The sequence below is a fragment of the Pseudomonas sp. Soil_N_39 genome, from assembly GCF_057655955.1.
This window is the reverse complement of sequence record NZ_JBDGLI010000003.1, coordinates 384,594-442,264: the sequence shown is the minus strand read 5'-3', so window position 1 is coordinate 442,264 and position 57,671 is coordinate 384,594. Positions and strand designations below refer to the sequence as shown.

Here is a 57,671-nt window from a genome sequence, read left to right as displayed (position 1 = left end):
GGCCGACGGTAAAAGCGGCCTGAACGAACATGAGGTCGCCCTGTGCCGCGCCTTGGGCTCGCGCCTGGCGAAAACCGCCCTGCTGCTGGAGAACGGCCGTGGCTAAGAAGCCGAAGATCCTGCCTCCCATCCAATGGCTGGAACCGCGCGTACGCATCGCCCGCGTCCTCAGCCTGCTGTGCTTTTTCGGCCTGGTGGGGTTGCTCAGCGCCTACTACCTGCTGATCGCCGACCTGCATGGCGCGCGCCCTTGGGTGATTCTGCTGATCGAGCTGGTGCCGCTGCTGATACTCGCGCCCGGCATGCTCAGCGGCAGCGCCCGTGGACACTCGTGGATGTGCTTCGTGGTGAATTTGTATTTCATCAAGGGCGCGCTGGCGGCCTATGACCCTAACCGGCAGCTGTTCGGCGTGCTGGAAATGGCAGCGAGCGTGGCGGTGTTCTGCTCGGCCCTGCTGTATGTGCGTTGGCGGTTTCAGTTGAACCGGCGGTTGGCTGGCGAAGGCGAGATCTCCGTCGCCTAATAGACCGCTATCGCGAGCAAGCTCGCTCCCACACTAGATTTGTGAACACCGTAAATCCCCTGTGGGAGCGAGCTTGCTCGCGATAGCCGCAACTCGGTCTCAATGATTGACGGTGTAAGCCAGCATCATCGAAATCTGCGACATCGGCCGCCCACCACTCTCTTCATGCCACTGGTTAAAGGCATTCTGCACCGTCGCCAGGTCCCGCAAGCTGGTGGGGACTTTGTCGATGATGTCCTGGGCATTGAGCGCGGCCACCACGTCATAACTGGGCACAAAGGTGTCCTTGCCCATCATCCGCAAGAAGCGCGGCGCCGACAGGCCGCCCAGTTGATGGCCGTGCTTTTTCAGGTAGGTCCACAGGCCGACGATGTCGGTCACCGGCCAGTCGGCGACCAGCGCGCCGAAGCTGCCCTTTTCGTGGGCCACGTCCAATATCAACTGCGCGTTGCGCGGCACGCTCTTGAGCTTGCCCAGGTGGCGGATGATCCGCGCGTCCTGCATCAACCGCTCCAGGTGCTCGGCGCTCATCAGCACGACTTTCTCCGGGTCGAACTTGAAGAACACCTCTTCGAAGGCTGGCCACTTGGCGTCCACGAGGCTGTGCTTGAGCCCGGCGCGGAACACCCGCAGCGCCATGGTCGAGAGGTAGCGATCGTCGCTGATCTTGCGCAGTTGCGCCGGGGTCTTGGGCACCGGCAGGTGGGCTTCCAGTTCAGCCGCCGAACCGAAGCGGTTCAGACAATACTCGTGCAGCCACTTGTAATCGCGCATGCCCTCTCCAGGTTTAAAAATGAAAACGGCGCCCTAAGTGGCCTGTATGGCCCGTTCTGTTAGTCAACTTCGGGGGCCAGAAGTTGAACTAACGAACAGGCCACACAGGCCACCGCGCCGTGAATAGGAGCCTTTGCCCTCGTCAGAGGTTCACCACATTGACGAACCGCGGGGTGGCGTTTTCGTCGATGCGCAGATTGGTGAAGTCGAACAGGTTGCGGTCCGCCAGTTGCGACGGAATGACGTTCTGCAAGCCGCGGAAAATGCTCTCGGTACGGCCCGGGGTCTTGCGTTCCCACTCCTGGAGCATCTCCTTGACCACCTGGCGTTGCAGGTTTTCCTGGGAGCCGCACAGGTTGCAGGGGATGATCGGGAACTGCTTGAAATCCGAGTAGGCCTGGATGTCTTTCTCGCTGCAATAAGCCAGCGGGCGGATCACCACGTTGCGCCCGTCATCGGCCCGCAGCTTGGGCGGCATGGCCTTGAGCGAGCCGTTGTAGAACATGTTCAGGAAGAAGGTCTCGACGATGTCGTCGCGGTGGTGACCCAGGGCCATCTTGGTCGCACCGATCTCGTCGGCGAAGGTGTAGAGCGTGCCGCGCCGCAGGCGTGAGCACAGCGAACAGGTGGTCTTGCCTTCGGGAATCAGTTCCTTGACCACCGAATAGGTGTCTTTCTCGACGATGTGATATTCCACGCCCAGCGACTCAAGGTAGGCCGGCAGCACATGCTCGGGAAACCCGGGTTGCTTCTGGTCCATGTTCACCGCGACGATGTCGAACTTGATCGGCGCAACCTTCTGCAAATGCATCAGCACATCGAGCAAGGTGTAGCTGTCCTTGCCGCCGGACAGGCAGACCATGACCTTGTCGCCGTCCTCGATCATGTTGAAATCGGCGACCGCCTCACCGGCCTGGCGGCGCAGGCGCTTTTGCAGTTTGTTCTGGTTGACCGTAAGAGTGCCCATGACGCGAAATCCGTGAGGTGTGACGAAAGGCCGGCATTTTACGCAAAAAACCCGCCGTCGGCGAAGGGTTGATGCACCACTGTTGTGGTCAAGATTGTGGGAGCAAAGCTTGCTCGCGAAGCAGATGCCTCGGTTTCTGAAAGACCGCATCGCTTCCATCGCGGGCAAGCCTTGCTCCCACAATCGCCTCGCCACAAAGTGAATTTCGTTGCCAACAGTTATGTACAGACCCATCGGCGATTAACACCCTTGCCTACAGCGCGATTTGCTCTAAGCCCCCCATCCCCCTCGGGGTAACTCCTTTCTATACTGCGACATAAGGTCGCACACATTATCCAGACCTTCACTTACTTGGCCGTTTTGGCCCGTAGGCGCTCCGTTGGGGGGCGATGGCAATAACAAAGGAGTGACTGACTATGATCCATCATGTCGTGGGGCTCTTTACCCACCCTGATCAAGAATGGAAAGAAATCCGTGGCGATCAGGAGGAAAGCATCAGCCACATGTACCTCACCCACACGCTGATCCTGGCGGCCATTCCCGCGGTTTCGGCGTTCATCGGCACCACGCAGGTGGGATGGGTCATCGGCAATCGTCCACCGGTCATGCTCACGCAGGAAAGCGCGCTGTGGATGACCATCATGTCGTACCTGGCCATGTTGGGCGGCGTGGCGGTCATGGGCGCCTTCATCCACTGGATGGCTCGCACCTACGACGCCAACCCGAGCCTGGCCCGTTGCGTCGCGTTCGCCACCTACACCGCGACACCTTTGTTCATCGGCGGCCTGGCGGCGCTCTACCCGCACATGTGGCTGGGGATGATCGTCGGCACGGCGGCAATCTGCTACACCGTCTACCTGCTGTATGTAGGGCTGCCAACGTTCATGAACATTCCCCAGGACGAAGGCTTTCTGTTTTCCAGTTCGGTGCTCGCCGTCGGCCTGGTGGTGCTGGTGGCCATCATGGCGTTCACGGTGATCGTCTGGGGGCTGGGCGTCGGCCCGGTCTATACCAATTGAAGTAGTGCCCGCCAATAAAAAAACAGGATCTGCCGACACAGGCCGCCGCAAGGCGGCCTTCCTGTGTTTGAAACGACCACTGGGCGCCTGGACGATTCGCAACGGCCGACGCTTGCGGCATACTCGGGCTTCTGGAGACCCGTAAAGCATGCTCGAGCAACTCAATACCCGCGTCGAAGAGTGTTACCAACAAGCTGAATCCTTTTTCAAACGTCCTTTCAAACGCCCTGTGGTCAGCTTCAAATTGCGCGGCCAGAAGGCCGGTGTCGCGCACCTGCATGAAAATCTGCTGCGCTTCAACCCACAGTTGTACCGGGAAAACGCCGAAGACTTCCTCAAGCAGACCGTCGCCCACGAAGTCGCGCACCTGATCGCCCACCAACTGTTTGGCGAACGTATCCAGCCCCATGGCGAAGAATGGCAACTGATCATGCGTGGGGTGTACGAACTGCCGCCCAACCGTTGCCACACCTACGAAATCAAACGCCGCAGCGTGACCCGCTACATCTACAAGTGCCCTTGCGACGGCAGCGACTTCCCGTTCTCGGCCCAGCGCCACAGCCTGGTGCGCCAGGGGCGACGGTATTTGTGCCGTAGCTGTCGCAATACCTTGGTGTTCAGTGGGGAGACCAGGGTCGAGTAGCCATTCTTTGTAGTGTTTGGACTGGCCTCATCGCGAGCAAGCTCGCTCCCACATTGGGTCTGCGGTGTTCACACCCCCCCTGGGGGAGCGAGCTTGCTCGCGATGACGGCCTGACAGGCGCTACAAAACCACCCCACGCTTACGCAACGCTTCGATCCGCTCCACGCTGATCCCCAATTCCCCCAACACCTGATCCGTATGTGCCCCCAGCCCCGCACCAATATGCCGAGGCTCGGGCAATCCTTCGGAAAACTTCAATGGACAGGCCATCTGCGCCTGGTTCGAACCATCCCCTCGGGGCACCCGTGTCACCAGCTCCCGAGCCTGCAACTGCGGATGCTGCACAGCTTCCTCGAGGCTCAGCACCGGCTCGACGCAGGCATCGATCCCCGCAAACAAGCTGCACAGCTCGGCAAAATCATGCTTCTCGAACTCGGTTTGCAACGCCTGCTTCAGGGCCTGTTGTTGCTCAGGCTTGGGCGACAACCCTTGTGCCGCCAGTTCCGGCCGCCCCAAGGCCTCGCACAGCGCCTGCATGAAGGAAGGTTCCAGGCTGCCCACCGACATCCAGCGACCATCGCGGGTGCGGTAATAGTCGTAGAAGCTGCCGCCGTTGAGCATCTGGTTTTCCCACCCCGGTTCCACACCACAGGCCAGATAACCGGCACCGGCCATAGCGTTGAGGCTGAATACGCAGTCAGTCATGCTCACGTCCAGGTGCTGCCCCTGGCCGGTCTGCTGACGGGCGATGACCGCTGCCAACAGCCCGATCACCCCGTGCAACGAACCACCGGCGATGTCCGCCACCTGGATGCCCAGCGGCAACGGCCCGCTGCCGGCACGACCGGTGTGGCTGGCCAGCCCCGCCAGGGCCAGGTAGTTGATGTCGTGACCGGCGCGGTCCTTATAGGGCCCGGTCTGGCCGTAGCCGGTGATCGACACGTAGATCAGCCGCGGATTGATGGCTTTCAAGGCTTCGTATCCCAGGCCGAGCCGCTCCATCACGCCGGGGCGGAACTGTTCCAGCAGGATGTCGTAGTCCCCCAGCAATTGCGTGATCACCTCCAACGCTTCCGGCTGCTTGAGGTCCAGGGCCAGGCTGCGCTTGTTGCGGTTGAGATAGGCATGGCTGGCCGATACACCCTGGTCATGGGGCGGCAGCACCCGCAGCAAGTCCTGGCGAGTCGGCGACTCGATGCGCAACACCTCGGCCCCCATGTCCGCCAGCAACAGCGAGGCGAACGGACCAGGCAGCAGGGTCGAGAAGTCCAGAACCTTGAGCGATGCCAGTGGGCCTTGCATGGGCGATCTCCGAGGGGTGATGGTGAAAGACTAGGCAGGGGTTGGCGGTGGGGCAATTACCGCAGGTGTCACAAGGGATGACCATTGCGCTCAAGGCAGGTACGGATTTCTTTGTGGCGAGGGGATTTATCCCCGCTGGGCTGCGAAGCGGCCCCAGGATTCATCTGCCACCTAGTGTGTCGGATCAGACGCAGGGGGCTACTGCGTAGCCCTGCGGGGATAAATCCCCTCGCCACAAAAGCGCTCTCACCACAAAAACACTCTCGCCTGAAAAACGAGGCGCAATAAAAAACCCGCCGAAGCGGGTTTTTTATTGCAGCCTGAAGATTACCTCACAGCGCCTGGAGCAGAGGTTTCAGCCGCTGCAATCTGCGCCGCCGCGATCTGCTCGTCGTCTTCACGGACATCGGAGATACCACGACCACCGGAAGCCAACTCAGTCTGCAACTGGTCTTCGTCCAGCTCCTTGACCCACTTGGCAACCACGATCGTGGCGACGGCGTTGCCCACCAGGTTGGTCAGGGCGCGAGCTTCGGACATGAAGCGGTCGATACCCAGGATCAGTGCCAGGCCGGCTACCGGCAAGGTGCCCACGGCCGACAGGGTGGCCGCCAGTACGATGAAGCCGCTACCGGTCACGCCAGCCGCACCTTTGGACGACAGCAGCAGCACCAGCAGCAGGGTGATCTGGTGAGTCAGGTCCATTGGGGTGTCGGTGGCCTGGGCAATGAACACCGCAGCCATGGTCAGGTAGATCGAAGTACCGTCGAGGTTGAACGAGTAGCCAGTCGGGATGACCAGGCCTACGACCGACTTCTTGGCACCCAGGCGTTCCATCTTGATCAGCATGCGAGGCAGGGCCGATTCCGAAGAGGAAGTACCCAGCACGATCAGCAGTTCTTCACGGATGTAGCGGATCAGCTTGACGACGCTGAAGCCGTGGGCGCGGCAGATGGCGCCCAGGACCACCAGCACGAACACCACGCAAGTGATGTAGAAGCAGATCATCAACTGGCCCAGTTGCACCAGCGAACCAACACCGTAGGCGCCGATGGTGAAGGCCATGGCACCGAACGCACCGATAGGCGCCAGCTTCATGATCATGTTGATGATGATGAACATCACGTGGGCGAAGCGATCGATGAAGTCCAGCACCGGCTTGCCGTAGGCACCCAGGCGATGCAGGGCGAAACCGAAGAGCACCGAGAACATCAGCACTTGCAGGATGTCGCCGTTGGCGAACGCCCCCACGATGGTGTTCGGGATCACGTTGAGAACGAAGGCGATGATGCTCTGGTCTTTACTGGCCGAGATGAAACCGGCGATCTTGCTGGTGTCCAGGGTCGACACGTCGATGTGCATGCCGGCGCCCGGTTGCACGACGTTGACCACGACCAGGCCGATCAGCAGGGCAATGGTGGAAACGATTTCGAAGTACAGCAGCGCGTAGCCGCCAGTCTTGCCCACCGATTTCATGTTCTGCATGCCGCCGATACCACTGACGACGGTACAGAAGATGATGGGGGCGATGACCATTTTGATCAACTTGATGAACCCGTCGCCGAATGGCTTGAGGGCAACACCGGTCTGCGGGTAGAAGTGGCCGAGCAAAATACCGATGGCAATGGCTACGATCACCTGGAAATACAGGGATTTGTACAGTGGCTGACGAGTCGTCATGGCAAACCTTCCTCAAGAGTCCCGCATGACGACTTCCACCTGTCGTCCACGGCACCTCAATTGCGAACCCTCCTGCACTGGAGGGATTTGTTTTTTTCGGCTGCACGCGGCAGACCTGCAAGCTGTATCGCAAGGCCCGTGCCATTTTTTTGAAAAGCCCTACAGCCGTGATTACAGAAGGGTTCGCGGATTCATCAGGGATTAAACAGGAAGGTGAAGAGTGGCGGATTTCCGCCCGCAGGTTGTTTACCGCTCCGGGATTTGGCGGATTTCCGCCTTGTTCCACCTCGTCCCCCTGCTACCATCGCCCGCTTAACGGACGGATTTCTGCCATGCGCCAACGCACGATTGCCAGCCACTTCGCCCGTGCCGCCTTGGGCGGTGCGCGTCGGCAAGACTTCGACTACTTTCCCTTGCTGCAACAGCTGGGCATCAGCCCCGAGCTTTTGGATGAGCCGCGTGCGCGAATTGCGCCGGAGCAGTTCGCCCGCCTATTGCAAGCCCTGTGGTTGGGAATGGAGGACGAATACCTGGGATTCGGCCGGGCGGCGAGTAAACCCGGGACGTTTGCCATGATGTGTCACGCGTTGATCCACTGTCGGACCCTGGGCAAGGCCCTTCAGCGCGGCTTGCTGTTCTACAGCCTGTTCCCCGACGCCCCGCGCCTGACGCTGGAAACCGAAGGCGAACGGGTGCGGCTGGTGCTGGACGACTCGACGCTGTGGGACCCCGATCACTTCCTGACTGAAAGCCTGCTGGTGGTCTGGCATCGCCTCGCCAGTTGGCTGATCGGCCAGCGGATCGGCCTGGAACAGGTGACTTTCGGCTACGCCAAGCCCGCCCACGGGGCCGAATACGACTTATTGTTCCCCTACCCGCTGGTGTTCGACACGCCCGGCAGCAGCCTGTTGTTCCACAGCCGCTACCTGGACATGCCGCTGTTGCAGGACGAACGCACCCTCAAGCATTTCCTCGAACACTCCCCCGCCGACCTCTTGTCACGCCCGGACGATGGCCACAGCCTGAGCAGCCAACTGCGCCGCCTGCTCAGCCGTGACACGGCGCGCTGGCCCGACCTGGACACCGTCGCCGCTCATTTGCACATCAGCCCGCAGACCTTGCGCCGGCATCTGCGGGAAGAAGGTACCAGCTTCCAGGAACTCAAGGATCAACTGCGGCGGGATATCGCCATCTACCATCTGGGGCGTGCGGAGCTGTCGTTGCAGCAGATCGCCGAGCAGTTGGGGTTCTCCGAACCGTCGGCGTTTCACCGGGCGTTCAAGAAGTGGACGGGGCTGACGCCGGGGGCTTATCGGGCGATGGAGAACTGACTGTTTTTGTGGTGTGCTGACTGGCCTCATCGCGAGCAAGCTCGCTCCCACAGGGGATTTGTGAGCGCCGAAAATCCAGTGTGGGAGCGAGCTTGCTCGCGATGAGGCCAGCGGCGACCCCAGCAATCCAGTCAAACCACCGGAAAATGAATCCGGAACGCCGCCCCGCCCAGCTCTGAATCCCCCAGGGTCAAGCGGGCGCCGTAGCTTTCGATGATGTCCTTGACCACCGCCAGGCCAATGCCCTGCCCCGGATGCTGGCGGTCCAGCCGTTCGCCCCGTTGGAGGATCCGCGCACGTTGATCCGGCGGCACACCCGGCCCGTCGTCCTCGACATTCAACTCCGTACCGCCGAGGGTCTGGTGCACGCTGACGCGCACCTCGCCCAGGCACAGCCGATAGGCGTTCTCCAGCAGGTTGCCGAGCATTTCCAGCAAGGCGCCCTGCTCGATCGGCACCTGGCAGTGCTCCGGGAGATCGAAACTCACATTGACCCGTTTGTCGCGATAGACCTTGTCCAAGGTGTCGCACAGGCTTTGCAGCACCGGGCGCAAGCGCACCTGATGGCGCACCAGCCCGCTCTTGCGCAGGCTGGCGCGCTGCAACTGGTAGCCGATCTGCTGGCTCATGCGCTCGATCTGGGTTTGCAGCACCCAGGCCTGGCCACGGTCCTCGGGGCGCCGGGCCATGTCTTCGCTGACGCCCTGCAACACCGCCAGCGGGGTTTTCAAGCTGTGGGCCAGGTCATCGAGGGAGTCGCGATAACGGCTGCGCTGCTCCCGTTCGCTGTGGAGCAAGCGGTTGAGGGAACCGGTCAGGCGCAACAGTTCCCGAGGGTGCTCGGTACTGAGGCTTTCCCGGGTCCCACTTTCGATTTCGTCCAGCTCCTGGCTCAGGCGCCGCAACGCCCGCAGGCCCCAGGTCAGGCCGATCCACAACAGCGCCAGCAACACCGCCAGGGCCGCGCCAAAGCCCAGGTAGAGATTGTCCCGCAGTCCCTGCAAGGTCACTTCGTAGTCGCGCACCGGTTGCAGGGTGACGATGCTGAACGCCGCACTCTGGCCGCCGAGCAGCTTGATCTCGACGTCGTAGACAAAAAACTCCTGGCCATTGTTCTCGCGAATGCGGGCGAACTGGTTGCCCTGGCCGTCATAGCGCGGCGTGTAGTTGATGTTTTCTTCCTGGGTAGCCTTCGACCGCCAGACCAACCGCCCCTCACGATCATAGATGTAGCCCAGCAAGCGGGCATCGGCGAGGTTGAAGCGCTCATCGGGCAACTGCGCCGGCATCTTCAAGCGGTTGTTTTCCACCCGGGCGGCGGAAATCAGCGTGGTCACGTCCGAGGCCAGACGTTGCTCGATGGATTCCTGCAACGCCAGGCTGAACGCGCCTTGCATGGCCGGCAACAAGGCCAACATGAACAGCACCGCCAAGGTCATCGCGGCCAGCATCAGCCGCAACCGAAGCGAACGAATCACTGGCAGCGCTCGTTGAACAGGTAACCCAGGCCGCGCACGGTGTCGATCGGCTTGAAGCCGGCCGGGGCCTCCAATTTACGGCGCAGGCGCCCTACCAGCACTTCGATGACATTGGGATCACGCTCGTCGTCATCGGGGTAAAGCTGCTCCATCAAGCGGTCCTTGGCCACCACCTGCTGGTGATGGCGCATCAGGTATTCGAGGATGCGGTATTCGTAGGCCGTCAACGCCAACGGCTCCTCGTCAAGGGACGCCTGCTTGCGGTTGAGGTCCAGCAGCAACGGCCCGGCGACGATGGTCGATTGGGTGAAGCCGCTGGAGCGGCGCAACAAGGCGTTCAAGCGGGCCTCCAACTCTTCGAACTGAAACGGCTTGACCACGTAGTCGTCGGCACCGGCGGCCAGGCCTTCGACCTTGTCCTGCCAGTTGCCGCGGGCGGTCAGGATCAGGATCGGAAACGTCTTGTCCTGGGAACGCAGCCGGCGGATCAGCTCCAGCCCGCTGATACCCGGCAGGCCCAGGTCGATCACCGCCAGGTCGTGGTTGAATTCCCGGACCTGGTACAAGGCCTCTTCGGCATTGGCCACGGCCTGCACCACATGGCCGCTGTCGGTGAGACGGGTTTGCAGGTGGTGACGCAACAGCGCTTCGTCTTCGACGACCAGTAATTTCATGGAGCCTCTCCCCAGGCAAATCAAACAATCGCGCGCGGCGCACCTCAACGAAAGGCGCCGGATCGTCTTCGACCGATCCGGCTGATCTCCTCACCCTCGCCCGCTTAGAACGTGTAGTTGGCGGACAGGTAGGTCTGGGCGCTGCTGGTCAGGTCCAGCGAGCCGACCTTGTCGCCACCGTGCGGGCTCATCTCGGTGCTGGCGTTGCTGCGCAGGTAACGGTAACCCAGTTCAACCGAGGTGTTTTGCGAAATTTGTTGCAGCACGCCGCCCTGCAAGCCCACTGCGTAACCAATGTCGCTGTCGCGACTGAAGCCGGGCGAATCCTGGGTCAGCTTGGTCAGGCCCACCGTGCCGCCACCGAACAGTTTGGTGCTGCTGGTGACCGGATAGAACACATCGTAGCTGCCCAGCAGGTTTTCCTGGCGCAACTTGATGCCGTTGTGGCTGCCCGAGACGTTGTCGTAGGTGGCGTAGTAGCGGCCCTGGTCGTTCTGCTTGCCCAGGCGCAGGCCATAGGTGGTGTCCTTGCCTATGATGCCGTCGGCGTTCGGGTTGCTCAGGGCGCTGTCCAAGGCGTTGGATTTCTTCACCTTGTCGCTGGTCTGGCCGAGGGTCAGGCTGGCGAAGTTGTCATCGGCGTGAGCCATGGCACTGGCGCCCAGCACGGTGAAAGCCAACAGCAGTTTTTTCATAGCAGTCATGGTCAAGTTCCTTTGCTGCGTGGATGTTTCGTGAAGTCGCCGTCACCTTAACCAGCGGTCCCTGAACCCCCCTTGAACGTTCTCTGAACCTGCGCTGAATGAATCGGCTAATCTGTGCGGACCACTTTTATAAGGAGATCGGTCATGCGCAGGCTGCTTGCTGTTGTACTTCTGGCCATGAGCGGTGTGAGCCACGCCGCCGTCCAGACCCAGGAGATTCCCTACACCAGTGCCGACGGCACCCAGCTGATCGGCTATTACGCTTATGACGACGCCGTCAAAGGCCCGCGTCCGGGCGTGGTGGTGGTTCACGAATGGTGGGGGCTGAACGATTACGCCAAGCGCCGCGCCCGTGACCTGGCGGGCCTGGGCTACAGCGCCCTGGCCATCGACATGTACGGCGACGGCAAGAACACCGAGCACCCCAAGGACGCTATGGCCTTCATGCAGGCAGCGCTCAAGGACGGCAAGGCGGCCAGTGCCCGCTTCCAGGCCGGCCTCGACCTGCTGAAGAAACAGCCCCAGACCGATCCGGACAAACTCGCCGCCATCGGCTACTGCTTCGGCGGCAAGGTGGTGCTTGATGCCGCGCGCCAGGGGGTGCCGCTGGCCGGCGTGGTGAGCTTCCACGGTGCCCTGGTAACCAACACCCCGGCCACGCCGGGCAGCGTCAAGGCCAAGGTGCTGGTCGAGCATGGCGCCCTGGACAGCATGGTTACCCCGGACAACGTCACCGCGTTCAAGAGCGAGATGGACAAGGCCGGGGCCGACTATAAATTCGTCAGCCTGGAAGGTGCCAAGCACGGCTTCAGCAACCCCGACGCCGACCGTTTGAGCCACGGCGAACATGGCGGGCCGGACATCGGCTACAACAAGGAAGCCGATGAGAAGTCGTGGGCGGATATGCAGAAGTTCTTCAAAAATATTTTCTAATACATCCCCCTGTGGCGAGGGGATTGTGGGAGCAAAGCTTGCTCGCGACCCAGGCGACTCGATTTCTGGAAGACCGCATCGCCTTCATCGCGGGCAAGCCTTGCTCCCACAGCAAGCTCCCTCGCCACAAAAGCCAGCCATACCCACATAAACGCCACGCCACTACCCAGCCTCCCACCAACCCGGCAAAATGCCCGGCATGAAGACACTCCCCACCCTGCCCGCCTGTTGCTCGTCCCTGGATGAGCACTGGCTATTGCCCGACGCGCTGCCCGATACGGTGCTGCTGAGCACCCGCTTCGACCCGTTGTTGCTGGTGGGCACAGACTTTCCCAACAGCGCCATCGAGCCACCGGCGAGCATCCAGCGTTCGGTGGCCAAGCGTCAGGCAGAATTCCTGGCCGGGCGAATCTGCGCCCGGGCGGCGTTGCAGCGCCTCGATGGCCTGGCCTGCGTGCCGGCCATCGGCGAAGACCGCGCCCCGGTGTGGCCGGCTCATATCAGCGGCTCAATCACCCACAGCACGGGCCGGGCAGCAGCCATCGTGGCGAAAAAAGACCACTGGCAAGGCTTGGGCATGGACGTGGAAAACCTGCTCGATCCCGAACGCGCCGAGCGCCTGGCCGGTGAAATCCTCACCTCGCCAGAGTTGCAGCGCATGACCCGGCTCACGCGCGATGACCAGGCCTTACTGGTGACCCTGACCTTTTCAGTGAAGGAAAGCTTGTTCAAGGCGCTGTATCCCATCGTCAGGCAGCGTTTTTATTTCGAGCATGCCGAGGTGCTGGACTGGACACACGACGGGCAGGTGCGGCTGCGGCTGCTGACGGACCTGTCGGCCGAGTGGCGCCATGGCAGTGAGCTGCAGGCGCAGTTTGGGGTGAAGGATGGGCAGTTGTTGAGTTTGGTGGGGATCAGGGCCTGAGAGCTGTGCTGCTTTTCAGGGCCTCATCGCGGGCAAGCCTTGCTCCCACAAGTCAGCGCTCCCTCATTTAAGTGTGGTTTGCTGTGGGAGCAAGGCTTGCCCGCGATGGCGGTCGATCAGGCACCCCACCTATCAAGACCTGTCCTGATGCCTCGGCCAACTCAAGCTGAAGCACGCCCCACCCAAACTCTTGCTCTTGCCGATCAGCGCCCGACCATCATGCCAGTGGATGATCCGCCGCACGATCGACAGCCCCAGCCCATGGCCACCCGAAGCGCGGGCGCGGCTGTCATCCAGGCGCAGGAAGGGTTTGAAAATCCGCTCCCACGCCGCTTCCGGCACGCCGGGCCCGTCATCTTCCACGTCCACCCGGCAGCGCAACTGGCCCACCTGATAACTGACCGTGACCTTGGAATGGGCGTGGCGCATGGCATTGCTCACCAGGTTCTGCAGGGCGCGATGCAAAAAGCGTGGCTCAGCCTCGACCCAGGCACCATCGCAATCGGCGGCCGACAGGCATAGACCGCGCTCGACCGTGATCCCGGCCCGCAACGGCCCCAGCTCATCGATCACTTGATTGACCAGCGCATCCAGGTCCACCCGCTGGAAGCTCAAGGCCGGCGAACCCTGTTCCAGCCGTGCGTAGGTGAGCATTTCGTCCACCAGCCGATCCAGGTCTTCGATGTCGTGGTCCATGCCCGCCAGGTATTTGTCCCGGGCCTGGGGCGTGGTGGCGCTGCCGAGCATTTCCAGGCCAAAACGCAGGCGCGCCACCGGGGTGCGCAATTCGTGGGACACCGCCCGCACCAGCTCGCGCTGGATCGCCAACAACTGCTGCAGGTGCTCGGCCATGCCGTTGAACGCCGCGGCCAACCGCCCGACCGAGTCGGCGCCGCGGGCCGGCACGCGGGTTTCCAGGCTGCCCTGGGCGATCTGGGTGGCGGCCGATTCCAGGCCACGCAAGCGCCGCTCCAGCTGACGCACCAACAGGTAGACGATCAACCCGATCAGGCTCAACCCAAGCGCGGCGATCAGCACCAGCCATTGCGGCGGATAAGGGTTCATCTGGTACAACGGGCCGATCTCCAGCACCCACGGTGTGCCGACCATGCCAGCGAAGACCCGGATGGAGTCGCCGCCCTTGCCCAGCGCCATCACCGTATCGCCCTCGGACACACGACGGCGCTGGTCTTCGTCCATGTCGGCCTGCTCGGCGGTCATGAGTCGCAGGTCGAAACCAAAGCCTTTTTCCTGCGCCAATTGCGCCAGCCGCTTGGGTTGCTCGGCCACGGGGTAACGCACCAGTTCGTCGGCCAACAGGTAAATGGTCGCCCGGGCCAGTTGCTCGCTGATCTGCTGGACTTCCCCGACCAACATCAATTGCTCGGCATCATTGACCAGCCGATAGACTTTTGCCGCGTGCGGCCCGGTCTGCTCCACCAACGCCTGGCCGCGCAGTACACGGGTACGCTGGCCAAGGTCGAGGTCGGTCTGGGGAAAAGTCTGCAGGGCCAGGGGAATCCCCAGCAGGCGCTCCCACACCAGCAGCGCCCGGCGGCGCTCGGTGTCGTTCATCGGCCGCAGGTTATCGGCCATCAACGAAAACGTGCCGTGGGCCAGGCGCTCGCGGTATTGCTCGCCGCGGGTCTGGTTGAGCAGGTGCAGGGCCAGCACGCCGAGGACCGCCACCAGCACCAACGCCGCGCACATGCCGCCATAAATCCGCAGGAAGATCGAATTCACGGCGCCAGGTCTACGCAAGCTTCAGGAACGAACAGGTAGCCTTTGCTGCGGATGGTCTTGATCAGTCGTGGATGGTCCGGGTCGTCGCCGATCTTGGGGCGGATGCGCGAAATGCGCACATCGATGGAACGGTCCTGGCCGTCATAACCAATGCCGCGCAGGGCGGTGAAGATTTCTTCCCGGGACAGAATGCGCCCGGCATTGGACACCAGCAGCCACAGCAGGTCGAATTCGGCGCTGGTCAGCTCGATGCTGTTGCCCTGCAACCAGGCTTCGCGCAGCGCATCGTCGACCACCAGAGGGCCGAATTGCAGGCGCCGCTGCTTTTGCGCCGCGCTCGGTTCTGGCTCGCTGCGGCGCAGCAGGGCCTGGATGCGCGCCAATAGCAAACGCGGGCGAACCGGTTTGCAGACGTAGTCATCGGCGCCCAGGTCCAGGCCCTGGATCTGATCAGTGTCGTCGGTGCGGGCGGTGAGCATCAGGATCGGCCCATCATAGTGCTCGCGCACCTTGCGGCAGATGCTCAGGCCGTCTTCGCCGGGCAGCATCAGGTCGAGGACCACCAGGTCCGGCTGCTCGGCAATGATCCGCGCCGCCGCCACCGCGCCGTTGCCTTCGATGGCGACACGCAACCCGTTGCTTTCGAGGTATTCCCGGGTCAGCTCGGCCAGACGCTGGTCATCCTCGACGATCAATACCTGCCAGGCTTCTTGTTCCACTGGGGGACCTTTTGGCTGATTTAGCTAAATTAAGGAGGGGCGTGTTGCCAATATCACTGACAAGGCACGAACCCTGTGGAAGCGAGCTTGCTCGCGATGGCAGTGTGTCAGCCAGCCTCCATGCTGCTGATCCGCCGCCATCGCGAGCAAGCTCGCTCCCACAGGTTGGGTCCTGTGCAGCCCCCATCTTTTTGTCATGTTAAAGGAGGATAAACGCACCCATGCATGGGCCGATTGTATAAACGTCGCCTGCACAGAAAACAAGCGGACAAATGCGTTTCGGTCGGGTGGGTTTTGTGTGGTAATGTCCGCGCCCGCAAAAACTGCAGGACTGTTTTCAGGTCAGCGAAACCGATGAAAAAAGGTCCACTCCAGCTAGGTCGCGGCCTACAGAGCAGTTCCACGTTTCGCACACAAATTACGCACAGGCTTATCCACAGGTAGTACGTTGCATACCCCCCGAAAACGCATTATCTTGTAGCCCGCCGCGTAAAAAACCCTACATGTAGGGTTTCAGGCCAAAAACCCAACACAAGTCGGGCAGAGAATTCAAGCGCTTTTCATGCTTCTGTCCAACTGAAACACCGCATTTCCCCAAGCCCAGACCGCCCCTGCGGATGGCAACTGTTTCAAGGTCGAAAACGACCGAAACGGTACGGGTGTTGCAGTCAATTGCTGCCACCCCGACAACCCGGTTTCGAGCCCTGCTCGCAACCTGAGAACTTCGGATGGAAGCGGCCTTAAACGCCTGCTTCCTACTGTCCCGAAGTTGTTATGCCCGGCGCCAGTCGGTTGTAGTGCTTCAGGACGGAACGGTGGGCACCGTGATGGTGCCCAAACAAACATAGAGAACGTGGAGACACCCATGCACACCGACACAACTCGCGAGAACCCGCAGGGCACCGCGCCGCTGGCCGCCGATTCGAGCCCGGATCTGTCCGCCACCGCGCCGGGCCAACTGCGTGTGATCAAGCGTAACGGCACTGTCGTTCCTTACACCGATGACAAGATCACCGTCGCCATCACCAAAGCGTTCCTCGCAGTTGAGGGCGGCACCGCTGCCGCTTCGTCGCGAATCCACGACACCGTGGCCCGCCTGACCGAACAGGTCACCGCGACCTTCAAGCGTCGCATGCCTTCGGGCGGCACCATCCACATCGAAGAAATCCAGGACCAGGTCGAACTGGCCCTGATGCGTGCCGGCGAGCAGAAAGTGGCCCGCGACTACGTGATCTACCGTGACTCCCGCGCCAAGGAACGAGCCACTCGCTCCCCGGCCGACGCACCGGTCCAGGCCCACCCTTCGATCCGCATCGCACGCGCCGACGGCAGCCTGGCGCCGCTGGACATGGGCCGCCTGAACACCATCGTCACCGAGGCCTGCGAGGGCCTGGAAGAAGTCGACGGCGACCTGATCCAGCGCGAAACCCTGAAGAACCTCTATGATGGCGTCGCCCTCAAAGACGTCAACACCGCGCTGGTGATGACCGCCCGGACCCTGGTGGAACGCGAGCCGAACTACTCCTTCGTGACCGCTCGCCTGCTGATGGACACCCTGCGTGCCGAAGGCCTGAGCTTCCTGGAAGTCGCCGAGAGCGCGACCCACCACGAAATGGTCGACCTGTACGCCAAGGCGTTGCCCGCTTATGTCGCCAAGGGTATCGAGTTCGAATTGCTGAACCCGGTCCTGGCCGAATTCGACCTGGAAAAACTCGGCAAGGCGATCAACCACGAGCGCGACCAGCAGTTCACCTACCTGGGCCTGCAAACCCTGTACGACCGTTACTTCATCCACAAGGACGGTATCCGTTTCGAACTGCCGCAGATCTTCTTCATGCGCGTGGCCATGGGCCTGGCAATCGAAGAGAAGCAGCGCGAAGACCGTGCGATCGAGTTCTACAACCTGTTGTCGTCCTTCGACTACATGGCCTCGACCCCGACCCTGTTCAACGCCGGCACCCTGCGTCCGCAGTTGTCGAGCTGCTACCTGACCACCGTTCCGGATGACCTGTCGGGCATCTACGGCGCCATCCACGACAACGCCATGTTGTCGAAATTCGCTGGCGGCCTGGGCAACGACTGGACCCCGGTTCGCGCATTGGGCTCGTACATCAAGGGCACCAACGGCAAATCCCAGGGCGTCGTGCCGTTCCTCAAAGTGGTCAACGACACCGCCGTTGCGGTCAACCAGGGCGGCAAGCGCAAGGGCGCAGTCTGTGCCTACCTGGAAACCTGGCACATGGACATCGAAGAGTTCATCGAGCTGCGCAAGAACACCGGTGATGACCGTCGTCGTACCCACGACATGAACACCGCCAATTGGATCCCCGACCTGTTCATGAAGCGCGTCTTCGATGACGGCAAGTGGACCCTGTTCTCGCCATCCGAAGTGCCGGACCTGCACGACCTGACCGGCAAGGCTTTCGAAGAGCGCTACGAGTACTACGAAGCCCTGACCGAGTACAACAAGATCAAGCTGTTCAAAGTCGTCCAGGCCAAAGACCTGTGGCGCAAGATGCTGTCGATGCTGTTCGAAACCGGCCACCCATGGCTGACCTTCAAGGACCCGTGCAACCTGCGCAGCCCGCAGCAGCACGTGGGCGTGGTCCACAGCTCGAACCTGTGCACCGAGATCACCCTGAACACCAACAAGGACGAGATCGCGGTCTGCAACCTGGGCTCGATCAACCTGCCGAACCACATCGTCGACGGCAAGCTGGACACCGCCAAGCTGCAACGCACCGTGAACACCGCCGTGCGCATGCTCGACAACGTGATCGACATCAACTACTACTCGGTGCCGCAAGCGAAGAACTCCAACTTCAAGCACCGTCCGGTCGGCCTGGGCATCATGGGCTTCCAGGATGCGCTGTACCTGCAACACATCCCGTACGGTTCGGACGCTGCCGTCGAGTTCGCCGACAAGTCCATGGAAGCGGTCAGCTACTACGCGATCCAGGCTTCCTGCGACCTGGCCGACGAGCGCGGCGCCTACGAGACGTTCCAGGGTTCGCTGTGGTCCCAGGGCATCCTGCCGCTGGACTCGCAACAGATCCTGATCGCCCAGCGCGGCCAGAAGTACATCGACGTTGACCTGAACGAATCCCTGGACTGGGCACCGGTTCGCGCCCGTGTGCAGAAAGGCATCCGTAACTCCAACATCATGGCCATCGCACCGACCGCCACCATCGCCAACATCACTGGCGTGTCGCAGTCGATCGAACCGACCTACCAGAACCTGTATGTGAAATCGAACCTGTCGGGCGAATTCACCGTGATCAACCCGTACCTGGTTCGCGACCTCAAGGCCCGCGGCCTGTGGGACTCGGTCATGATCAACGACCTGAAGTACTACGACGGTTCGGTGCAGCAGATCGAACGCATCCCGCAAGAGCTCAAAGAACTCTACGCAACGGCCTTCGAAGTGGACACCAAGTGGATCGTCGACGCCGCCAGCCGTCGCCAGAAGTGGATCGACCAGGCTCAGTCGCTGAACCTGTACATCGCCGGCGCTTCGGGCAAGAAGCTGGACGTGACCTACCGCATGGCCTGGTACCGTGGCCTGAAAACCACTTACTACCTCCGTGCCCTGGCCGCCACCAGCACCGAGAAGTCGACCATCAACACCGGCAAGCTGAACGCGGTTTCCAGCGGCGGCAACCACGGTGACGACTCGGTCCTGGCAGCTCCAGCCGGTCCCGCGCCAGTGCCAAAGGCCTGCGCGATCGACGAGCCGGATTGCGAAGCTTGCCAATAAGCTGAGCGAGTGGGCGTTGCAAGGCGCCTGCTAAAAGAAACCCCCGATAGACCGCTGGTTTATCGGGGGTTTTCTTTTGCCTGGAGAACAGTCGGCGCCTATGACGGCCTCGTCGCGAGCAAGCTCGCTCCCACAATTGGACGCATTCCAATGTGGGAGCGAGCTTGCTCGCGATGAGGCCAGTCCAGGCACCACAAAAATAGCCGCCTACAAAAAAGCCCCTCTTGCGAGGGGCTCCTTGTGCAGCCTTTAAGCAACCATCGATATCAAGCCATCTGAATAATGGTCTGCATGATGGTGCTCTGGGTGGAGATGGTCTTGGCGTTCGCCTGATAGTTGCTCTGGGCCTTGATCAGCTCGACCAGTTCGTTGGTCAGGTTGACGTTTGACTCTTCCAGGGAGTTGGAGACGATCGAACCGAGGGTGCCGGTTTGTGGAGCATCGTAGCCTGGGATACCCGAGGCGAAGGTTTCCTTCCAGCTGGTGCCGCCTACTGGCTGCAGGCCTTGCTCGTTGGTAAAGCTGGCGAGGGCGAGCTGGCCGATCGGCTTGGTCTGGTTGTTGCTGAAGTTGGCCAGCAAGACGCCGCTGCCGTCGATGGTCAGGTTGGTGATCTGGCCAGTGGCGTAGCCGTTCTGGGCCGGAATCGAGCGGGCGGTGTCGGCGTTGAATTGGGTCGTGTTGGCCATGGAAATCGTAATAGTCGACGAGCCCGCGCCATTAGCGGTCCATGTACCATTGGTCACAGTGCCTGGGACCCAGCCAACCAGGTTCAGATCATTGCTGATGGTTGGCGGGGGTGTCGGAACAGTCGGTGGAACGGTCGGCGGAACCGGGGTGCTGACTTGGGTTAGCCTGCCGTTCGAGTCGAATGTCATCGTCGAAGGAACTGGAGCGTTCGGAGCAACCGGCGCGCTGCCATTGAGGTTACGACCATCAATCAAGGTATAGACGTTCCAAGTATTGCCGGCAGTCTTGACCATGTACTGGTCCATGGAGTGCTGGTTGCCCTGGGTGTCATAGACCGGAGTAGTGAACTGCTTGGTGAACGTGGCCGTGTCGGCCGGATTGAACGCCACAGTGATCGGCGTCGCCGTCGAGTTCAGGTTGATGGTCGACGAAACCAGGCTGGTGGCTTGCGGCGGCAGGTTCGAGGTGTCGATGCGCAGGTCGGTCAGGATACCGTTCTGGATCTTGCCGTTGGCATCCACGCCATAGCCTTGCAGGCGGGCCGTGCCATCACTGTTGGTGATGAAGCCTTCCTTGTCGGTCTTGAAGGTACCGGCACGGGTGTAGCTCAGGGAGCCGTCGTTGCTCAGGACAAAGAAGCCCTGGCCCTGGATGCCCATGTCCAGCACGTTGCCGGTGTTGTTCACGTCACCCTGGCCGAACTGCTGGGAAACGTTGGCCAGGCGCACGCCGTTGCCGACGGTCTTGCTGCCCGAGCCCAGCTTGGTAGCCGAATAGACGTCTTCGAATTCCGCGCGGGACGATTTGAAACCGGTGGTCGCCACGTTGGCGATGTTGTTGCCGGTCACGTCCAGCTGTTTGTTGGCTGCATAGAGACCGCTAAGGCCGATGTTAAAAGACATGTTGACTCCTTTTGCCGGTTAGTCGGCTCTACATACCAATAGTTTGTACTTTGGACAGGGCAATGCTGCCCAGCCCGGCCAGGTTGAGCATCAGCTCACCGCCCGTCTGGCTGATCGTCACGCTGCTGACCGTGGCCGGCAGGTTAGTGATCAGCGACGTGGCCTTGCCGTCGATGGTGGTCGAAGCGGCGAAGGTGTAGGTGCCCGATTCAACGACCGCGCCCGCGTCGTTCTTGCCATCCCAGATGAAGGCGGAGTTGCCGGCCTTCTGGCTGCCCAGGTCGATGGTGCGAACGGTCTTGCCGTCCTTGTCCACGATCTTGACGGCAACAGAGGACACCGATGTCGGCACCACCACCGTGCCGTTGAGGCTCTTGGAGGTATCGACCACAGCCTTGTCACCTGGGGCAATGACCGAGCGACCCACCAGTGACGAGGCCTGCAAGGCCTGGGACGAGTTGTAGTTGCCGGCAATGCCGCTCACCGTCTGGTTGAGGGTGGTGATGCCTTCCAGGCTGCTGAACTGCGCCAACTGGGCAACGAACTCGCCGTTATCCTGTGGCTCCAGCGGGTTCTGGTTTTTCAGCTGGGTCACGAGCAACTGCAGGAACGCATCCTTGCCCAACTCCTTCTTGCCGGTCGCCATGCCCGTCACCGTACCCAGGGTATCGGTGGTGGTGTTGGTCTTGACCGAGGAGTTGGCCAGAATCTCGTTGAGACTCAAACCGCTGGTAGTGTTGGTAACGCTCATGTGACTCGCCCCTTATCACTGACCGAGGGTCAGGACCTTCTGCATCATGGCTTTGGCGGTGTTCATCATTTCGGCGTTGGTCTGGAACGAACGACTGGCGGAAATCATGTCGGCCATTTCTTCGACGACGTTGACGTTCGGGTAGTAGACATAACCCTTGGCGTCCGCGGCCGGATGGTTTGGCTCATAACGTGCTTCAAGGTTGCTCTGGTCTTCGACCACGCCAAGCACCTGTACGCCCTGCCCGGCCGCTTCCTGGTCCTGGAACAGCGAGTCGCTGCCGCCGGACTGGCCGCCCTGGAACATGGTGGCGAATACCGGGTGGCGAGCGCGGTAGGTCTGGTCGATGCTCGACGAAACGGTCTCGGCGTTGGCGATGTTACTGGCGACGGTGTTCAGGCGAGTGGTCTGGGCACTCATGGCACTGCCGGCGATGTTGAATACGCTCGCAATCGACATGGCTTACTCTCCGCGCAGGGCCGATACCAGCCCTTTGAATTTGCTGTTGAGCAGGGTGAAGCTGGCCTGGAAGTTCACGGAGTTTTCCGCGTAGTTGGACTGTTCCAGTTGAGCGTCCACGGTGTTCTGGTCGATCGAAGGCTGCATCGGCGTGCGATACATCAGCGACTCATCGCCATTGCCCAAGCCTTCGGCTTCGATATGACGACTGTTGGTCATGTTCAAGGCGAAATGGCCGTTCTTGGCTTTCTCGTTCTGCTCGGCGAGCACTTTGGAGAAGTCCAGATCCCGAGCCTTGTAGTTCGGGGTATCGGCGTTGGCGATGTTGTTGGCCAGGACTTCGGCACGTTGGGCGCGGAAGCCCAGGGCCTTTTCGTGGATACCGAGCGCTTTATCGAAGCTGATGCTCATGTCGGAAACCTTTGGGTGACCAGAATGTACGTACGACGGCTAAAGCAAGCGTCGTGCCACTTTCAAAAACCCCATAAACCGGGGCTTTGCGGGCACCGGCAAGGCGGCAATGCCAGAAAAGCGGCAATCGGTTTCCGCCGGCTGCCGCTTTTCTGCCGCTTTCACCCAGGCAATGAAGATCAAATGTGGGAGCGAGCTTGCTCGCGATGGCGGTGTGTCAGTCAAAATTGAATCGTCTGCCTATCGCGAGCAAGCTCGCTCCCACAGGAGGCTGTGGTGTACTGGAAAAAACTGGCAGGCAAAAAAACGGGAGCCCCGTGGGACTCCCGCTTTTTTTGACAACCCAAGCCAATCACTTCGCCTGGTAGATGATCCCCGGGCTGCACTGGACCATCTGGTAATGATCCGGCAAACCGTTCAACGCCTCGGAGGCGCCGAGGAACAGGTAGCCGCCCGGCTTGAGCGTGCCGTGGATGCGCAGCAGGATGTCCTTCTTCACTTCGGCGGAGAAGTAGATCAGCACGTTACGGCAAAACACGATGTCGAACTTGCCCAGGCTGGCGTAGCTGTCCAGCAGGTTGAACGAGCGGAACTCCACCCGGCTCTTGATCGGCGCCTTGACCACCCATTTGCCCGGCCCTTTGGGGTCGAAGTAGCGTTGCAGGCGGTCCGGCGACAAGCCACGGCCGATGGCCAGGCTGTCGTACTCGCCGGTCTTGCAGTTATTGAGCATGGTCCCGGACAGGTCGGTGGCGACGATCTGCACGCCGCCTTTCAACTGGCCGAGGTTGGAGCGTTCGAACTCATCGATGGACATCGACAGCGAATAGGGTTCCTGCCCCGACGAACAGGCCGCCGACCAGATCCGTAGGCGCTGGCCCGGGCTGGCCTTGATGGCGGCCGGCAGCACTTTGTTCTTCAGCACCTCGAACGGATAGGTGTCACGAAACCATAGGGTTTCGTTGGTAGTCATGGCATCCACCACCATCTCGCGCAAGCCACTGCGCGGCTGGGTCTGGATACGCTGCACCAGCTCGCCCAATGACTTGAGGCCCTGTTGCTCCATCAACTTATTGAGACGGCTCGACACCAGGTATTGCTTGTTTTCACCAAGCAAGATGCCACAGGCTTTTTCCAGGAAGACCCGGAACTGTTCGAAATCCAAATTACCCGTAGACAAGATACCGCCTCTTTCATCGTGTTGACTTGCCGGGCGCACAACGCGCCCGACCTTCTACTTTATTCTGCTGCTTTGATCCGTTCGACGACCCGGGACGCCAGGTCATCGGGGCGGAATTTTGCCAGGAAATCGTCGGCACCGACCTTCTTGACCATCGCCTGGTTGAAAACACCAGACAACGAAGTATGCAAGATGATGTGCAGCTTTTGCATGCGCGGATCGCTGCGGATTTCCGAGGTCAGGGTGTAGCCGTCCATTTCCGGCATCTCGATGTCGGAGATCATCATCAGGAATTCTTCCTCAGGCTTCTTGCCCTCGTCGACCAGCTTGCGCAGGTAATCCAGCGCCTGTCGCCCGTCGTTCAACGCCACCACCTCGACGCCGACCGTTTGCAGGCAACGGGTCACCTGCTTGCGGGCCACCGAAGAATCATCGACGGTCAACACTCGCAGCGAAATCGCCTTGTGCTGGGTCTCGGCATCCACCACCCCCACGGAAATCGCTTCCGGCGTGGGCGCCACTTCGGCGAGGATTTTCTCCACGTCGATGATTTCCACCAACTGGTTATCGACCCGGGTCACCGCCGTCAGGTAGTGATCGCGGCCGGTGCCCTTGGGCGGTGGATGGATCTCTTCCCAGTTCATGTTGACGATGCGCTCCACCGAGCGCACCAGGAACCCCTGGGTCTTGGTGTTGTACTCGGTGATGATCACAAACGGATTGCTCTGGTCCAGCAACCGACCGGAGCCGGTCGCCATCGCCAGGTCGAGAATCGGAATGGTCGCACCGCGGATATTGGCCACACCGCACACGACGGGGCTGGACTTGGGCATCAGGGTCAGCTTGGGGCATTGCAGCACCTCGCGAACCTTGAATACGTTGATCCCGTACATTTGTTGGCCGTCGAGACGGAACAACAACAGCTCCAGGCGATTCTGACCGACCAGCTGAGTGCGCTGGTTTACCGAATCCATTACTCCCGCCATGCCCTGACTCCTACCTAACGCTAATGTGTCCGACGCGCATTCATCACTAAACGGCACGGGGCTTGCTATTGAACCGGCATGAACGCACAAACGACATTTTCTCGACGCCTGACCACTCACTGCCGCCACTGGCTCGGTGCACTGCTGGCTGCCTGCCTGTTCACTTCGGGCAGTCCTGCCCTTGCGGCGGCTCCGGTTACCTTGCCTGATCTCCTTATCGGCGTCACTCAGGGCTTTCTTGAATTCACCGTAGAAGACTATCTGGCAAGCAGTCAAACCGAAGGTCGTTACGAAATCGAAGTCAACCAGCTCGACCCGCGCTTGCGCATGCCCATGTGTGACAAGGAATTGACTGCGTCGCTGGAGAGCCCGGCCCGGCCCCTGGGCCGCGTCACGGTGAAGGTTCGTTGTGACAGTGCCGCGCCCTGGACGGTGTTCGTGCCCGCTCAAGTGCGCCTGTTCCGGGAAATCGTCACCACCACCCGTCCACTCAAGCGGGCCGGGATCGTCGAGCCCCAGGACGTGATGTTGCGCGAACGGGACATCAGCCAGATCACCCAGGGTTTCCTGACCTCTGTCGATCAAGCCATCGGGCAGAAACTTGTCCGACCAATGGTCGCCGATCAGGTCGTGACGCTGGTGCACCTGGAACAGGCCGAGGTGGTCCGCAAGGGTGACCAGGTGGTCATCACCGCCCGTAGCGGCTCTCTTGCCGTGCGGATGCCCGGCGAGGCCCTGTCCAACGGCGGCATGCGTGAGCAGATACGGGTAAAAAACCTTAATTCCCAGCGCGTCATCAAGGCGCAAGTGATGGCTCCAGGCCAAGTGGAAGTGGCGATGTAATCACCCGATAGAGGAGGTAGAAAGCTGGCGCTTGATCCCGGTGTTCCCTAGACTGTGCCTTACGCAAAGGCAAGCGCAGACGTGCGCACGTTCATTGAACAAATGAGCCTAAAGTTTTTTTGGGGATGGCCGAAAACATGGCAAGCGTCCAAATACCCAGAGGTTTTTTACCATGGTCATCGATTTCAATCGTTTAAACAGCTCTTCACCGCTGACAGGCACTACGCGTACCAGCGCCACCAAGGAAACCGTCGAAACCGACAAATCCGCGCCGCTGTCCACGCCTGCCGAAAAGGTCAGCAACGGGGAGTCGGTACACCTCAGCAATGAGGCTCAGCAGTTGCAGAAGGTCACTGACAAGCTGCGCGATCAACCTGTCGTCGACAACGCCCGCGTGGCCGAGTTGAAAGCAGCCATCGCCGATGGCAGCTACAAAGTCGACAGCAACCGCGTAGCCAGCAAACTGCTCAACTTCGAAGCCCAGCGCTAGGCCGCCGCCTGCGCGAGGCTTTTGGACGCTAAGACCCAAGGCCAGCCATGCACGACACTCATTTATTGCAACTGATCATCGACGACTTCGTTCCAGCGCAACAATTGCTGGAGCTATTGCAGGCTGAATCCGTGGCCCTGCACGGTCGTGACATGCCTTTGCTGGAAAATATCCTGGCGCAAAAACAGGCACTGATCATCTTGCTCGACCAGCATGGCCGCAAGCGCAGCGAGATCCTCGCCAGCCTCAACCTGCCCGCCAGTCATGACGGCCTTGAGCAGTTGGCTGCCCAGTCGACCCTAGGCGACCAGTTGCGGTCCCAGAGCAAAGTACTCAACGACCTGCTCGCCCAATGCCAGGCGACCAACGCCCGCAACGGCCAGTCGATCCTGATGCAGCAGGCCGCCACCGCCAACCAGTTGCGTATTCTCAACGGTGGCGAGATCCCGACGCTGTATGACGCTAGCGGTTCGACGGCCCGAATGGTCAAGCACCGCCCGCTCAGCCAGGCATGAAACGAACAATGCCTTCGCTCTATCAACGCGCGATACATGCTGGCAAAATGCTGGCTATTCGTAGTCGTATTTTGCCTGGAGATTGACCCACCGTGTTCAATGCCTCAAACGCGGATGATGCTCCGCAGCCCCCCAAGGTCCTCACCACGCCCCTGGAAATCTCCGGCAACCTGCGGATGCTGCAAGATAGCCACGACCCGCTGATCATTACCTTCCATGAACGTACCCAGCGCTTCCAGAGCTATCTGGTCAACGTCGATCGCGAGACCAATTCCATCGCCCTGGATGAAATGATTCCCCGGGACGGCGAGCGTTTCCTGCTGGCCGGCGAGCCGTTTCGCGTCGAGGGGTTCCATGACGGCGTGCGCATCGCCTGGGATGGCAAGGGTCCGCTGACCATTGATGAGTCCAGCGACGGTCGTTGCTATCGCGGCGCCCTGCCCGACGAAGTGGTCTACCACCAACGTCGCAACGCCTTCCGTGCCGCCCTGAAACTGGCGCAACTGGTGAGCGTTGAACTGGGCGGCGACAAGCTCAAGTCCCCCGTGGACGGCAAGCTGCTGGACATTTCCGCCACCGGTTGCAAGCTGCGTTTCGACGGCGATATCACCGAACGTCTGCAGTTGGGCCAGGTGTACGAGCGCTTCATCGCGGCCCTGCCGTTTGGCAATATGATCGCCCCGGTGGAGCTGCGTTACCTGCATTTCGAAGAAAGGATCAACACCACGTTCGCCGGCGTGCGCTTCCACAACATCAGTGGCCTGGTGCAACGGCAGGTCGAGCGGTTCGTCTACCAGCTCCAGCGCGAAGCGCGGCGCTTCGATAAAGACGACCTCTGATCGTCGAGCCATAAAAAAACGGGCAGTCCCTTGCGGTGACTGCCCGTTTTTTTATGTCTGTTTCAAGGCCTGGCCTGGGTAAAGCTGGGGGGCTCAGGGTCCTGCACTTCAGCTTCCGCCGCGGTTTCAGTGGCGGGCTCGGGCTCCACCTCCGGATTGATCGGCGTCTGCATCTGCTCCTGGACCACTTGCTCGTCCACCCGCGGATCGAGGCACGCCACCAAAGGCGAACTCGACATACTGTCCGGCATTGCCACGTGATGCAGCGGCGCGTCATCGACCTGATGCAGGTTGGTCACTGCTTTCGGCCGGATCCGCCACACCAGTACCAAGGCGAAGAAGGCGAAAAAGCCGTAGAGCATCTGACTGCCGAACATCTTCATCAGCACGCCGGCCACCAGCGGCCCGATACTGGCGCCAACGCCATAGGTCACCAACAGCATCGCAGTCAGGGACACCCTTCGATCAGCTTCGACGTGGTCGTTGGAAAAGGCTACCGCCAGCGGATACAGGCAGAACTGCACCAGCGAACAGAAGAACCCGGCGACGAACAGCACCTCCAACGGCACCGTCGGAAGAATCGCCAACGGCAGTGCACAGATCGTCAGGACCAGCGCAAAGCAGCGAATCAGCAGCGCCCGGTCGTAACGGTCAGACAGCCAGCCCAGAGGCCACTGAACCAGCAACCCGGCAAAGATGCAGCTCCCCATGAACAGACCGACCTGCTCGGTCGACAGGCCCTGCTGAGAGGCATATAGGGGCGCCAGGCCATAGAACGAGCCGACGATCAGCCCGGAGCCCAGCACCGTACTCAATGACTGCGGCACCCGCTTGATGAAGAAGCGCGGCTCCATGGGCGCCGGATGCAGCGCCGCCGGGTGAATTCGCCGGGTCAGTGTCACCGGCACCAGGCACAAGGCAAAGCACAGCGCCACCAGCATCAGCAGCTCAAGCCCCAGGGACGGGTGCATGACCAGGATCAACTGGCCCAGCACCAGGCCCAAGTAGGAGGCGATCATGTAGCCACTGAACACCACGCCACGTTGCTTGGCATCGGCCTGTTCGTTGAGCCAGCTCTCGATGACCATGTACTGGCACATCATGCCCAGGCCGACGATCATCCGCAGCACGATCCAGGCCGGCAGCCAGTCCACCAGGCCATGGCCCAGCACCGCCGCCCCGACGATCCCGGCGCAGGCCGAATAGGCGCGGATGTGCCCGACGCGGGCGATCAGCCGATGGCCGATCTTGCCACCCAGCACCAGGCCGAAATAGTTGGCGGCCATCAGCGCACCGACCCAGAGGCTGTCCACATGGTCGGCGGCCAGGCGCAAGGCCAGGTAAGTACTCAAGAGGCCCGAGCCGATCAACATCATCAGCGAGGCGAAATAAAGCGCTCGAAAAGGTTTCCAGATTTGGCGCATCGGCGTTCCGAGCGGCTCCTTGCGGTGAGTAAGGGCTATCTATTGAAGATAGCCCGAATGCGGCGGTTCTTTATGCCTGGGCCGCCAGGACACGTCGCTCCCAGGGGGTGATTTCATCGAAGAAGCTGGTCAGCTCCAGGGTCTTGGAAGCGATGTAGCCTTCGATGAACTCCGTGCCGAACAGTTCCTTCGCCAGATGACTACGCTTCAGACGCTCCAGGGCGGCATGCAAGGTACATGGCAGCGACAGATTATCCGGCACTTCGAATTCGCCCTGGATCGCCGCGCTCGGCTCCAGGTGATGTTCGATCCCATACAGCCCGGCGGCCAGGCTGGCGGCGATCGCCAGGTAGGGGTTGGCATCGGCCCCGGGCAAGCGATTCTCGACCCGCCGGGCCACCGGCGAGCTGGCAGGGATCCGCAGGCCGGCCGAACGATTGTCATGGGACCAGCAGGCATTGTTCGGTGAGGCGAACGGGTGGCACAGGCGCTGGTAAGAATTCACGTTCGGCGCAAACAACGCGGTGAAGTCCGCCAGGCACGCCTGTTGCCCCCCGATAAAATGCCGGAACGCGGCCGTCGGTTCACCCGCTTCGTCGCTGAAGACGTTGCGACCGCTGTCCGCCTCGACGACGCTCTGGTGGATATGCATCGAACTGCCCGGCGTGTGGGCCAGGGGCTTGGCCATGCAGACCACGGTCAGGCCGTGCTTGAGGGCCACTTCCTTGAGCAGGTGCTTGAACAGGAACGTCTGGTCGGCCAGCAACAAAGGGTCGCCGTGGAGCAGATTGATCTCGAACTGGCTCACGCCCATTTCATGCATGAAGGTGTCGCGAGGCAAGCCCAGCGCCGCCATGCAGGCATAGACTTCACTGAAGAACGGGCGCAGGCCATTGTTGGAACTGATGCTGAATGCCGAGTGGCCGTCTTCGCGACGTCCATCCAGGCCCATTGGCGGCTGGAACGGCTGGGTCGGGTCGGGGTTGGGGGCGAACACGAAGAATTCCAGCTCGGTCGCCACCACCGGCGCCAGGCCAAGGGCGGCATAACGTGCGACAACGGCCTTGAGCTGGCCGCGCGTCGAGAGCCGGGAGCTTTCTCCGGTCAGTTCGTCGGCGTCGCAGATTGCCAGGGCACGGGGCTGCTGGCTCCAGGGCAGGCGGTGGATCTGTTTCGGGTCGGCCACCAGCGCCAGGTCGCCGTCGTCGCTGCCGTAGAAACGCGACGGCGGATAACCGCCCATGATGCATTGCAGCAGCACGCCTCGCGCCAGCTGCAACCGCCGGCCTTCGAGGAAACCCTCGGCAGTCATCACCTTGCCCCGCGGCACGCCATTCAAATCCGGCGTGACACATTCAATCTCATCAATGCCCGTCAGTCGCTGCGCGAGTGAACGCTGGCCATCGGTCGTCATGACGCAATCCTTGTTATGTGCGAGCCGCGAACGGCAACCCGTACAAAATAGGCTCCGGCTGTTCGGAATATCAAGCGCCCGGAGGCAATAAACACCGAGTGCGGAAAATGTGGGAGCGGGCTTGCTCGCGAAAGCGGTATATCAGTCAGCAAATGTTACTGATGCACCGCTTTCGCGAGCAAGCCCGCTCCCACAAGGGGATTTGTGGTGACAGGGGTATTTATGGAGGGCATGTTCAGGGCAGATAAAGCCGGAACACCCCACCGCCCAACACACCGCCATTGGCAATCTCGGTCCGCCCGCTCACGCCGCCGCGCTGGTGCAGGCCGGCGATCCGCGCGGCGAAGTACAGGCCCAGCCCGGTGCTGCCGCTGCTGTGGTTGATGCCCTGCACATACTCGGCCTGACGCTCGATCATTTCTGGCGGGTAACCGTCGCCGTCGTCGTTGATGGTCAGCACCAGTTGCCCGGCTTCGTCGCTCACACTGATCAACAGCGCCTGGCGCGCATGGCGAATGGCGTTGTTGATGCAGTTGTCGAGCACCGAGGCCACCAGCTCACGGTCGAAAAAGCCCAAGGGGCTGAGCGGATCGACGTCGTAGGTGGCCATGATCCCGCGGCTGCGGAACACATCCTGATGACCGGCCAGTTGCGCCTCGATGAAATCGTCCAGCTCATGGTAGGCCGGGTGCAACGGCAACTGGTTGACGCCGAGCTTGTACAGCCCCAGCAACTGCACCATGAGGCCATTGAGATGGGCGAACTCGAACTCAATGACACCTTGCTCCGAGGTCTGCCGCTCGGATTCGGGCAAGCGCTCGAGCCATTGCCCATGCGCCTGCATGAGCAAGGTCAGGGAGTTTTTCATGTCGTGCACGGTCGACGCGATCACCGTGGAAAAATCGAGGGCCTGTTCGCTGTCATTCATCGCCAAATGCCTTGCTTCGCAGTTTTTGATAACGCGCAAAACGCGCATCGGTGTCGGGCATCATGCCCACCAGTTTCAGGCAGGCGCGGCACTCCTGCAGCAGTTCCGACTCCACGCTGGTGTCGGTGCCATGCAGCAGCGATTGCGCCATGTTCAGGGCAATACTGATGTTCTTCGGTTGCATCTTCAGCGCGCGGCGGAACAGCTCCCGCGCCTCCGGCAATGCGCCGGTCTTGTAGACCCGCACGCCTTCGCGGTTCAGCTCGGCGGCGGCATTGCCTTGGTTGAGGATGTTCGGGTCGTCGGTCAGCTTGGCGATGCCTTGCATCACCGTCGGGTCATCACCGTAGATTTCCGCGCAGTTCTTGAGCATCGACTCGCCGGCGCTGGTCTGGCCAAGCATTTGCAACTGCTTGGCCACCAGTAATGCGGCCTCGGCGCTCATGAACTGCTCCATGCCATCGAGGCGTTGCAAGGCTTGTTCAGTGAGCTTCTCGGCGGTTTCGGCATCGTTGAGCAACAGGCTGGTGGCCTTCATCAGCCGCGCCCGCACCTGCAACCCCGGATCGTTGAGGTTTTCCTTCGCCACGGCGCTGAGAGTGGTGTTGATCTCCAGCCGGGTCCGCGTGTCGAGGCCTTTTTCGCTGCCCTTGCTGATCAGCGCATGGGCCAGGCCGAGGTTGCTTTCCGGGTCCTTGAAGCGCGACTGCGCGCCCTGCCCGACCGCCTGGCGATAGGCCCGGGAAGCCGTGTCGTAGTCTTCGTTGGTCATCGCCAGCTTGCCCAGCAACGATTGGCGACGCACGGCCAGCGGCGACAGGCGCACCGCCTCTTCCAGCACGTGCTGCGCCTGCTTGGTGTCACCTTCGGCCATCAACACTTCGGCCATGCCGTCGTACAACGCAGGCATCATCGGAAAGACTTTCAGGGCCTTTTCATAAACGGCCTTGGCCTGCCCCACCTGGCCGCGCTTGAACATCAACTTGCCCAGCCCCGCGTAGGCCCACGGCAACGGGCGATCCGCGATGATGGAGTTGTACAGTCGCTCCAGGGCCTCGTTCTGATTCAGGTCACGCAACGCATCGGCGCGATAACGCAGGCACAACGGCCCGTAGCGCGGGTCCTGCTTGCATAGGGCGATGCAGGCATTGAGCACTTCCATCGGCTTGCCACGATCGAGGGCCTGCAGGATCGGCTTGAGCAGGGTCTTGCGCTGCTCGAGCCGTTCCAGCCGCTGGGCCAGGCCGGAGCGGTTGAACGGTTTGGTCAGGTACGCATCCGGCTCATGCTCCAGGGCACTGAGCACCATCGCCTGGCTGGTCTCGGCGGTCACCATGAGGAAGACACTTTCATGGCTGATCAACTTCTCGACCATCAGGTCCTCGAGCACCTGCTGGCCATTCTTGCGCCCGTCGCCCAGGTGATAGTCCTGCAGGATGAAGTCATAGCGCTTCTGCGAGCACATGCGCAGCGCCACTTCACCGGTGTCGGCGGTGTCCACGTCCTTGACGCCCAGCTCACGCAGCATGGAGCGGATCGAACTGCGGAAATCCGAGAAATCATCGACGATCAGAAAACTTTTTTGGTGGTACGCCAGCATCGAGGATGTCCAGGCAAGTAAGAAAATAACCCAATGGCATAACAACGAAACGCCGTGTCACAGCCCCGAGGCGCGCAGATGATAGCCACCAGCCAGCAACGTTCAAGGGATTTCAGCAACCGCTTGGCCTGGCTGTGTCGTGACGCACATTGCGAGCCAAAACGCAGAAGACAACCGGGCTCATCGGGTTATCGGCAGGAGATGGCGTTCCGTTAAGGGGAAGGTGTGGGAGAAGCCGCGTGCGAAGGATCAGCTAACCACAGACCCTGTGGCGAGGGAGCTTGCTCCCGCTGGGCCGCGCAGCGGACCTGTTTTTTGGCGGCGGCTACGCAACCGAGCGGGAGCAAGCTCCCTCGCCACGAAGGGAAGAGCCAGTTGTTGCAGTGTTTTATATCGCCCAAATACCAGCGTTCGGGAAACTGCACATCTTCCCGCAACAAGTAATACTTCATTTCAGCTCACCGCATGTCATTGCTTAACTGAAAAAAGGGTCGCGCCTGCGTCTAAAGCCCGAAGAAACGCTCGTAGGCCGTCTCCACCCGAATAGCAAGCTGATCAGAAATGATGACCAGGTTTTCTACTGCGGCCGTCTCTGTGGACAACAAAGGACTCGAAACAGCTGGAACAGCCAAACCAAGTTGCTGCCGAACCTGAAAAATGGCGTGGACCTCCAAGGGCAACAAATCGAAAGGCGCGTATTTGAACTCAGGGTCCCACGCCCCACCGTCGTCCTCAGCGTGGGATAAGTGATATCGACAAAGCGCTTCCAGTGCATCAGCAAGCCCCTGCTCATTTTTCCATTCGTCTATCACGTTTTGATAAATCCCCAGATCCATCGACTTGATCTCTGGAAGCGCAGCACCTTGCGAATAGACTGAATAAAGCCAGAGCATGAAAGGTTCAAATCGACGCCGTTCAAGATAGCTCGAATCGACGGCGCCTTTGACAGACAACATTCCGGCAAGCACATCGGCCACGGATGCAGCCAGATCACGACGATCAACCGCTATCAACCCGGCCAGCAAGCACCCAGCAATACTCAACTGGTTAGTCAGGTTCGGGACGGTTCGGAGGCCTTGAAGAAAACTCGTTTTGGAGAAAGTCTTCGCCTTGAGCATCAGCGTCCAATAACGGTACATCATCGAGCGAGAGACCTGCTCCCAGCCAGAAGCCTCTCCATCACTGATCGCGACTTCGCCCCGAATGCCGTGATAGGTCGCCAACATCCCCAGCGAATCAGCCACATTGTCCAATCCGTTTAATGAGTCGCTGGCAAGGTCCTCATCGATAAAATCAAGCTCTTGAGCCGTCATGCCTTCCGACTGTGACAGCCAGTGCCGGTGCTGATGAAGCCGGACGTTGATTGCATCCATTTCGATGTGCTCCTTTTACGCCAATAAACGACCTTCCGCTTACCGTGCTCACTCATGAACGCATCTGTCGAAGGATCGTTAAGTGAACCTTCAAATTGCACTTAACCAACTGATCCAGCGAAGCCGTCCCTCCAACAAACAATGCCGGCTCAAAACCGTAGACCTCACTCTCGTCAAGTGCACCCAATTTTTTTAGCGCTCGATCAAATAAAAACTCACCTTGATTATCCTCCAGATCATAACGTTCCTTATCAGACATAGCAAAAAACGTCTGAATGGCTAGATCCGGATCTTTATTAGGCACTTTCAGTTTATTCATCAACGCGACGATAGACCCCGTCGGACATGAAACCACAATTTTCTGATTGTATTTCTCGCCCCAAGCATACAGCGTTCCAAAAGCACTCCGGGCAATAACGTGGTAATTATCTATCTGCGAAAATTCAGTACCGGCTAACCACATATCGAGCAGGTGTTTGTAATCGTCTGGGTCCACCGTCCAGAAAAGTCCATTGGCATACCCACACCAACCTTCTTTCTGCCAATAGGTGAGCAACGCGTCCGGTAGTATCCCCCGATATTTCACAATATGGGAGCCAGGCACCTGCCGATGTGATGTTGCTTCACCCATTACACCAATGAAACACTCAAAATCTTCGTCGCGCACCCTGTGCCCCCGTAGCTCAACACCAAGTTTTATCTACTGACCTGACCACCTTGCTCCTGGTTAGCCACTAAGAATCCACTCTCAGTAAGAGCACACCTTCCGCCAGCCCGCCAGAATTTAAAATAGGGTTCTAAATCAATATCAAACTTAAACAAAGGCCGCCCAATATACCAAGCAAGATAATAGTCCGCAGCCACCCCATAGAGCGCCTCAAACAACGCATAAACCTGCTCGCTCTCAGCAATCCTACTTCCCCTGATTGCATCGCCGACCTCATCAAACAACCAGTAATGAGGAATATCTTGCTGAAGCACACCCTCCATATATTGCGCATCAACAAAAAATATTTGAGCGTTATGGCAAAGCTCGAAAATTTCCAAATTGCCAAGCACACCACATGCCCTTTCTTGCTCCTTCAACCACTCCCCACCCAACCGAATCAGCTGGCTTTTCTCCACCCTACATTTGGGCAAGAGATAAAGAGAGCTTTCCATCTCTCCAGCGGCCAGAACGCGCCCAGCTCTATCGACCAATTCTTCCGAAAAAGGAAAGTAGCTAAATATACGCTTAAGCTCCTCCGCGCTACTGTGTACCTTCAACAAACCTAGAAAATGAGCCTTATCAAAAAATGCCTTGCCTTCACAGTAGGCACACCATTCCGACAATAAAGAGTTCATGCCTAATTTTTTCCATCCTTTGACAGAGACAGCAATAAGTCTGCGCAGCCATAGCTTTCACTCTTCATCCCAAAAGTCCCCTGGCGGTGCATATTCACTATTTTTCAAGATCGCACACCAACCAAAACTCCTATAAAACATCTCAAGATCAATTATTTCATAAACTCCATTCCCAGCGCCTTTCAGGGTAATCAAACCAGAACCATGATGTGTGTACTGACCGCCCGCCCCAGCGACAGCTCTCAACTCCAACTCTTTCCGATCCCACTCCAACACCACTCCAGACGATTCAGGAATAGTTTCCGCAAAAAAAACCTCAAACTCTTTGGCTATCTTGCATACACAAGGAATCCGCTCCTGTCGGAGCAGCTCATCCGTAATCAAATTTTGGGGGAAATCAATTTTCAACATCATTACAAAACCCTCCATAAAAAGAAGACAGCTTTATTTAAACACCGAATAGTTAAACACCCCCTTTCCCCATCAAGACTCTGGCAAAACCAAGAGTACGGATTTAAAAATATAAACTCTATCATCAACAGCTGATGATGCCTCATATATTGCTTCGGCTGCTGTCATAAGCGAATCCTCTCCGCCGGCTAACGACAGTGCCGATACAACACGCGCCTGGCTAAACAACCGAAGGACTTCTGCATCTAAGTTCTGCCCCTCATTCTGGCTGTCTTGCAAGTCAAAATACTGCTCATCTAACTGCGCAGCCAAATTATCTAGCCCAGAAACCTGCTCGGCCGTGAGCTTACTACCAAGACATAGTTGTTTAAGGGACTCGGGAACAATAGGCCCGTCTACTGGGCAGGCCTGAAAAGCAAGCTCACAGGCTACCTTTACCGCACTTCGTCGCTGTTTTTCACTGGCTACTTTCAGCTTTTCTACAAGGCCTTTCTCCACCTCCTCTAAACGCATGATCATTGCTTAACCCTGGACAATGGCTTAATGATGCCGGTACATTGCCCCCGGCTGCCCCAAATAATCTCTCTACGTTTCTTCAATATCTGCCCGCTAGACCAACCCCAAGATCGGCTTGATCTGTTCATTCATTTCCACAAAGGTTTCATAGGACATGCCCGGGTCATCATTGAGAACCAAATAAACCCCATCCATCAGCCGAACCGCCATACGACACTTGCCTTGCAGTCGTGCAATGACTTCATCAGGGCCATAGCCTAGAGCACGCTGACAAAGGGCTGCATCCCAGAACTGGGCAGGAAATAGCGTATAAATATTGTTGCGCCCATCAACATCTATAGTTTTATCCTCACGCAACCGATTGTAAGCCAAGCTATCATCATTCAACCCTCCTTGATAATACAGACCATACAAATCATAGGACACATGAGCCTTATACCCCTTAAACGCCTCAATCACTTTTGGCAAATACTCATTCACAACAAGCTTATAATCAACAGCCTTGTTTGATATTTTAAATCCAAAACGCAAGTGCTCGTCATAAGAGGCCCTATCCTCATATAGGTATCGATCACCACGATACGCATAGTCCCCCACAAACCGAAGCCCTCTGAGGGGAAGTTTAACTGTATAGGTAGCAATCAACCCGTCGCCGCAACTCGGGGCGGCCGGAAGCTCAAGACCTGCGAACCCTAAAGGAGCACCAATCCGAGACATCCTATCCATCACTTCAGCATGCCGCTGTTTTATAGATAAAGTTCTGTCAGGACATGCATAAAACCATAGCTCTATATCTGCTGCACTCATGGGGTTCTGATTATTTACTTTCTTTAGCTATCATGAGTGCTCGCTCAATCATATCGAAAGTAATGTAAGGCACAAATCCGAGCCTGTCGCCCTTCTCAAAACTCTTTTTATATTCTTCTAAGCGCCCAATATCACCTGCTATTGCTAGAGCCGCCAAATGTCGGATAGGCATTGCACCTTTAGCTTCAGTTGGCAGTTTCCTATAAACTGTCAACCCCTCGTCAATATTCTGAGAGCGAGCCCAAGATATAGCCTTCTCAGACAGCCTAATAACATCATCACTAGAAAAACTAGACAGTTTCTCCGGAGCTTCATTTCTAACTATAATCGGAGCATTATCACCGCCATCACCCAATATGATAGAAACAGCCTCCGAAAACTCTTTGGACGAAATGGAGGACATAAGCGAAACCCGAAAATGGTCCGAGCGCTTCCCCACAGATGGGATAATCTGAAGTTGGGCTCCTCCGACATCAGTGACACAAAAATAATCACCAACTTCATCCTTGCTACAAACCCAGCCCTGCTCGCTCAAGATTAAGATAACATCTTCCCTTTCCATTACTTTGCCCCAGAAAAGCTTATAAGACAGAGGAAAATTTATTTAGCAACCAAATAATCAAACACACCCACTCCTCTTCATCCAAACAATAAATCTCCTTTTTCTATTGCGACCTGCCCCGCCTCTTTCCCCAAGAGACTTAAGACTCACAACTCCCCCTACTCATTGCGAATATATAAATTCAATCCCAATTTTTCCTTCACCCAAGTCAATCGTTACTTCGCAACCACTCCAAACAGACATACCTGCCGTTAGCTTATTCTCAAAATACCAATGTCGGAGCTCCACCAACAGCTTCAGCATATCCGTATTTGCACGCCCTCCAGCGGTAAACCAAGACACGTTACCTTGCCCATCTACGAAATCATATTCGTACTCGCAGCTATCCGCCTCCTGGGCCAACTGCGCGCGCATCACAACCTTACACGCCCCTTTTGGAGCGACATCGAATAAAATTGCGCCAATACCATTATAAATTTCACTATCGTTACGCATCAATTACCCAAGAAAAGGGGACCAAGAAAAGCAAGAAAATAGGACAAAAGAAACGAAAACAGATTTATTTGGAAACCTGAAAACCTAAAAATTTAATAAACCAGTCCTCTTCCCCCTTACTTCCCCCTAAAAACGACAACCACTTCCTCAAACGCTCAACTCAACAAACTTCGACTAACATTCCCGGTCAGAAAAAACTCTTCAAACGCATCTTTTACGACGGAAAAATTCAAGCAGACCAGTTCACCACTCCAATTATTACCTAGAATTTCATATTCACTGCCTTTAAGCCCTGAATTAAAATAAGAACGCACAATATAATCCTCACCATCATCTTCCCCCAAAGACAAAACATACCTACCATTATCCGAAAAAACTTGCAACAACTGTGGCCCCACATCCGGGCCGTCGACAACATTCAAGGTAAGAGAACCGCCCTCCTTCTCAATTTCATCTAAATGAAATTCAACATCTTGCCAAGCAGGCAGTTTTTTATTCCCCCCCTTCGCCTGATCACCGACACCAACCACCCACGATAAAGTATAGTTCTTCATTAATTTAGCTCCTTAACAGAACGCATACCGGGTCTCCAATATAACCTTTTACCCGTAGCAATCTCATTAATCTCAAGGGACTTTAAGCCGGCCTTCTCCGCGGCCGCTGCAATATCTCCTCGGCAATAACCACACACAGCTTGCCCCTCAACTTTTAGAGTCATAGCGGCCCCTTGGGTTTTCCCGGCATCGTGGGCTTGCTGTATGACCCCAATTTCCGCATGTGCAGTTGCCATATTTGCGTTAGGCAAAGGTTTACCAGATGATTCTATTTTTGTATTTACACGATCAGCTATCAATGTCGGCTGATCAGGCTTTGCTTGAGAGTCAGGTCTGGCCGTCTGGTTAACATCGGTGAACACTTGGCCATTGACCTCACCCTCCGCTTTTACCTTCGGATTAGTTGCTTTTGCCCCTATTCAACTCTTCAATGCTGGCAAAGACAGCACTTCATCGTACTGTGGCCAGTCTTCCCTCGCGCGTTTGAGCACACCTTGCATTAACTCGTCCAACTCAGGCACTGGTTGCTCGGGCGGCATTTTGTCAAAGGGCGCGGCCAGCAGCGGATGATCAATCTTCTGCGGATTGGCTAAACCTTCCCACTGGCGCAGGCGCAGGATATAGAGAATTTCTACCGGCACGCGCTCCAAGTGCCAGTCCTGATTGAAGTCGTAGGAATTCTTCTGGCTCTCTTTGCCGGTTTGCCAAGTGTGGCGGTCACACGCGGCCAACAGGCAGGGCATCAGGTCGTCGGGGCTGGGAGTGCGCCACTTGGCCAACAAGGCTTCGTAGATAGGTTCGTCGTAAGCATAAGCAGGCCATTGATGCGAGACATCGCCCACCCAATCGGCAAACACACGCAGCATAAAGGCTTGGGCGCGGCGGTGTTGCTCTTCGTACTCAATCACTAATTGATGCCCACGGTTGAGAGCCGCATGGGTGAGATAGCCCTGATGGATGACGGCATCCTTCCAGCCTAGAATCGCCATGGCGGCCATCATATTGGTGGCGGTTTGGATGCTGTAGTTTTGGCGGCGTCGATCATTGCCTGCCGCTTTGGCAATAATGTCGAACTGGCCCGCCCAGAAGAACAACTGCCAAATTCCTACTTGGTAATAGCGCAGCCAATGGGCCAATTCCAGAAGCCATTGCGGATTATCTGGTGCGGTTGCCAATACCTTGTGGGCTCGTGTGACGGCCATCCATTCGGAGCTACTACGCGTAACGTTGTCACTATTCGGTACAGGCATTGATGGCTTCGCAAATGCATCGCCGCGCTCAACATATTCACGGATGCCATTCAACTCGTATTCATCTGAGACGAGTGGCCCCTTGGCTATGCGCCCCAGCACACTTTTGTAGGAGGGCCATTTCGGGTTTACGCCCGAGCGCTCGCACTGAATTACTTCTTGGTCCATGGTTCCACCTTAAATTCTGCTACACCTGTTTTACTGGGGGCGGGAACACCGACTTTGACTGTTACACCTTGAACCTTGGCTTTTCCTGAATCCAACGCCGCTTGCAAAGCATCGCGTAAAGCAGGATCAGTGTCGGCAATTGATTTATTACTTAGCCACCCCTCCAACCGCGTCCTCGGGTCCCCATGTGGCGTACCGGCCTTACTCACGCCATTCACCGAAGACTTCGCATCCATCACCACCACGGTAATCGTATCGCCATTGATCGCCACCGCGCAGCCATCACAGCCGTGGTTGCTACCGTTCTGCAATGGTTTGAAATTGAGGCCGGTTTTCTCGTTAAGGGTTTGCAGGGCCAGTTGCTCGCCGAGTTTGCCATCATTTACCAGAGAGCCGGTCTTCCAATTGGGAAGGTGCGACAACGGGATACTTTCAAACGTCTGCCCAAACAGGTCTTCAACCGGGCTGACCTTGGGAGGGTTGATTGCATCAGGGATAACCTGCACCGGCCCTTTTGCCCCAACACTATACTCCCCCGGATTCTCGACAACCTTCCCATTAACAGTCGTCGTACCAGGGCCATACCCCCCCTCAAGTTTTCCGCTATACGCCCCCTCCACGCTGCTCCACTGCAGCGGCTTACCAGCCGACACTTCAGCTTTCGCAATTTTGGCCATACCGGCCATTTTTTCAAGCCCTTCCGTCCCCACCTTGATCCCGGCTTTCGCCAACGCCACGCCGCCCTTGGCCGCCGTGCCGACGCCCGTGGCGATGCTGCCAACCTGCCAAACCAGTTCGCCAATGTCCTGGCCCAATTGCACGGCGCGATCATCCCCGCCGTTTTCCAGGGCATCTTTAACACGGTCGAGTTTGGCGTTGAGTTCGTTGACCACACCGTCGCCGAATTGCTGGCGGGCCTCGGGATCGTTGATCAGTGCTTTCAGGCCGTTGATCCCATCCACCGGATGGAGGAGGAATTGCGCCAGTCCTTCGACATCGCCCCAACCCGCCTGCACCAGGCCTTTGCCCAGGCCGAAGCGGGTCAGTACATCTTGTTTCTGGTTGATGTACGCCCATTTGGCGATCACTTTCGCCTTGGCTCCGAGACCGTCGGCCGCGCTGTACTCCTTCTCCGCCTGCACCAACTGCTGAGTCGCCAGCCAATTGTTGTCCACCGCAGCGCCCGCCGCGCTGTTGGCGGTGGCCGGGTCCAGCGAGGAGCTGGTGGCGGCCAGTCCGGTGACAATGCTGACGATCAGGTTGCGCTTGGCTTCGCGCTGGGCTTCGCTTTCGTCGGGGCTGGCTTCGGAGAACAGGCCGGTGAGCAGGCTCGACGCCGCCGCGCCTGCCGCGCCGCTGCCACAGCTCTGGCTGCTGGCGGCGGCGCCCGCGCAGGCGACGACGCCGTGCAGGGCGGCGTGCAACGGCGAGCCTTCGGTGAGTTTGCCGTCCGCCACTAGGTCGCCGATGTAGCCGGCACCCTGTTGCTGCAGGTAGTTGACCACCAGCCCTTGGACGAACGCACTGTTGCCGCCGCTGATGTTGCCACTGGCCGCGCCCACCAGGGCGGTGGTGATCTGCCGGTAGGTGCCGCCCGCGCCCCACTTGTCGGCGATGCCGCTGGCTTCGGCATTGAGTCGTTGCGCGTTGCCGAGCAGGGCCAGGCGCTCACTGTCGGTGAGTTGGGCGTTGGGGTCCAGGGCCGCTTTCTGGGCCGCCTCGGCCTGTTTGCGCTTGAGGTCGACTTCCTTGGCCTTGTTGGCAAGCAAGGTGCTGGCTTCGTTGGAGAACGCCCCGACGATCTCGAAACCGGCACGGATTTCGTCTTCGTCGAAGATCGGCTTGAGCGTGTTGCTGGTGTCGCGGTCGCTGGACACGTCACGGTTGAGGCTGGCGACGGTTTGCTCGCCATTCTTGCCAGTGCGCCTCTGTTGCTCGGCGTCGTTGCTGATGACGATGGTGCCGCCACTGATGCCGCTGCGGGTGACGCTGCTGGCATCGTCGCTGGCACTGATGGCGATCGGCATGGTGGCGCTGAGGTCGTTGTCGTTCTTCGGCAGGTCGGTGCCCGGGGTCTGCGTGCCGCCGCTGGTGGCGTTGCCCTGCTGGTCCTTGCCGACTTCGCGATAGCCGCCACCGACGCTGACGGTGCTGGCGTCGTACTCGGCCTTGTTCTTGATGTCGCGACTGGTGAGGCTGGCGGTGACCAAGCGATTCTTGCCGTCCTGCACAGCCTTGTCGCTGCTGGCGATGACAGCGCCGACCAGGTCGGTGTTGCCACCCACGCGAATGTCGAACCCGCCGTCCCCGGCCTTGATGCCAGATTGCTCGATCACGCTGGCGTAGTTGGAATCGATATCCGTGGCACCGAAGCTGCCGCTGGCACCACTGATCGTACTCATGCCGAAACAGAACGGCGGAATGCACAGGCTGATGCCTACGCCCAGGCTCTTCTCATCGACCACGTAGGTGTTGGTGTCTTGCAGGCTTTCGATGTTCAGGTCGCCGCCGATGTCGGCCAAGACCTGTTTACCGCTGGCCACCGCACCTCTGAGGTTGGTGTCACCGCCCGAGGACAGCAGCAATTGATTGCCCGCCTGGACGTGGGTGTTGGTATGGGTAAGTCCATCGCCATCCGCCTGGCCGCGACTGCCGGATGCCCCCAGATCCAGGGTGAAGCCGTTACGAGCACCGAGGGAGAAGCCGATGCCGATGCTCGCGCTGCTGCCTTTGCTGTCGGTCTCCTGCTTGTCGATATTGCGGGCGGCAAGCAGGTTGATGTCACCGTCCGCCAGTAGGCTGGCGTTGCGTCCGGCCTTGATATCGCTGCCTTGTACGGTGATGTTGCTGGCGGCTCCAGCGCCCGTGGCACGCAGGCGAACGTCGTTGCCGGCGGTCATGGTCGAGCCGGCCGCGCTGTCGCTGGTGTAGGTGGTGGTGCTTTCGTTCTTCTTGGTGCCCAGCGACAGGCTGATGTTGATCCCACCCACCGCGCCCGGGTCCATCGCCACGGCGGTGGCGGCATTGTTGGCGGCCATGACGGCGGTGGCGGCGGCCAGGGCCTTCATGCGCCCGTCGTCGGTTTTCTCCGACGCCCGTTTCATTTGCTGGGAGGTCTGAATCGCGCTGATCACCGGGTTGGTCACGGTGAGGGTGAACCCGGTCTGCTTGAACAGGGTTTCACGCTCGCGCTCGCGGGTGTTGCGCGCCTCGACGACGTCGATGGTCTGCGCCGTGACGTCGATGTTGCCTTGTGGCGCCGACACCTGACTGCCCACCTGACGATAGCCCTTGCCCGCCTCGATCAGCACATCACCAGCAGTCGAACCGACCGTGCTGGCCACGGCCGTGTGCTCGGTGGTGAGGTCCTTGACGCTTTGTTGCTGGCTGCCCAGGGTGACGGCGATACCACCGCCGCTGAACAGACCGCTTTTCTTCACCGACTTGTCATGGCGTTCGCTGCTGCTGGCGGTGGCCGCTTCGATGTTGACGTTGTTGTCCGCCACCAGCACCGTCTGGGTCGTGGACACCACGTTGCTGCCCTTGAGGTTGATGTCGCGACCGGCCTGCACATAGGTCTGCTCGCCGCTCAGGGTGGAGCCTTCGGCCGAGGTCTGGCTGATGGTGTCGCGGGTGGTGGTGGTCTTGCTGGAGAACATCCCGTTGCTGCCCTTGACCTTGTGCGCTTCATCGGCGAACTGGTAGTTCTGGCCAGCGGTCAGGTTGACGTCGCGCTTGGCCTCGGCAAACACCGCGCCTTGCTCGCTGGTGACATGGGCGGAGCGGGCGTTGAGGTCCTGGCCCGCGCTCAAGCGAACGTCGCCCTGTCCTTGGATCAGGGAGCCGACTTCGGTCTGGCTGGCGTCCTTGCGCCAGTTGCTGCTGTTCCAGCTCAGCGCTTGCTCGTGGGCTTCGCCGACGGTGGCCAGGTTGATGTTCTTGCCCGCCTCCAGCAACGTACTGCCGCCCTTGCCGGCGTTGACCACCTGGGCCCCGGTGAGGTTGAGGTCGTTGCCGGCGCTCACCCCCATCGTGCCCTGGGCGCCGCTGACGAACAGCCCGGCCACCCGTGACAGGTTGGTGCGGGTGCCTTGGGCGCTGCTGCTGTCCCGGCTGCTGGAGATGACGTTGATGTCCTGCCCGGCCTTGACCGACAGGCTGTCCACGGCACCGATCAGGCCACCGAGATTGTTGAGGTTCTCCCGCGCGGCGAGCGATACCTTGTCGGCCTGGATGCGCCCACCGAGGTTCTCGATGTTCTGCGCGGTAATCGCCATGACACTGCGCCCGGCCAGGCTGCCACTGTTGACCAGGTCGCCGGCGATGTTCAGGTTCAACCGCTGCCCGGCAATCAGGGCGCCGGAGCCGTTGAGGTCGCCCTCCTGGACCCGTACGTACACTTGCGGCACTAGCACGTTGCGGGTGTCACCGTTGGCCAGGGTGACCTGCTTCTGCACCAGCCAGACAATGTCGCTGGTCAACTGGGCCATCTGCGCGGAGGTCAGGGCCACGCCGGGCACCAGTTGCCATTGGCTGGCGACGGTCACGGCGTTGTCGATCAGGGCACGGTACTGCACCTCGTCATTGGCGTAGCCGTCGAGGAAACGTCGGCCGGTGAGTTGCGCGATCTGTTCACGAATCAATTTCTGTTCGTAGAAGCCGTCACCCAAACGTTGTTGCGTCAGTGCCGGATCGACCTGCAGGCGCTGCAACATGTAATCCGACGACAGCCAGGTGCGGTAGCTGGCAAAACGTGGGTCGGTTTCGATCAGGTAGCTGCTGGTGCTCTGGGGGTTGGTGCTGAACAGGCTGTTGTTCGGCAATGCCAGGGATGGCCCGCCGCTGCGGATCTGCTCGGCCACGCCCTTGTTGTTCAGGGTGGTCTGGGCCGCGACCTGAACGATGGGCGCCACTTGATAGGTCCTGTCGACCGGGGCGCTGACCGTGCCCGCGGCGGCTATCTGCTCGCCGACGCCCTGGGTGGCGCGGGCACCGATCTGGGTGCCGGTACCGTTGCCGGCGGCATTCTGGGCGAACACGGTCGGTTGCAGCGTAATGTCCTGGATCAAGGGTGCCGGCGTGTAGGCCGTGACGGCCGTGCCCTGACGGTCCCGGCCCTTGCGCTGGATGCGATAGAAATTACTGACGGTGCCGCTGTCGGTAGTGGTGCGCTGGCCGGTCAGTTCGGTGTTGGTCAGGCTGGTAATGTTGGCCTGCAATAACCCACCGGCAATGATGCGGCTCTTGTCGTTGAGCACATCCCCTGCGTTGATCTGCATCGTCCCACCGGAGAGGATCTGCGCCGGTGCGGAGGTGGCGATCTGGGTTTCCTGGACCACGCGGGTGTAGTCGTAGCGGTTCCAGTTGTCTTTGCGCCCCTCGGGGGTGGTCAGGTGAAGGACCTCGTCGTTGTTCACGGAGATCCGGTCGCCCTGGTAGCGGTTCGGCGAACCGCTGAGCTGGAACTCCTGCAAGGCCGTGCGGCTGACTTCCACTTGTTGGGTGCTGAAGTGTTCGTTGGTGTTGCGCACGCTTTGCACATCGAGCGACAGGTTGCCGAGGGCCTCGATGGTCGCGCTGGCGTTGGTCAGCAGTTGGGCCCGGTCCTGGGCCTTGTCGGTGGCGCTCAGCGCTCCGCCGATGGCGAGGTCCCCGGCACTGAAGATCATCGCCTGTTCGCGGTTGTCCAGGGTGCCGGTGCCAATGTCCAGCGACTGGCGGGCGGCGATGGTCGCGGCGACTTCGTTTTCATCGCGGTTGCTCAGTGCCGAGGTGGCGATCGCCAGTTGATCGCCGTACAGACGTCCCGTGCCCAGGTTGTTGAGCGACAGCGCTTGCACACGCACCTGCTGGCCGTCGATCAGGCCACGGTTGGTCAAGCTGTCGTTGACGGTCAGGCGAACCTGGCCGGCGCTGATCTCGCCGCTGGCGGCGTTGTCCAGGGTCTGCGAGCGCACCAGCAGGAGATTGCCTGCCAGCAGTTTTCCGCTGTTGTTGAAAGCCCCGTCGGTGCTCAGGTCAACCTTGTTATTGGCCTGGATCTGCCCACTCAGGTCCAGGCTGCTTTGCAGGCTGAACGTCAGATCGCCCAGGCTCAGCGCCCGGCCAGTGCCCGCGTAATAGGCGGCGTTGAGGGACAACAGGCTGCCGGCGAGCAAGGTCCCGTCGAGGTTGTGCACCGACTGGCGACGTTGCATCGGATCGCGGTCGGTGATGGTCAGGCCGGCCCCCGAGGAAATCAGGCCGCCCTGGTTATCCAGCGCCTGGCTGACACCGATGGTCAATCCCTCATCGGCGCGCACGGCACCGGCCTGGTTGCCGAAGGTGTTGAGCGCCAGGCTCATGGCGCGGCCTTCGAGCCCCTGATTGGCCCCTTGGGTGGCGCTGTTGTCGAGCACGTCTGCGGTCACGCTCAGTGCGCCCGCGCTGCGCACCAGCCCGCTCTGATTGTTGAGCGTCTCCCCCAGCACCAACTGGACATCGCCGAGGCCCTGCAACTGACCACCGCGGTTATCGATCCGGGTGCCTTCGACCTGAACGCTCTTCTGGCCAATGATCTGGCCGCCGCTGCCGTTGGTAAGGTCGGTGGCCTTGAGCACCAGCGCGCCCTTGGCGCCGAGGAAGCCGGCGCTATTGTTGAAATGGGCGCTGTGGATTTCCACCGCGTCCTGGCCGCTGATGCCTTGGGTGGTGCCGGACTGAAGGTTGTTCAGTGCCTGGCTGCCGGTGTCGATGAACAGCTTGCCCTTGGCCTGGATCAGGCCCGCCGCGTTGCGCAATTCACCGCTGCGCAGGTCGAGGGTCGCGCCGGCATTCAACGTGCCCTGGCTGTTGTCCATCAGCAGGCCGTGGCTGTTCAGGTCCAAGGCCTGGCCACTGATCACCCCACCCTGGTTATTCAGGCCTTGGGCCGACAGCTCGATATCACCCAGCGCTTCAAGGCGTCCGCCACTGTTGTTCAATTGTTCGGCCGAAACGCTGACCAGCAAACCGGACTTCACCGAACCCAGCACGCCGTTGGTGTTATCCAACTGCCCGGCAATGATCTCCATGCGCTGGGTCGCGGCCAGCGTGCCGCCGATATTGTTCAAGCGGTCGAACGTCGCGTACAGCTCACCGCCTGCACTCACCGTGCCTTGGGTGTTATCCAACGCCTTGCCGCTGACCTTTGTCGTACCGCTGGCGGCCAGCGTCCCGCCGCCGTTATTGACCTCTTTGTCGGCTGTGACAGTCAACGCACCGCTATCGGTGGCGAGGACTTTGCCGCCCTGGTTGTTCAACGTGCCGACCCTCAAGTTCACCGCGCCGGGACTGCTGACTTGCCCGGCCTGATTGTCGAAGCGTTCACGGGCGGTGACCTGCAAGGGTTGTGCGCCGGTCTGCAGAATGCGTCCACGCTGGTTGGACAGGGTCGTGGTGTCGAGCGTGATCTGTTGGCCTTGGGTCAGGCCATCATCGACCACCACCTCGTTGGCCTTGACGCTCAACGTGCCATTGCTCGCCAGGGTGCCTTTGCTGCCGGCCAACTGGGTGACCTGGATGTCCAGGGTGCCTTTGCCAGCGTGCTCGACCTTGCCCTTGCTGTTGTCGAGGCGATTGGCGCCAAGCTTCAGGTTGGTGGCGTTGGAGGCAATACGGCCACCGCTGTTGTCGAGCGTGGCGACAGCGGTGATCGATGTGTCGGCGGTGCCGGTCTGCACCAGCTCGCCGCCGGCATTGGAAACATCTCGCGCGCTCAATTGCAGGTTGCCAGCGCTGACCTTGGCCGCATCGGTGCGCAGGGTCTTGGCCGCTTTGGCATTCAGCACCTGGGTCGCATCGACTTGACTGCCACTGAGATTGGCATCGCCAGTGCTGGCCGTCAGGGTAACGTTGCGGCCCAGGGTCTGGCTGCTGCTCAAGTCCAGGTCAGCGGCCTCGACGCTGACATCGCCGCCGGCAAGGTTCTGGCCTTGCGCCTTGACCGTGGCGGCCCGTAGCGCGAGGTTGCCACTATTGCCCAGCTTGCCGTCCGCCCCGACGCCCGCCGCCAGGTTCGAGGCGGTGGTGCTGCGAATAGTCTTGGCGGTCAGTGTCGTGTGGTTCTGGCTGGCAACAGTGCCACTGTTGTCGATGTCGCCGGTGCTGTCGAGCTTCAGGTCGCCCTTGGCGTAGAGCGTGCCGCTGTTTTCAACGCTGGTGGCAGTGATCCGCGTCGCCGTTGTGCTGCTGATAGCGCCCAGGTTTTGCAACTTTCCGTCGGCGCTGACGATCACCTCGCCAGCCATGGCACCGATCTGGCCGGCGTTGCGCACACCCACGCCGGACTCCGTGCCCACCAGCATGATCTTCCCGGCATACATGCCGCCGAGCTTGGCAACGTCGATGGCAACGGTAGGCTTCTCACCCTCAGTGCCTGGCAGCGGCGTGGCCTGGGTGTTGTCGGCATTGACCTGATTGCGTCCGGCGGTGACTTTCAAGTCGTTGGCCCACACCCCGGCGTTGACCTGCACCGAACGGGCAATCAGGTCGGTGTAGTCGGCCTCGCGGGCATCCAGGCCTTTGCCTTCGATGTTGATCGCCCCGCCCTGCACGGTGTAGCCCGTGATGCGACCGTTCTCCAACTGCGCCCGACCGGTGCTGAGGGTCGCCCGGTCGGCGTTGATGAAGCCGCAACCGTTGCAGGTGATACCGGACGGGTTGGCGATCACCACTTCGGCGCGCTGGCCGGCGACTTCGACGTAACCGCGCAATTGGCTGGGATTACTGGAATTGACTTCGTTGAGGATGACCCGCGCGCTGCCATTGCCCAACATCGGGTTGCCTTCGATCCAACCGCCCAGTTTCGTCTGGCTATTGCCCGCGCCGTTGTTGAGGATCACCCCCCGGCTATCGACGTCGAACTGGTTGTAGGTGTTACGCGAGACACCGCCGGCGCTAGGCGCACGGATATTCACCTGCGGCGTGCCATTGGCGCTTTGTATCACCATGGGTCGCTGCCCGGCCGGAGCGCCAGGGTCGGCGACGATGGTGCCGGCCCAGGTCGGCGCCACGCTCAAGGACACCAGGCCAATCGCTGTCATCAAGGCAAAGCGCAACGCCCCGAGCGTCGCCGTGCAAGCCGTTGCGCCCGCCGTCGGACCGGAGCGGGTCCCCGGCGCCTTGACCTGGCTGGTGACGTTCTCGGCCACGACCATCAACAGTCCGCGGGCCTTGTTGAAAACGATTCGGTATAGATGCTTGTTCATAGCAATTCCATTTGCGGAGCCAGCCCGCACGACCAGTGGTTGGAGTTACGCTTCGACTGCCAGCGGGTGGGCGGCAAACCAGGCCTGGGCCTGTTCGGGGATGACCCCTATGCCTTGGAATGTCTTGACCCGCAGGCCACGCTCGTCACCTCGGTGATAGAGGGCACGGGCGCAGCGATCGATGAAAAGGTGACGTTGCAACAAGCGGCTCAATACCGCCGTGTGGCCAAAGGGAGCGACCCAGTCGTTGAGCCAGAGCCGCTCGCCGCTGTTCCAGTCCTCCTGGGTCAGTTCCAACGGAGACTGGCGCAAGTAACGTTGCTCTGCCGCCTCGTCGAGATTGAGCCAGGACAGGTAGAACACCGGCTTGCCGTGCTCGGAGCCGAGCACGAACTGGCGATGCTTGAGCGCCGGCAACAGCAACGTCGGCAAGGTGTGCAACGGCGCATCGCGATGGGCCTTGGAGTGCATCCACAACCAGGTGGCGGAGCCGAACACCGCGGCTTCGCTCCAAGGTTCGTCGATCAGGCCAGGAGCGATAATGTCTAGCGTCTCGAACTGCATGGGATCACCTCAGAATGACCAGATGACGGTGAACGCGCTGGTCACGTTGGCCGTCTCGAAACCATCGGGCTTCTTCAACGGCGTACCCACCGACCAGTCATAGGACAGGCCCTTGTAACCGCCGCGTATACCCACCACGGCCCCCGCCAGGCGCTGGCCGATCAGGAATTCACTGGATTGGCCGCTGACCTCGCCATAGTCGATACCGGTATAGAGTTCCTGGCCGGTCTGCCCCAGGGACAGGCCGATTTCGTTGCGCAGGGTCCAGCCACGGTCGGCGGAAAGAATGTTTTCGCCATCGAAGCCCCGCACGCTGTAGCGTCCGCCGATGGAGAAGCGATCCTGGGGCACCAGCGGCGTACGGTTCCATTGCGCACGCCAGCCGCCGATGTAGCGCAGGCGCTGATCGCCGACCTGGAACGGCACCTGCAATTGGGCATCGGCGGTGATGATCTGCGAGCGTGACGTACCGGCGTCAAAATCTTCTTCGGGCGCCCTGAGCGCATCATGGGCACCGGTGCCGCGACGATAGGCGACGCCCAAATCAAGAATCGAAGCGCCAATGAACTCCCGATGGTCCAACCCCAATTGCCAGCCGGCCATGCGGCGTTTCTGGTTGCCGACTTCGGTGTCGTCGATAAAATTCTCCGACGAGCGCGTCCACAGGCTGCCCCAGGCGGTGGTCTTGCGAACGGCGTCGCGGTACAGCAGGCGTGACAGGCGCAACTCGTTGTTACGACTCTCGCCGCGATACTGATAGGTCTGATTGGCGCCGGCGACAGACTGTTCGTAGTTGTATTCACTGTTGGTGAACCCCAACTGCCAGTAGCCGAACGGCAGCGAATAATGCACGGTGCGGCCATCGGAGCCGCGGTGCCCGGACTCGCCGCCGCCCAGGTCATGGTTGACGCTGGCGTAGAACAAATCGTTGAGCGACAGCAGGTTGTCCAAGGACAGCGATACGTTGCCCTGGTATTTGCCAGTGGTCTTGCTGCCCGAATTGTCCACCGACAGGCTTACACGGGCGGGGAAGCGCTGGCTCCAGGCGATCACCACGTCGCTCTCACCGGGCCTGGCGTCGGCGGCACGGGCTGGCGCGATCTTGATATCGGCCTCAGCGGTCGGCACGCGCTTGAAGTTCTCCAGCGCCTGTTCGATGTCGCGCAAGTTGAGCAGATCGCCAGGATTGGCCGGCATCGCATTCCAGGCATTGGCGCGGGAACGGGTGCCCTCCTCGAAACGAATCTCGCGAATGCGCCCTGGCACCAGGGTCAATACCAGCACCCCACTGTTCAAGTCCTGGGCTTCGGCGAGTACGCGAGTGGTGACGTAGCCGGCCTCGATGATCGCATTCTGCATGCGCTTCATCGTCAGGTTGATCCCGCCGCCACCGAGGCAACGACCAATGGCGGGATCATCCTTGGGATTGGCGGCGCGCAACGCCCACTGGAATTCTTCCGACGCCTCGCCGATCAGGCGGATGTCATTGATGGCAAAGCAGGGACTTTCCTTGGTGGGCAAGCGCTCGGCACCTTCATCCACGGGGGCTGCCTGCAGGCGCACGTCCGGCCGGGACTCCAACTGATCGCGCAAAACCCGTTCGCGCTCTTGCTGACGCAGCAGTTCTTCTTCAGGTCCAGCCGCCTGCGCAGTGCTCCACGCCCCCGTCATCCAGGCCACCATCAGCAGCAGCGCGAGACGCTTGGCGTTTTGTGCAGATGAGCGGGTTCCGTCAGCACAACGGCGAGGGCTGCTCGGTTTACACGTTCGGCAGGTTGCGGCTGGCTGCATGTCACATCCTTGTGGCTTGAATCGAAGACACGGTGGATCAGTTCCGCTGAACGCGGATTGGCACTGACATAGATAAAAAGAGGTATTTATTCCACCGATAACGAAGGAAAAGTCCTACAACTTACCGAGACGGTCTGATAGCAGAGGGAGGAGAAAGTTTCGCGGTATCGAAACAGGTTCGATACCAATGGGTAAAAATGGGCGGTCGATCACAGCCTGAGGCAATGAGGCGCTGAACAAGGCAGTGAACGGCACGCTCAAGCCGAGCCTGGTCGTTCGGGGGATGGGGTGCAAGCAGGAAAAGTTAGCGGCAATTGCGCTAACCCACTGTTTATAATGGTGTCCCAGGGCAGGTTCGAACTGCCAACCTTCCCCTTAGGAGGGGGATGCTCTATCCAATTGAGCTACTGAGACACGAGTCGACCACGAGAAACGTGGTGCGCGGAACGGCGTGCATGTTAACGACCTACCCTGCGTTTGTCATGTCGTCCCTGTTTTTAAGTGTAGGCAAATGGTACTGACCGGGGGAGGCTGATAAGGCCTAGCGGCTAGTTCCGGCGGCCATTCATCTGCCCCTGGTCTGTTCATCCTAGTAAATCGGCCATTTGCCACTATCCTGTACAAGACAGGGACGACTAGCGTTTTGGTCCATTTGCGTTATCCGCCAGACGGTATGGCACATCGACACGATCCGACGGTCACAGAATGCGAACCTGTTGTTTTTTTTCCAACCAGTCCGCATTTTTTGATGAAAGGTGCTGGCATAACGCCTTTACCCGGATCAGAATTTGTCACAGAATTGGCGCCAATGATCTGGCAATTTTGAGGCATGATGCGGGCCTCTTAACAATTCAGGTTGAACATTTGGCAGTGGAGCTTGTCCTATCGACATCCTGCGGCCAATCCCGAGAACCGCTCCCCTGAACTAACCGGTTAAATAAATATGCGCCCAATGACAAAGGCAATTTATTCCAGCCGTACGGCTGACAAGTTCGTCGTACGTCTGCCAGACGGAATGCGGGAACGCATTGCCGAGGTGGCTCGTAATCATCATCGCAGCATGAACTCCGAAATCATTGCGCGCCTGGAGCAAAGCCTGATTCAGGAAGGTGCACTGGGTGAAGAGCTAAGCATGCGCCTGGACAGCCCGGAGCTGTCTTTGCATGAGCGCGAGTTGCTTCAACGCTTCCGACAACTCTCCCACCGCCAGCAGAACGCCCTCGTTTCGCTGATTGACCATAGCTCGGAAATAGCAGCAGAAGCGTCCTGATCCTGCCAATCCCTTCAAGCCAGCCTTGTGCTGGCTTTTTTCTGCCTGGCGTTTGGCCCAGACCTGCATTTGGAACGTCATCGAAGCCAACAGCCCACTGCTCAATGGCAGGGGTGCTAAATTGATCAGTCAACAACAGAGGCCTGGAGGCCTGCATGACAGGTCATGCATTCAAGGTTCGAAGAATCGCAGGGCTGGGCGTGGAAATCGTCGAGGCCGATTCGGATCGAACGTTTGCCCGGCATATGCACGAACACTTTGGCATTGGCTTGCTTGTGCGTGGGGCGCAACGCTCAGCCAGCGGCCGAGGCCCGGTAGAGGCGACTGCGGGTGATCTTATATCGGTCAATCCGGCCGAAGTGCATGACGGCGCGCCCATCGGAGACGGAACGCGTCGCTGGCAGATGCTGTATTTCGACCCACCGCTGATCGCGCAGACATTCGAGGATATGACCAAGGAAGGGGGCGTCTGCGCCAGTGAGTTCGCTTATCCGGTGCTGCAAAGCCCGCCTGCGGCCCAACTGTTCAGCATCCTGTATCGAACAATTGCTCAAGCCGAGGTGGTTGGCGATCACCTGAAAATCGAAGAGACGCTGGCGCTTTTGCTCGAACACTTGCTGGACCGCCCCATGCCGGTATCGTCTTTGCCGGAATCAGCGGCAAACCGTGCGAAAGCCATGATCGACGACGATCCGCAGTCGCCGATGTCGCTTGCCTTGCTCGCCAGGGAGGCCGATTTAAGCCGCTTTCAGCTCGTACGCGCCTTCACCCGCCTGACCGGATTGACGCCCCACGCCTATCTGCTGCAACGACGCATTCAGCGAGCCCGGCACCTGATCGCTGCGGGCATACCGCTGGCCGATGCATCCCTTGCCAGTGGTTTTGCAGACCAGAGCCATATGACCCGATGCTTCGTGCGCAGCTTTGGGTTCTCACCCGGCATGTACGCACGACAAGGACGCTAGCGTCCTGCAATTTCATTCAAGATGCCCCTTCTCATGACAGGCAGGCTGGAGCCCTCATCACTCCAAGGACGCGCTGCATGAACCTCGAATTTCTTCTCACATCCCTGATCGTGGTGGCCTCGCCTGGCACCGGTGTGGTCTATACGGTAGCGGCCGGCCTGGCCCAAGGCTGGCGCGCAAGCGTGGTAGCCGCACTCGGTTGCACCCTGGGCGTCGTGCCACACATGCTGGCAGCCATCACAGGTCTCGCGGCGCTGTTGCACGCCAGCCCGCTGGCCTTTGAAGTCGTCAAGTATCTTGGCGTCGCTTACCTGCTCTGGATGGCATGGAACTCGCTCCAGCGTCATGGAGCATTGCACATTGATCCGGACAAGACGCCACGCTCCAATGGCGCGGTGATTGTTTCGGGCATTTTGCTCAACCTGCTGAATCCAAAACTGTCGATTTTTTTCCTGGCTTTTCTGCCGCAATTTCTTGCGCCAGGAGAAACGAATGCCATGGGGCGCATGCTGCTGTTGAGCTTCGTTTTTATGGCGATCACCTTTGCTATCTTCGCCCTTTATGGTGTGTTCTGTGCATCGATGCGCCGGCATGTTCTGGAGCGTCCATCCGTGTTGCAGTGGATACGCCGCCTATTTTCGGCAGCCTTTGTGTTGCTGGCAGCGCGACTGGCGGTGATGCAGTGATGCACAGAGGGTTTGGCGTGATAAAAAAACGGCCAACAGGCTCATGCTTGGGAATTTTGATCTAGCGTTGGGGGGGGGCTGGTTGGTGTGCATATCCGTTTCTTCGGTAACGGCTGCTTATGGTTCCGCCCTGACGGCGGGTCACTTTCGAAAAGCCCGGAAGCCGGCCCAGTCGAAAGTAACCAAAGCGCTTTTGCCCCACCACTCGGTGCCTCGCTTAGGCTCGGCATGCCTGAACGAAGGCATTGCTCCGTGGGCCCGCCGCGATAGCGGTGGTTCAGTCACATGGATGTTGGGCTGACGGGCCTCATCGCGAGCAAGCTCGCTCCCACAGATTTTTGTGTTGTGCGCACATGTTGTGAACAGCTGCTGCCCCCTGTGGGAGCGAGCTTGCTCGCGATAGCGGTTGTGCAGTTGCATAGCGCTCTTGATTTCGACGCCCCGGCAATCAAAAGAAACCCAAAAAAAACGGCGCTTCCCATTTCTGAAGGAAGCACCGTTTTTTAAGTGGAAGTATTACGCCAAACAGGCGGGTTTCTTGTGGACGATCAGAGCAGGAAAATCGTCGCCAATCCCAGGAAAATGAAGAACCCGCCGCTGTCGGTCACGGCGGTAATCATGACACTGGCACCCATGGCAGGATCACGCCCCATGCGGGCCAGGGTCATGGGGATCAGGACCCCCATCAATGCCGCCAGCAACAGGTTGAGCGTCATGGCGGCCGTCATGACCACCCCCAGTGACCAGCTGCCATAAAGCAGGTAAGCCACCACGCCAATCACCCCTCCCCAAATCACGCCGTTGATCAAGGAGACAGCCAGTTCCTTGCGCATCAATCGCGATGTATTGCCGGTGCTGACCTGGTCCAGTGCCATGGCACGGACGATCATGGTGATGGTCTGGTTACCGGAGTTGCCACCGATGCCGGCGACGATGGGCATCAGCGCCGCGAGCGCCACCAGCTTCTCGATGGAGCCTTCGAACAGGCCGATGACCCGGGAAGCGACAAACGCCGTGATCAGGTTGATCGCCAGCCAGGCCCAGCGGTTACGCAAGGACTTCCAGACCGAAGCGAAGATGTCTTCTTCTTCGCGCAGACCGGCCATGTTGAGGACTTCGCTTTCGCTTTCCTCACGAATCAAATCGACCATTTCATCGATGGTCAGACGGCCGATCAGCTTGCCGTTCTTGTCGACCACCGGTGCAGAAATCAAGTCATAACGCTCGAATGCCTGGGCCGCATCGTAGGCGTCTTCGTCTGGGTGAAAACTCACCGGGTCGCTGGCCATGACCTCGGCCACTTGCTTTTCCGGGTCGTTGACGAGCAAACGCTTGATGGGCAGCACGCCCTTGAGCACGCCGTCGTAGTCGACCACGAACAGCTTGTCGGTATGGCCGGGCAGTTCCTTGAGGCGACGCAGGTAACGCAAGACCACTTCAAGACTGACATCCTCGCGGATTGTCACCATCTCGAAGTCCATCAACGCACCGACCTGCTCCTCGTCATAGGACAACGCCGAGCGCACACGCTCACGCTGCTGGCCGTCGAGGGCTTCCATCAGTTCGTGGACAACGTCCCGTGGCAGTTCGGGTGCAAGGTCGGCGAGTTCGTCGGCGTCCATTTCCTTGGCCGCCGCCAGCAACTCGTGATCATCCATGTCGGCGATCAGGGTTTCGCGAACCGAGTCCGACACTTCGAGCAGGATGTCACCGTCGCGATCAGCCTTGACCAACTGCCAGACCGTCAGACGCTCTTCCAGGGGCAAGGCTTCAAGAATGTAGGCGACGTCGGCGGAGTGCAGGTCATCGAGCTTGCGTTGCAGCTCGACGAGATTCTGCCGGTGGACCAGGCTCTCGACCCGATCATGATTCGGACCTTCCTGGCGATGCGTCAGGTCTTCGACGACCCGCTGGCGCTGCAGCAGCTCAACGACTTGAGCGAGACGATCCTGAAGGCTTTCCTGCGTTTTTTTTACTTCTACTTGGGTCATAGGCGAACTCCACTCCCAGCAGTGGAGCACGCCGGAAGGATCAATCAGTTAATTCATGATTGGCAAAACTAGATATTGAGTAACTACTGGGTAAGTCCATGGAGATATTCCAAAGCCCCGGCGGGGCTGACGGGCGCAATCATACACCGCTTGACGCTTTAAAACGCTAAAAAATCATGGCAAGAACAAGCGCTTGCGAGACAAACCTGAACGCAGGCTGAACCTTCCCCTTTACGACGACTTATCCGGAAAAGAAAACACACGCCCCGGCAGAAATGCAGCGACTACCCTCTTCTCCTGCACCGCCAAGGAGGACGATCGGATGCCCATCAGCCACTACTTGTTCCTACTCGCCAGCCTGCCCTGCCTGCCCGTGTGGGCCGCCGGGCAGACCGTGCATCGCTGCGAAAGTAGCGCGGGGCACGTAACATTCACTACCTTGAGCTGCGGCCCGGGAGAAGCCCTGTCACTCCAGCAGATCCACCCGTACAGCCCAGGTTCGAGTGAGCCGGCGACCGAGGCGATGCTGCCCGAAGCGGAGCGTTGGCAAACATCCGGCAACACAACCACACGCAAGACACTGACCGTGGTTGGCGAATTCCAAGACCGCTGCGGGAACCTTATCGATGCCAGGCAACGCCGCGATGCCATCCTGGAACGACGAATCGTCGCCGGCATGAGCCAACAGGACGTCGAGAGCGCCCTGGGCAAGCCAGACTCAATCAAGATTCGGAATTTGAGTACACGATATACCTACAAGGCGAAGAAAGGTCGCAGCGCAGAGGTCGTGTTCGATGAAAGGGGGTGCGTGAAAGGCAAATCGTAGATAGCAAAAAGCCCGCGTTAAACGCGGGCTTTTTGGTGTTTGGTGCACTCGACAGGATTCGAACCTGTGACCGCTCGGTTCGTAGCCGAGTACTCTATCCAGCTGAGCTACGAGTGCATGCTGTGGTTTTATACCAGATCACAACTGGTTGAAGCCAAGTTATTTGCATTGCTGCAAATGACTCTTAAATGGTGCACTCGACAGGATTCGAACCTGTGACCGCTCGGTTCGTAGCCGAGTACTCTATCCAGCTGAGCTACGAGTGC

At 59.5% G+C, this 57,671-nt stretch carries 50 protein-coding genes and 3 tRNA genes (1 of these 53 only partly in view); 16 read left to right on the top strand and 37 right to left on the bottom strand.

Translation table 11 applies throughout. The features are described from left to right. A protein-coding gene (wrbA, locus tag AC3A5O_RS06790; RefSeq protein ID WP_122569243.1) for an NAD(P)H:quinone oxidoreductase crosses the window boundary here: on the top strand, positions 1–106 show its 3' portion. It extends 500 nt beyond the left edge of the window; only the last 106 of its 606 coding nucleotides appear in the window; the start codon falls outside the window, past its left edge; it ends in the stop codon at positions 104–106. Then, complete coding sequence (locus AC3A5O_RS06785; protein WP_122569244.1) at positions 99–524, top strand: DUF2069 domain-containing protein; 426 nt, start codon at positions 99–101, stop codon at positions 522–524. Before wrbA ends, AC3A5O_RS06785 begins: the two co-directional genes overlap by 8 nt. A 99-nt stretch (positions 525–623) precedes the next feature. Here the strand turns inward: AC3A5O_RS06785 and AC3A5O_RS06780 are convergent, their stop codons facing one another. Beyond that, entirely contained in the window at positions 624–1,298 is a 675-nt protein-coding gene (locus AC3A5O_RS06780; RefSeq protein ID WP_109753950.1) for a DNA-3-methyladenine glycosylase I, read from the bottom strand. A gap of 142 nt (positions 1,299–1,440) precedes the next feature. Then, positions 1,441–2,265, bottom strand: a complete 825-nt coding sequence (ttcA, locus tag AC3A5O_RS06775; RefSeq protein ID WP_003204698.1) for a tRNA 2-thiocytidine(32) synthetase TtcA — start codon at positions 2,263–2,265, stop codon at positions 1,441–1,443. A 416-nt stretch (positions 2,266–2,681) separates the two neighbouring features. Here ttcA and AC3A5O_RS06770 point away from each other — a divergent pair, with 416 nt between their 5' ends. Further along, entirely contained in the window at positions 2,682–3,284 is a 603-nt protein-coding gene (locus AC3A5O_RS06770) for a Yip1 family protein (protein WP_039591896.1), read from the top strand. A gap of 148 nt (positions 3,285–3,432) precedes the next feature. Next, positions 3,433–3,927 (top strand): SprT family zinc-dependent metalloprotease, encoded by a 495-nt coding sequence (locus tag AC3A5O_RS06765; RefSeq protein ID WP_003204703.1) that lies wholly within the window; start codon positions 3,433–3,435, stop codon positions 3,925–3,927. Between the two features lie 120 nt (positions 3,928–4,047). On the opposite strand, the gene AC3A5O_RS06760 is transcribed toward AC3A5O_RS06765, so the two are convergent. Next, positions 4,048–5,229, bottom strand: coding sequence for a CaiB/BaiF CoA transferase family protein (locus AC3A5O_RS06760; RefSeq protein WP_487752983.1), 1,182 nt, complete (start codon positions 5,227–5,229; stop codon positions 4,048–4,050). Positions 5,230–5,556: 327 nt separating this feature from the next. Further along, on the bottom strand, positions 5,557–6,909 hold the full coding sequence (locus AC3A5O_RS06755) for a dicarboxylate/amino acid:cation symporter (RefSeq protein ID WP_122569247.1): 1,353 nt from the start codon (positions 6,907–6,909) through the stop codon (positions 5,557–5,559). Between the two features lie 332 nt (positions 6,910–7,241). Here AC3A5O_RS06755 and AC3A5O_RS06750 point away from each other — a divergent pair, with 332 nt between their 5' ends. Then, a complete protein-coding gene (locus AC3A5O_RS06750) occupies positions 7,242–8,240 on the top strand; it encodes an AraC family transcriptional regulator (protein WP_460082271.1) in 999 nt (332 codons plus the stop codon). Positions 8,241–8,371: 131 nt separating this feature from the next. On the opposite strand, the gene AC3A5O_RS06745 is transcribed toward AC3A5O_RS06750, so the two are convergent. The 3 genes from AC3A5O_RS06745 to AC3A5O_RS06735 all read right to left on the bottom strand — a co-directional run bounded on the left by AC3A5O_RS06745 (position 8,372) and on the right by AC3A5O_RS06735 (position 11,096). Beyond that, positions 8,372–9,718, bottom strand: a complete 1,347-nt coding sequence (locus AC3A5O_RS06745; protein ID WP_122569249.1) for an ATP-binding protein — start codon at positions 9,716–9,718, stop codon at positions 8,372–8,374. Continuing rightward, the gene (locus AC3A5O_RS06740; protein WP_014339772.1) at positions 9,715–10,392 is read right to left on the bottom strand and encodes a response regulator; all 678 of its coding nucleotides are present in this window, start codon (positions 10,390–10,392) and stop codon (positions 9,715–9,717) included. Before AC3A5O_RS06740 ends, AC3A5O_RS06745 begins: the two co-directional genes overlap by 4 nt. 104 nt (positions 10,393–10,496) lie before the next feature. Beyond that, on the bottom strand, positions 10,497–11,096 hold the full coding sequence (locus AC3A5O_RS06735; protein ID WP_122569250.1) for an outer membrane beta-barrel protein: 600 nt from the start codon (positions 11,094–11,096) through the stop codon (positions 10,497–10,499). Between the two features lie 144 nt (positions 11,097–11,240). On the opposite strand from AC3A5O_RS06735, the gene AC3A5O_RS06730 reads away from it, so the two are divergent. Beyond that, positions 11,241–12,029 (top strand): dienelactone hydrolase family protein, encoded by a 789-nt coding sequence (locus tag AC3A5O_RS06730; RefSeq protein ID WP_305468117.1) that lies wholly within the window; start codon positions 11,241–11,243, stop codon positions 12,027–12,029. 199 nt (positions 12,030–12,228) lie between these two features. After that, entirely contained in the window at positions 12,229–12,954 is a 726-nt protein-coding gene (locus AC3A5O_RS06725; protein WP_205929679.1) for a 4'-phosphopantetheinyl transferase family protein, read from the top strand. A gap of 132 nt (positions 12,955–13,086) precedes the next feature. Here the strand turns inward: AC3A5O_RS06725 and AC3A5O_RS06720 are convergent, their stop codons facing one another. After that, on the bottom strand, positions 13,087–14,697 hold the full coding sequence (locus AC3A5O_RS06720; RefSeq protein ID WP_305468121.1) for an ATP-binding protein: 1,611 nt from the start codon (positions 14,695–14,697) through the stop codon (positions 13,087–13,089). Continuing rightward, complete coding sequence (locus AC3A5O_RS06715; protein ID WP_122569255.1) at positions 14,694–15,416, bottom strand: response regulator; 723 nt, start codon at positions 15,414–15,416, stop codon at positions 14,694–14,696. Before AC3A5O_RS06715 ends, AC3A5O_RS06720 begins: the two co-directional genes overlap by 4 nt. Positions 15,417–16,281: 865 nt before the next feature. Here AC3A5O_RS06715 and AC3A5O_RS06710 point away from each other — a divergent pair. Continuing rightward, positions 16,282–19,173, top strand: coding sequence for a ribonucleoside-diphosphate reductase subunit alpha (locus tag AC3A5O_RS06710; protein WP_122569256.1), 2,892 nt, complete (start codon positions 16,282–16,284; stop codon positions 19,171–19,173). 266 nt (positions 19,174–19,439) lie between these two features. Here AC3A5O_RS06710 and flgE read toward each other — a convergent pair whose 3' ends face one another. The 6 genes from flgE to AC3A5O_RS06680 all read right to left on the bottom strand — a co-directional run bounded on the left by flgE (position 19,440) and on the right by AC3A5O_RS06680 (position 24,552). Further along, on the bottom strand, positions 19,440–20,765 hold the full coding sequence (flgE, locus tag AC3A5O_RS06705; protein ID WP_122569257.1) for a flagellar hook protein FlgE: 1,326 nt from the start codon (positions 20,763–20,765) through the stop codon (positions 19,440–19,442). Between the two features lie 28 nt (positions 20,766–20,793). Further along, on the bottom strand, positions 20,794–21,516 hold the full coding sequence (gene flgD / locus AC3A5O_RS06700; protein WP_122569258.1) for a flagellar hook assembly protein FlgD: 723 nt from the start codon (positions 21,514–21,516) through the stop codon (positions 20,794–20,796). A gap of 15 nt (positions 21,517–21,531) precedes the next feature. Next, complete coding sequence (gene flgC / locus AC3A5O_RS06695) at positions 21,532–21,975, bottom strand: flagellar basal body rod protein FlgC (protein WP_060741038.1); 444 nt, start codon at positions 21,973–21,975, stop codon at positions 21,532–21,534. A gap of 3 nt (positions 21,976–21,978) precedes the next feature. Next, entirely contained in the window at positions 21,979–22,386 is a 408-nt protein-coding gene (flgB, locus tag AC3A5O_RS06690) for a flagellar basal body rod protein FlgB (protein ID WP_122569259.1), read from the bottom strand. 352 nt (positions 22,387–22,738) lie between these two features. Next, on the bottom strand, positions 22,739–23,566 hold the full coding sequence (gene cheR, locus AC3A5O_RS06685; protein WP_063324730.1) for a protein-glutamate O-methyltransferase CheR: 828 nt from the start codon (positions 23,564–23,566) through the stop codon (positions 22,739–22,741). 59 nt (positions 23,567–23,625) lie between these two features. Beyond that, entirely contained in the window at positions 23,626–24,552 is a 927-nt protein-coding gene (locus AC3A5O_RS06680; protein WP_003204737.1) for a chemotaxis protein CheV, read from the bottom strand. A 78-nt stretch (positions 24,553–24,630) separates the two neighbouring features. Between AC3A5O_RS06680 and flgA the strand changes: the two genes are divergently transcribed. From flgA to AC3A5O_RS06660, 4 genes are all read left to right on the top strand, one after another. Beyond that, on the top strand, positions 24,631–25,395 hold the full coding sequence (gene flgA, locus AC3A5O_RS06675; protein WP_122569260.1) for a flagellar basal body P-ring formation chaperone FlgA: 765 nt from the start codon (positions 24,631–24,633) through the stop codon (positions 25,393–25,395). Positions 25,396–25,567: 172 nt separating this feature from the next. Further along, positions 25,568–25,885 carry a flagellar biosynthesis anti-sigma factor FlgM gene (gene flgM, locus AC3A5O_RS06670; protein ID WP_122569261.1) on the top strand — a complete coding sequence of 106 codons (318 nt, stop codon included), beginning with the start codon at positions 25,568–25,570 and terminating at the stop codon, positions 25,883–25,885. Positions 25,886–25,932: 47 nt separating this feature from the next. Further along, entirely contained in the window at positions 25,933–26,400 is a 468-nt protein-coding gene (locus AC3A5O_RS06665) for a flagella synthesis protein FlgN (RefSeq protein WP_305490967.1), read from the top strand. A gap of 92 nt (positions 26,401–26,492) precedes the next feature. Then, positions 26,493–27,239, top strand: a complete 747-nt coding sequence (locus tag AC3A5O_RS06660; protein ID WP_122569263.1) for a flagellar brake protein — start codon at positions 26,493–26,495, stop codon at positions 27,237–27,239. Positions 27,240–27,301: 62 nt separating this feature from the next. On the opposite strand, the gene AC3A5O_RS06655 is transcribed toward AC3A5O_RS06660, so the two are convergent. From AC3A5O_RS06655 to AC3A5O_RS06565, 19 genes are all read right to left on the bottom strand, one after another. Further along, positions 27,302–28,663 carry an MFS transporter gene (locus tag AC3A5O_RS06655; protein ID WP_122569264.1) on the bottom strand — a complete coding sequence of 454 codons (1,362 nt, stop codon included), beginning with the start codon at positions 28,661–28,663 and terminating at the stop codon, positions 27,302–27,304. A gap of 70 nt (positions 28,664–28,733) precedes the next feature. Beyond that, the gene (locus AC3A5O_RS06650; protein ID WP_305492450.1) at positions 28,734–29,975 is read right to left on the bottom strand and encodes a glutamine synthetase family protein; all 1,242 of its coding nucleotides are present in this window, start codon (positions 29,973–29,975) and stop codon (positions 28,734–28,736) included. A 337-nt stretch (positions 29,976–30,312) separates the two neighbouring features. Then, a complete protein-coding gene (locus AC3A5O_RS06645; protein WP_092205395.1) occupies positions 30,313–31,005 on the bottom strand; it encodes a sensor histidine kinase in 693 nt (230 codons plus the stop codon). Further along, a complete protein-coding gene (locus AC3A5O_RS06640) occupies positions 30,998–32,605 on the bottom strand; it encodes a tetratricopeptide repeat-containing response regulator (RefSeq protein ID WP_305468130.1) in 1,608 nt (535 codons plus the stop codon). Before AC3A5O_RS06640 ends, AC3A5O_RS06645 begins: the two co-directional genes overlap by 8 nt. A 503-nt stretch (positions 32,606–33,108) precedes the next feature. Further along, positions 33,109–33,978: a hypothetical protein gene (locus AC3A5O_RS06635; RefSeq protein ID WP_305490968.1), complete on the bottom strand. Its 870-nt coding sequence runs from the start codon at positions 33,976–33,978 to the stop codon at positions 33,109–33,111. 52 nt (positions 33,979–34,030) lie between these two features. Further along, positions 34,031–34,645 carry a GAD-like domain-containing protein gene (locus tag AC3A5O_RS06630; RefSeq protein ID WP_305468134.1) on the bottom strand — a complete coding sequence of 205 codons (615 nt, stop codon included), beginning with the start codon at positions 34,643–34,645 and terminating at the stop codon, positions 34,031–34,033. A 29-nt stretch (positions 34,646–34,674) separates the two neighbouring features. Continuing rightward, positions 34,675–35,322 (bottom strand): hypothetical protein, encoded by a 648-nt coding sequence (locus AC3A5O_RS06625; RefSeq protein ID WP_305468135.1) that lies wholly within the window; start codon positions 35,320–35,322, stop codon positions 34,675–34,677. A gap of 57 nt (positions 35,323–35,379) precedes the next feature. After that, complete coding sequence (locus AC3A5O_RS06620; protein WP_305468136.1) at positions 35,380–35,736, bottom strand: hypothetical protein; 357 nt, start codon at positions 35,734–35,736, stop codon at positions 35,380–35,382. 69 nt (positions 35,737–35,805) lie between these two features. After that, positions 35,806–36,252, bottom strand: coding sequence for a hypothetical protein (locus tag AC3A5O_RS06615; protein WP_305468137.1), 447 nt, complete (start codon positions 36,250–36,252; stop codon positions 35,806–35,808). Between the two features lie 90 nt (positions 36,253–36,342). Further along, complete coding sequence (locus AC3A5O_RS06610) at positions 36,343–37,056, bottom strand: hypothetical protein (RefSeq protein WP_305468139.1); 714 nt, start codon at positions 37,054–37,056, stop codon at positions 36,343–36,345. A gap of 10 nt (positions 37,057–37,066) precedes the next feature. After that, on the bottom strand, positions 37,067–37,618 hold the full coding sequence (locus tag AC3A5O_RS06605; protein WP_305468141.1) for a DUF6990 domain-containing protein: 552 nt from the start codon (positions 37,616–37,618) through the stop codon (positions 37,067–37,069). Positions 37,619–37,780: 162 nt separating this feature from the next. Further along, positions 37,781–38,113, bottom strand: coding sequence for a hypothetical protein (locus tag AC3A5O_RS06600; RefSeq protein WP_122569271.1), 333 nt, complete (start codon positions 38,111–38,113; stop codon positions 37,781–37,783). Positions 38,114–38,268: 155 nt separating this feature from the next. Next, on the bottom strand, positions 38,269–38,667 hold the full coding sequence (locus AC3A5O_RS06595; RefSeq protein ID WP_163006896.1) for a DUF6911 family protein: 399 nt from the start codon (positions 38,665–38,667) through the stop codon (positions 38,269–38,271). Continuing rightward, a complete protein-coding gene (locus tag AC3A5O_RS06590) occupies positions 38,667–39,086 on the bottom strand; it encodes a cytidine deaminase-like fold-containing protein (protein WP_487753014.1) in 420 nt (139 codons plus the stop codon). The genes AC3A5O_RS06595 and AC3A5O_RS06590 overlap by 1 nt, the downstream gene beginning before the upstream one ends. Further along, a complete protein-coding gene (locus tag AC3A5O_RS06585) occupies positions 39,087–39,761 on the bottom strand; it encodes a hypothetical protein (RefSeq protein ID WP_122569406.1) in 675 nt (224 codons plus the stop codon). Positions 39,762–40,069: 308 nt separating this feature from the next. Continuing rightward, a complete protein-coding gene (locus AC3A5O_RS06580; RefSeq protein ID WP_487752982.1) occupies positions 40,070–49,312 on the bottom strand; it encodes a two-partner secretion domain-containing protein in 9,243 nt (3,080 codons plus the stop codon). Positions 49,313–49,357: 45 nt separating this feature from the next. Next, positions 49,358–49,876: a toxin-activating lysine-acyltransferase gene (locus tag AC3A5O_RS06575; RefSeq protein WP_122569273.1), complete on the bottom strand. Its 519-nt coding sequence runs from the start codon at positions 49,874–49,876 to the stop codon at positions 49,358–49,360. A gap of 9 nt (positions 49,877–49,885) precedes the next feature. Then, positions 49,886–51,547, bottom strand: a complete 1,662-nt coding sequence (locus AC3A5O_RS06570) for a ShlB/FhaC/HecB family hemolysin secretion/activation protein (protein ID WP_305468146.1) — start codon at positions 51,545–51,547, stop codon at positions 49,886–49,888. Between the two features lie 457 nt (positions 51,548–52,004). Further along, positions 52,005–52,081 (bottom strand) — tRNA-Arg (locus tag AC3A5O_RS06565). Positions 52,082–52,610: 529 nt separating this feature from the next. Between AC3A5O_RS06565 and AC3A5O_RS06560 the strand changes: the two genes are divergently transcribed. The 3 genes from AC3A5O_RS06560 (at position 52,611) to AC3A5O_RS06550 (ending at position 54,588) form a co-directional block, all read left to right on the top strand. Continuing rightward, complete coding sequence (locus AC3A5O_RS06560) at positions 52,611–52,937, top strand: Arc family DNA-binding protein (RefSeq protein ID WP_122569275.1); 327 nt, start codon at positions 52,611–52,613, stop codon at positions 52,935–52,937. Between the two features lie 155 nt (positions 52,938–53,092). After that, the gene (locus AC3A5O_RS06555) at positions 53,093–53,902 is read left to right on the top strand and encodes an AraC family transcriptional regulator (RefSeq protein ID WP_487752981.1); all 810 of its coding nucleotides are present in this window, start codon (positions 53,093–53,095) and stop codon (positions 53,900–53,902) included. Positions 53,903–53,979: 77 nt separating this feature from the next. Then, complete coding sequence (locus AC3A5O_RS06550; protein WP_487752980.1) at positions 53,980–54,588, top strand: LysE family translocator; 609 nt, start codon at positions 53,980–53,982, stop codon at positions 54,586–54,588. Positions 54,589–55,136: 548 nt separating this feature from the next. Here AC3A5O_RS06550 and mgtE read toward each other — a convergent pair. Then, a complete protein-coding gene (gene mgtE, locus AC3A5O_RS06545; protein ID WP_092441895.1) occupies positions 55,137–56,579 on the bottom strand; it encodes a magnesium transporter in 1,443 nt (480 codons plus the stop codon). A gap of 322 nt (positions 56,580–56,901) precedes the next feature. Between mgtE and AC3A5O_RS06540 the strand changes: the two genes are divergently transcribed. Further along, positions 56,902–57,405 carry a cell envelope protein SmpA gene (locus AC3A5O_RS06540; protein WP_487752979.1) on the top strand — a complete coding sequence of 168 codons (504 nt, stop codon included), beginning with the start codon at positions 56,902–56,904 and terminating at the stop codon, positions 57,403–57,405. A 40-nt stretch (positions 57,406–57,445) separates the two neighbouring features. Here AC3A5O_RS06540 and AC3A5O_RS06535 read toward each other — a convergent pair. Both AC3A5O_RS06535 and AC3A5O_RS06530 read right to left on the bottom strand, forming a co-directional pair. Next, positions 57,446–57,522, bottom strand: a tRNA-Arg gene (locus AC3A5O_RS06535). A 72-nt stretch (positions 57,523–57,594) separates the two neighbouring features. Beyond that, positions 57,595–57,671 (bottom strand) — tRNA-Arg (locus AC3A5O_RS06530).

Excerpts from the sequence above, each read along its gene's own strand:
- AC3A5O_RS06725 (WP_205929679.1), top strand. The coding sequence starts at position 12,229 with ATGAAGACACTCCCCACCCTGCCCGCCTGTTGCTCGTCCCTGGATGAG.
- AC3A5O_RS06610 (WP_305468139.1), bottom strand. The coding sequence starts at position 37,056 with ATGAGTGCAGCAGATATAGAGCTATGGTTTTATGCATGTCCTGACAGA.
- AC3A5O_RS06750 (WP_460082271.1), top strand. The coding sequence starts at position 7,242 with ATGCGCCAACGCACGATTGCCAGCCACTTCGCCCGTGCCGCCTTGGGC.
- AC3A5O_RS06680 (WP_003204737.1), bottom strand. The coding sequence starts at position 24,552 with ATGGCGGGAGTAATGGATTCGGTAAACCAGCGCACTCAGCTGGTCGGT.
- AC3A5O_RS06615 (WP_305468137.1), bottom strand. The coding sequence starts at position 36,252 with ATGATCATGCGTTTAGAGGAGGTGGAGAAAGGCCTTGTAGAAAAGCTG.
- AC3A5O_RS06780 (WP_109753950.1), bottom strand. The coding sequence starts at position 1,298 with ATGCGCGATTACAAGTGGCTGCACGAGTATTGTCTGAACCGCTTCGGT.
- AC3A5O_RS06770 (WP_039591896.1), top strand. The coding sequence starts at position 2,682 with ATGATCCATCATGTCGTGGGGCTCTTTACCCACCCTGATCAAGAATGG.
- flgB (WP_122569259.1), bottom strand. The coding sequence starts at position 22,386 with ATGAGCATCAGCTTCGATAAAGCGCTCGGTATCCACGAAAAGGCCCTG.
- AC3A5O_RS06740 (WP_014339772.1), bottom strand. The coding sequence starts at position 10,392 with ATGAAATTACTGGTCGTCGAAGACGAAGCGCTGTTGCGTCACCACCTG.
- flgC (WP_060741038.1), bottom strand. The coding sequence starts at position 21,975 with ATGTCGATTGCGAGCGTATTCAACATCGCCGGCAGTGCCATGAGTGCC.
- AC3A5O_RS06755 (WP_122569247.1), bottom strand. The coding sequence starts at position 6,909 with ATGACGACTCGTCAGCCACTGTACAAATCCCTGTATTTCCAGGTGATC.
- AC3A5O_RS06595 (WP_163006896.1), bottom strand. The coding sequence starts at position 38,667 with ATGAAGAACTATACTTTATCGTGGGTGGTTGGTGTCGGTGATCAGGCG.
- AC3A5O_RS06765 (WP_003204703.1), top strand. The coding sequence starts at position 3,433 with ATGCTCGAGCAACTCAATACCCGCGTCGAAGAGTGTTACCAACAAGCT.
- AC3A5O_RS06735 (WP_122569250.1), bottom strand. The coding sequence starts at position 11,096 with ATGACTGCTATGAAAAAACTGCTGTTGGCTTTCACCGTGCTGGGCGCC.
- flgE (WP_122569257.1), bottom strand. The coding sequence starts at position 20,765 with ATGTCTTTTAACATCGGCCTTAGCGGTCTCTATGCAGCCAACAAACAG.
- AC3A5O_RS06655 (WP_122569264.1), bottom strand. The coding sequence starts at position 28,663 with ATGCGCCAAATCTGGAAACCTTTTCGAGCGCTTTATTTCGCCTCGCTG.
- AC3A5O_RS06625 (WP_305468135.1), bottom strand. The coding sequence starts at position 35,322 with ATGAACTCTTTATTGTCGGAATGGTGTGCCTACTGTGAAGGCAAGGCA.
- AC3A5O_RS06550 (WP_487752980.1), top strand. The coding sequence starts at position 53,980 with ATGAACCTCGAATTTCTTCTCACATCCCTGATCGTGGTGGCCTCGCCT.
- AC3A5O_RS06635 (WP_305490968.1), bottom strand. The coding sequence starts at position 33,978 with ATGGATGCAATCAACGTCCGGCTTCATCAGCACCGGCACTGGCTGTCA.
- flgM (WP_122569261.1), top strand. The coding sequence starts at position 25,568 with ATGGTCATCGATTTCAATCGTTTAAACAGCTCTTCACCGCTGACAGGC.
- AC3A5O_RS06575 (WP_122569273.1), bottom strand. The coding sequence starts at position 49,876 with ATGCAGTTCGAGACGCTAGACATTATCGCTCCTGGCCTGATCGACGAA.
- ttcA (WP_003204698.1), bottom strand. The coding sequence starts at position 2,265 with ATGGGCACTCTTACGGTCAACCAGAACAAACTGCAAAAGCGCCTGCGC.
- AC3A5O_RS06650 (WP_305492450.1), bottom strand. The coding sequence starts at position 29,975 with ATGACTGCCGAGGGTTTCCTCGAAGGCCGGCGGTTGCAGCTGGCGCGA.
- AC3A5O_RS06640 (WP_305468130.1), bottom strand. The coding sequence starts at position 32,605 with ATGCTGGCGTACCACCAAAAAAGTTTTCTGATCGTCGATGATTTCTCG.
- AC3A5O_RS06555 (WP_487752981.1), top strand. The coding sequence starts at position 53,093 with ATGACAGGTCATGCATTCAAGGTTCGAAGAATCGCAGGGCTGGGCGTG.
- AC3A5O_RS06560 (WP_122569275.1), top strand. The coding sequence starts at position 52,611 with ATGCGCCCAATGACAAAGGCAATTTATTCCAGCCGTACGGCTGACAAG.
- AC3A5O_RS06730 (WP_305468117.1), top strand. The coding sequence starts at position 11,241 with ATGCGCAGGCTGCTTGCTGTTGTACTTCTGGCCATGAGCGGTGTGAGC.
- AC3A5O_RS06540 (WP_487752979.1), top strand. The coding sequence starts at position 56,902 with ATGCCCATCAGCCACTACTTGTTCCTACTCGCCAGCCTGCCCTGCCTG.
- AC3A5O_RS06665 (WP_305490967.1), top strand. The coding sequence starts at position 25,933 with ATGCACGACACTCATTTATTGCAACTGATCATCGACGACTTCGTTCCA.
- AC3A5O_RS06710 (WP_122569256.1), top strand. The coding sequence starts at position 16,282 with ATGCACACCGACACAACTCGCGAGAACCCGCAGGGCACCGCGCCGCTG.
- AC3A5O_RS06645 (WP_092205395.1), bottom strand. The coding sequence starts at position 31,005 with ATGAATGACAGCGAACAGGCCCTCGATTTTTCCACGGTGATCGCGTCG.
- AC3A5O_RS06600 (WP_122569271.1), bottom strand. The coding sequence starts at position 38,113 with ATGCGTAACGATAGTGAAATTTATAATGGTATTGGCGCAATTTTATTC.
- flgA (WP_122569260.1), top strand. The coding sequence starts at position 24,631 with ATGAACGCACAAACGACATTTTCTCGACGCCTGACCACTCACTGCCGC.
- AC3A5O_RS06570 (WP_305468146.1), bottom strand. The coding sequence starts at position 51,547 with ATGACGGGGGCGTGGAGCACTGCGCAGGCGGCTGGACCTGAAGAAGAA.
- AC3A5O_RS06620 (WP_305468136.1), bottom strand. The coding sequence starts at position 35,736 with ATGATGTTGAAAATTGATTTCCCCCAAAATTTGATTACGGATGAGCTG.
- AC3A5O_RS06580 (WP_487752982.1), bottom strand. The coding sequence starts at position 49,312 with ATGAACAAGCATCTATACCGAATCGTTTTCAACAAGGCCCGCGGACTG.
- AC3A5O_RS06605 (WP_305468141.1), bottom strand. The coding sequence starts at position 37,618 with ATGGAAAGGGAAGATGTTATCTTAATCTTGAGCGAGCAGGGCTGGGTT.
- AC3A5O_RS06760 (WP_487752983.1), bottom strand. The coding sequence starts at position 5,229 with ATGCAAGGCCCACTGGCATCGCTCAAGGTTCTGGACTTCTCGACCCTG.
- flgD (WP_122569258.1), bottom strand. The coding sequence starts at position 21,516 with ATGAGCGTTACCAACACTACCAGCGGTTTGAGTCTCAACGAGATTCTG.
- mgtE (WP_092441895.1), bottom strand. The coding sequence starts at position 56,579 with ATGACCCAAGTAGAAGTAAAAAAAACGCAGGAAAGCCTTCAGGATCGT.